Here is a 54,798-nt window from a genome sequence, read left to right on the forward strand (position 1 = left end):
GCCCGCAGCGGCGTGCCCGGGGGCTGCCCCACCTCGTTGCGGCCCCCTTCCGCCAGTCGCCGGGCGGCCTCCTCCTCGGTGAGGCCGTCCGGGCGCGCGGCGGGAGGGGCGGGCGGGTCCTGCATGGTCTGCTCCGGTTCGTCACGGTGGATGCTCGGCGGCGCGTGCGGATCCCGCGCGGTCCGGCCCGGGTCAGCCGGCCCGGGTCAGCCGGTCCGGGTCAGCCGGTCCGGCCCGGATCAGTACAGCGAGGCGGGCCAGGTCAGCGTCACGGCCAGGACGACGCCCGCGTCCAGCGCGATGCCCAGCAGCAGCCACGGGTTGAACCAGAGCACCTTCAGCACCAGACCGCCGGCCGCGGCCACCACGGCCGCCGGGGCCCACCAGCCGGTGTCGGCCAGCAGGGCCACGCCCGCGATGGCGTACAGCAGGGCCGTGACCGCGGCCAGGGCGGTCGCCGCGGCCCTGGAGGTCTCCTCGGTCACATGGGCCGCGGCCAGCGCCCAGGAGTGGCCGGGGGCGAAGGGGGGCGGGTTGTCCGGGTCCGGCGGCGTCACCCAGACCCTGAAGTGCACCAGGGCGTGCGCGAGGAGGAGGATCACCGCCAGCGCCCTGATCACGGCGCGGGCTCCGGTTCCCGGCCGCCCTGGTCCAGCCGGAAGGGCGGGTAGGCGTCCGTCATCAGCGCCGCGTAGACCGTCACCCGCAGCACCCAGCGGTTGAGTCCGACCAGCAGGTCGAACAGGCCCCGGGGATAGGTGTCGGTGAAGGCCTTGGCGATGATCGCGAAGAACGCCAGGACCATGATGAGTCCCGCGGACCAGAACCCCTGCTCCTCCATGCCGCCGCTGCCTCCGCCGGCGAGGAAGGCGACCACGATGTAGTGCGGGATCGCCAGCAGCCACCACTTCACCAGCACCAGGCCGCGCGAGAGCCGCCCGGGACGGTCGATCTCCAGCCGCGCCGGGTAGTCCGGCTCCGGGCCCAGGCTGAAGGGCGGGTAGCGGTCGGTGGCGAACGCGCCGGTGGAGTAGAAGGCCACCCGCCAGCTCCAGCGCAGCACGCCGGTGTTGAAGTCGAACAGCGGCCTGGGGTAGCGGGCGGTGAACAGGATCGCGAAGAACGCGATCACGGTCACCACGAAGAACGCGATCCACAGGAAGAACAGCACGACGAAGTGCGGGATCAGCAGGATCCACTTCACCAGCCACAGCCACCTCGACAGCGGTCGGTCCAGCTCCGCCTCCACCGTCACGGGCCGGCGGGCCCCGGTTGCCGCCATGGAGAACACGGTGATCAGCTCCTTCGTTCTCTGGTTCCGCGGGCGCTCAGGGCCGGCCGGGGGCCGGGTGCAGGGAGCGGGCGACGGTGTCGGCGAAGGCGTCGACCGCCTCCCAGTCGCGGTAGTCGCCGTAGCGCAGGCCCATCGCCCGGAAGATCGCGCGTCCGGGGCCGGGCAGGTGCTCCGGTGCGACGACCCCGGAGAACATGGCGTGCTCGCGGGGTGAGAGGTCGGCCAGGACCTCCTCGGTCACCTTCGGCTCCTCCTTGGCGGCCATGGGCTTCCACGGGCCGCGCAGGGCCGCGGGCATGCCGACGCTGAAGATCCACACCGGCCGGCCGGCCAGCAGCTCCCGGTGAGTGTGGACGAATCCGGTGGCCTCCGGCAGCCAGGCCATTCCGTGGACGGCGCTGCCCAGCACATAGGCGTCGTAGCCGCCCGCGTCGCCGACCGCGTCCAGGGAAGCGGTCTCGGCCCCGACGCCCCGCTCGGCCAGCCGGGCGGCGATGCGCTCGGCGATCTCGCGGGTGGAGCCGTGGGCGCTGGCGTATCCCACCAGTACGGTCATGTCGTCTCCTCCTCATCGCGGTCCCCGCCGCGCTCCCCGCCGAGCGGGACCGGCACGACCATCACCGGGCAGCGGGCGTGGTGGAGCAGGGAGTGCGCCACCGGGCCCAGCCGCATCGCCAGCCGCCCGCGCCGCCGGTGGACGGCGACCACCACCACGTCCGCCGCCTCGCTGGCCTCGACCAGCGCGGGGGCGGCACCGCCGTTGACGGTCCTGACCTCCGCCCGCACCCGCGGGTGGCGGCCTCGGAACGGATCCAGCACCCCTTCGGCCGCGGCCGTCTCGGCGCGCGCGACCCGGGCGATGTCCTCGCGCCGCGGGCTGGTGGGCACCAGCGGCTCCCCGGGCGGGGCGAGGTGCCGGTAGACCCAGGCGTGCAGCGCCACCAGACGCGCCTGCCGGGCGGCGGCCTCGCGGAAGGCCAGATCGACCGCGTCGGCGTCGGCCTCGCCCTCCACGCCCAGCAGCACGGTGTCGTGGGGGACGCGGTTGTGCTCCGGCGACAGATCGCCGCGCACCACCAGCAGCGGCCCGGCGGTGTGCGCGGCGACCCGCAGGCCCACCGACCCCAGCAGCAGGCCGGTGAAGCCGCCCAACCCGCGGGAGCCGACCACGGTGAGCGCGGCCCGGTGGCTCAGGCGCACCAGGGCGCCCGGGGCGTCCTCGTCCACGGCCGAGGCCACCACCTCCAGCCCCGGGACCAGGCGCCGGGCGTGCCCGGCGGCCGACTCCGCCAGCGCCTGTGCGTCCTCGCGGGAGGGGGTGTGCGCCGCGGGCTCCGCCCCGGTCTGCGGGAGCGCGGCCCAGGGGCGGCCGTGCACGACCTGAAGCGGCACCCCGCGGCGGTGCGCCTCGGCCGCCGCCTGCTCCAGCGCCAGCTCGGCGTGCCGGGAGCCGTCCACCCCGACGGCCACATGGCCCCGGGGTCCGGCTGCGTTGGCGTCCATGGTCGCTCCTCCCGTTCCGCCGCACAGCGCGGGCGTTTCGCCCGCTTCCTTCAAGCCTTACCGGAAAAGTCCTTTTCCGCCTGGGGTCGGCCGCCCTTCCGGTGGGCCGTTCGGTCCCGGGCGCCGGGCCCCGCACGGGCCCGCCCCCGCCCGGCACCCGTGCGGGCACCGGGCGGGGGCGGGCTCAGGTCACGCGGTCGACGACCGGGCCCGGCCGGGGGCCAGGGCCGCTCGGGCCGCCTCCAGACGGGCGACCGGCACCCGGAAGGGGGAGCAGGAGACGTAGTCCAGCCCCGCCTGGTGGAAGAAGTGCACGGAGTCGGGATCGCCGCCGTGCTCGCCGCACACCCCCACCTTCAGACCCGGCCGGGCGGCCCGGCCCTCCTCCACCGCGATCCGCACCAGCCGGCCCACCCCCTGCCGGTCGAGCGTCTCGAACGGCGAGTCCCGCAGGATGCCCCGCTCCAGGTAGGCGGAGAAGAACGACGCCTCCACGTCGTCGCGCGACAGCCCCCAGGTGGTCTGGGTCAGGTCGTTGGTGCCCAGGGAGAAGAAGTCGGCCTCGGCCGCGATCCGGTCCGCGGTCAGCGCCGCCCTGGGCAGCTCGATCATCGTGCCGACCGGGCAGGCGACCTCCACCCCCGTCTCCCGGGAGACCTCGGCCAGTACGGCGTCCACCTCCTCGCGCACCAGCCGCAGCTCGTCGGAGGTGTCCACCAGCGGCACCATGATCTCCGCCCGCGGGTCGCCGCCCTCGCGCAGCCGCCGCGCCACGGCCTCGCCCACCGCCCGCACCTGCAGGGCGATCAGCCCCGGCACCACCAGGCCCAGCCGCACCCCGCGCAGCCCCAGCATCGGGTTGTGCTCGTGCATGCGCTCCACCGCGCTCAGCAGCCGCACGTCGTGCGGGTCGGGCTCGCCCCCGGCCGCCTCGGCCGACGCCACCCGCACCGCCAGCTCTGTGTGGTCGGGCAGGAACTCGTGCAGCGGCGGATCCAGCAGGCGGATGGTGACCGGCAGGCCGTCCATCGCCTCCAGCATGGCGGTGAAGTCCTCGCGCTGCGGCGGCAGCAGCGCCGCCAGCGCCTTCTCGCGCCCGGCGTCGTCCTCGGCCAGGATCATCGCCTCCACCAGCCTGCGCCGCTCGCCCAGGAACATGTGCTCGGTGCGGCACAGGCCGATGCCCCGCGCGCCGAAGCGGCGGGCGCGGGCGGCGTCCTCGGGCGTGTCGGCGTTGGCCCGCACGCCCAGACGGCGCGTGGCGTCGGCGTGCTCCATCAGCCGGGCCACCGAGTCGACCACGCCCGGCAGCCGCTCCCCCGTCTCGAAGTGCCGCATCACCGGGGAGCCCACCAGGGGCAACTCGCCCAGGTAGACGGCGCCGGCCGACCCGTCCACGGAGACCGTCTCGCCCTCGGCGACCACCGTGCCGTCCACGGTGAAGCGGCGCGCGGCGGCGTCGATCTCGACGGCCTCCGCACCGCACACGCACACCCGGCCCATGCCCCGGGCCACCACGGCCGCATGGCTGGTCTTGCCGCCCCGGCTGGTCAGGACCGCCTGGGCGGCCACCATCCCCGGCAGGTCGTCGGGCGTGGTCTCGCCTCGCACCAGCACCACCTTCTCCCCGGCCGCCGCCCGGCGGGCGGCCTCGGCCGAGTCGAAGACCACCGAACCGAAGGCCGCGCCGGGGGACGCCGGCACCCCGCGGGCCAGCGGCTCGCCGGCCCCGGCGGTGTCGAAACTCGGGAACATCAGCCGGGCGAGCTGCTCACCGCTCACCCGGTCCAGGGCCTCGTCCCAGCCGATCGTCCCCTCGTCCGCGAGCTGGGCGGCGATACGGAAGGCGGCCTCGGCGGTGCGCTTGCCCACCCGGGTCTGCAGCATCCACAGCCTGCCGCGCTCGATGGTGAACTCGATGTCGCACAGGTCCCGGTAGTGCCGCTCCAGCCTCTCCATGTACTCGCACAGCTGCGCGTAGCACTCGGGGTGCAGACGTTCCAGCTCGGCCAGCGGCACGGTGTTGCGCGCCCCGGAGACCACGTCCTCGCCCTGGGCGTCGGCCAGGTAGTCGCCGTAGATCCCCTGCAGCCCGGTGGCCGGGTCGCGGGTGAAGGCCACACCGGTGCCCGAGTCCGGTCCGGCGTTGCCGAAGACCATCGTCTGGACGTTGACGGCCGTACCCAGGTCCTCGGGGATGTGCTCGCGGCGGCGGTAGACGCGGGCGCGCTCGGTGTTCCACGAGGAGAACACCGCGCGCACCGAGCGCCGCAGCTGCTCGGCCGGGTCCTGCGGGAACTCCTCGCCCGTCCGCTCGCGCACGATGCGGCGGAAGTCCTCCACCAGCAGCCGCCGCTGCCCCGGGTCGGGCCGGCGGGCGAGCGCCTCGGCGAACAGGGCCCCGTCGATCCCCATCACCGTGGCGCCGAACATCTGGATCAGCCGCCGGTAGGAGTCCCAGGCGAAGTCCTCGTGCCCGGAGGTGCGGGCCAGCCCGTGCACGGAGGCGTCGTTCAGCCCGATGTCGAGGATCGTCTCCATCATCCCCGGCATGGAGTAGCGCGCGCCGGAGCGCACCGACAGCAGCAGCGGGTCGTCCGGGTCGCCCAGCCTCCGCCCGGCGGCCCGCTCCAGCGCCGCCAGGTGCCCGGCCACCTCCTCCGCCAGTCCCTCGGGCTCGGCGCCGGTGGCCAGATAGGCCCGGCACGCCTCGGTGGTGACGGTGAAGCCGGGCGGCACGGGCAGGCCGATACGGGTCATCTCGGCGAGATTGGCGCCCTTGCCCCCGAGCAGGCCGGCCTGCTCCCGGCCCCCCTCGGTGAAGTCCTGGACGTAGCGGACCATCTGTGGTGCCTCCTCAGCGGCTCGGCGCCCGCGCGGGCCTGGGCCCGGCGGCGGAGCACCTCGGCGGATGGGGTCGCGGACCCGGTGCGGGAGCCTGCCGCGGGGGCCGGCCCGCCGCACCGGGTCCGGCTCAGTCGTGCGGTACGACGGCCACCGGCGCCGGCGAGTGGTGCATCAGGGCGTGGGTGACCGGTCCGGTGTGGAAGCCCAGCCGGGCGCGGCGGTTGCGGCGCCCCACCACCAGCAGGGAGGCGTTCTCGGCGGCCTCCAGCAGATGGTGGGCGGCCCTGCCGACCACGGCCTGCGGCCGCACCTCCACCTCCGGGTGCCTCTCCCGCCAGGGGGCCAGCACCCGGGTCAGGGCGTCGGACTTCTCCTCGGCCAGATCGTCGATCAGATGGGGGTTCACGGCCACCGGGTTGATGCCGTACACCGGCGGCGGGTCCCAGCCGTGGACGACCGTCAGCGGCACCCCGCGCCGGGCGGCGGCGTCGAAGGCGAACTCCAGCAGTTCCTCGCGCGGCCTGGTCAGGTCCAGTCCCACCACCACGTCACCGGTGTCCTGCTCGGCGGTCCCGGCCCGCACCAGCACCACCGGGCACGCCACGTGCGCCACGGTGGACAACGCCACCGAGCCCACCAGGAAGCCCGTCAGCGTCCCCCGGCCCCGCGAGCCCAGGACCAGCAGCTCCGCCTCGCCCACCGAGTCCCTGATCACCTCGGCCGGGCGGCCGGCCAGCCGCTCCACGGCGACCTCCAGCGGGGGGTGCTTGCGGGCCAGGTCGGCGGCCGTCTCGTCCGGCAGCGCCTCCCACCGCTCCCGCGCCTCCGGGTCCATCCCGGACAGCACCTTCGGGTGGGAGTCGTTCTCCTTCACATGTACGAGCCGCAGCGGCAGCGTGCGGCGCAGCGCCTCGCGGGCCGCCCACTCGGCGGCGGCCAGGCTCTCACGCGAGCCGTCCAGGCCCACGGTGACGGTGCGGGTCATGGTGTGTACCTCCAAGCCTTTCCTGCGGAGCGGCCGTCCGCTCCACCTCCAGGCTGCGGCCGGGTACCCGCCACCGCGAGGGGACACAGGTCCCGACGGGTGGGACCGACCGGCCTGCCGGGCCGCTCCCAGGGCCGGCAGGGGTCCTGCCCGGGCCGTTCGGCCCTGCGCCGGGCCCCTGCCGGCCCTGGGAGCGGCCCGGCTCCCGCAGCACCCTGGAAACCGAGGCAGAAGGAGAGGGGACCGGCCATGACGGGCACCACCGGCACCACCGGAACAGCGGACACCACGGGCGCCGCACACCCCGTACGGCCGGCCCACGCGCTGCTGGCCGACGGCCGGACCGTGGAGATCCGCCCCGCCCGCCCCGAGGACCGCACCGGCGTCGAGGGGCTGTACGAGCGGATGTCGCCCGAGAACCTGCGCCTGCGGTTCTTCGGCTCCGGCAGCGAGCTGGGCCGGCAGGCCGCCCGCCGCGTCTGCGGACCGCCCCGCCCCGGCAGCCTGGCCCTGCTGGCCCTCCACGAGGGGCGTCCCGTGGGAATCGCCGAGTACGAGGGCGAGGAGGACGGGAACGGGAGCGGGAACGGCGACGGGGGCGGGGGCGCGGGCCGCACCGCGGAGGTCGCGCTGGCGGTCACCGACGAGTTCCACCACCGCGGCGTGGGCACCCTGCTGCTCGAACACCTCGTCCACGCCGCCCGCGCCGCCGGCGTCACCGCCTTCACCGCCGGAGCCCTGGCCGACAACCACGCGATGCAGAAGGTCTTCGCCGACCTCGGACTGCGCACCACCCGCCGCTACGACTCCGGCGAGGTGCGCTGGGCCATCCGGCTGGACCCCGACGAGCACTACCTGACCGCCGTCGACGAGCGCGCCCGCACCGCCGACGCCGCCAGCCTCCGCCCGCTGCTGCGCCCCCGCTCCCTCGTCGTGGTCGGCGCCGGCGGACCGGAGGGCACGGCGGGCCGCGCCGTCCTGCGCAACCTGCGCCGCGCCGGCTTCACCGGGCGCCTGCTGGCCGTCGCCCCCGGCGCACGATCCGTCGAGGGCGTCCCCGCCCACCCGTCGGTGACCGCCCTCCCCAAGGCGCCCGAGCTGGCCGTCCTGGCCCTTCCCGCCCACGAGGTGCCCGAGACCGCCGAGCAGTGCGGCAAGACGGGGGTGCGCGCCCTGGCCGTCCTCGGCCCCCGCCTCGACGCCGGGCAGGGCGCCGCCCTGCTGGCCGCCTGCCGCCGCCACGGCATGCGCCTGCTGGGCCCCCACTCGCTGGGCGCCGCCAACACCGAGGACGACATCCGCCTGGCGGCCGTCCTCACCGCCGCGCTCCCCGCGGCCGGCGCCGGCCGCGCCGGAGTGGCCGTGCAGTCCGGCGGGGTCGGCGCCGCCCTGCTGGGCGGGCTGGCCCGCCTGGGCATCGGCGTCTCCACCTTCGCCGCCCTGGGCGACAAGTACGACGTCAGCGGCAACGACATGCTCCGGTGGTGGGAGGGCGACGGCCGCACCGACCTGGCCCTGCTCCACCTGGAATCCTTCGGCAACCCGCGTGCCTTCTCCCGCGTCGCCCGCCGTGTCGCCCGCCGCATGCCCGTGCTCACCGTCGACGCCGGACGCTCCGAGGCCGGCCGCCGCGCCGCCGCGGCCCACACCGCCGCCGCGTCCGCCCCCGCCATGACACGGCGCGCCCTGTTCACCCAGGCCGGGGTGATCGCCACCCGCGGCATCGGCGAACTCCTGGACACCGCGGCCCTGCTCCACTCCCAGCCCCTGCCCACCGGCACCCGCGTCGCCGTGGTCTCCAACGCCACGGGCGCCGGGGTCCTGGCCGCCGACGCCTGCGCCGAGGCCGGACTGACCCTGCCCCGGCTGCCCGACTCCCTCACCGCCGAACTGCTCGGCACCCCGCCCGACGACGCCGTCGCCTCCCCCGGCAACCCCGTCGACACCGGCACCGCCGGCGGGCCGGGGCCGGCCGAGTGCGCGGGACGGCTGGCCGGGTACGGGGGCGTGGACGCGGTTCTGGCCGTCCTGGTGCCCACCTCTCCGGCCGACGGCAGCGGGGAGGACAGCGAGGCGGCGGTCCGCGAACTGCTGCGCACCGCCGCCGCCCACCCCTGCCGCACCGTCGTCGCCGTCCTGCCCGGCCAGGCCGAACGCGTCCGCCTGCTCCGCTCGGGCGACGGCACCGCCCTCCCGGCGTACGCCGAACCCCAGGACGCCGCCCGCGCCCTGGCCCACGCCGCCGAACGGGCCCACTGGCTGGGCCGCCCGCCCGGCGCGGTGCCCGAACTGAGCGGCGTGGACACCGAGGCCGCCCGCGCCCTGGTCGGCGCCTTCCTCGCCGACCACCCCGGCGGCGGCCTGCTCGGCCCCCGCGACCGCGCCCGCCTGCTGGACCACTACGGCATCCCCCGCCTTCCCCAGGCCTGGGCCGGGGACGAGGACGCCGCCGCCCGTGCCGCCGACCGCCTGGCCGCGCAGGGCGGGGGGCGCGTCGCCCTCAAGGCCCACTGGCCCGGCCTGCGGGACAGGAGCGAGGAGGACGCGACCGCCCTCGACCTCCAGGGCGAGGACCGCGTGCGGGCCGCCTGGCGGGAGCTTTCCGTCCGTCTGGACGGCGCCATGACCGGCGCACTCGTCCAGCCCATGGCACGGCGCGGCACCGAGCTGGTCGCCGGCGTCGTCCAGGACGAGGTCTTCGGCCCCCTGGTCCTCTTCGGCCCGGGCGGCACCGCCGCCGAACTCCTGGCCGATCACGCCGCACGCCTCGCCCCGCTCACCGACCGGGACGTCCACGACCTGATCACCGCACCCCGCTGCGCCCCCCTGCTGCTCGGGCGCCGCGGTGCGCCGGTGGACCTGGAGGCGCTGGAGCAGATCCTGCTGCGCCTGTCGCGGATGGCCTGCGACCTGCCCGAACTCGCCGAGGCCCACCTCGGCCCGGTCATCGCCCGCCCGGACGGCGCCACCGCCGTCGACACCCACGTGCGCCTGCTGCCCAGGCGCGCCCACGACCCACACCTGCGCCGGCTGCGCTGACAGGCCGCCGGGAAGAGAACACGGAGGACGCCATGAAGCACAAAGTGGTCGGCGCCGTCATGACGATCGACGTCGTCAAGGCCCACCCGACGACACCCTTCAAGCAGATCGCCCATCTGCTCGCACGGCACGGCATCAGCGGCCTGCCCGTCGTGGACGGTGACGACAAGGTCCTCGGCGTCGTCTCCGAGACCGACCTCCTGGCCCACCAGGCGCGCCAGGGCTCGGACGGCACCCCGCCCAGGGGACGCACCGGCCGCCGCAGGGCCGCCGGACGACCGCTGACCGCCGGCGAGCTGATGACCGCGCCCGCCGTCACCGTCCACGCCCTGGACTCCGTGGCACGCGCGGCCCGCACCATGGTCGCGCACGGCGTCCAGCGGCTGCCGGTCCTGGACGAGGAGGAGCGGCTGGTCGGCATCGTCACCCGCCGCGACCTGCTGGGCGTCTTCCTCCGCCCGGACGCCGACATCCGCGCCCAGGTCGTCGACGAGGTCCTGATCCGGTCCCTGTGGCTGTCCCCGGACACCGTCTCCGTCTCCGTCGCCGAGGGCGTGGTCACCCTCACCGGGCAGGTCGAGCGGCGCAGCGAGATCCCCGTGGCGACCGCCCTCATCCGCCGCCTGGACGGCGTGGTCGACGTCGTCAGCCGCCTGACCTACCGCCTGGACGACTCACGGCTGCGTCCCGAGGAACCCGCACTGCACGGCCTCGCCGACCGGTGGCTGCGCAACCACTGACGCGACCACTGACGCAACCGCCGGCGCGCAACCGGCACGAAGCCGGCCCTCCCGGGCACCCGGAAGGGCCGGCAACGCACAGGAAGGCGATCACGATGACACCACCGCACGTACTCGTCGCCTACGGCTCGAAGAACGGCTCCACCGCGCAGATCGCCCAGTGGATCGGCCAGGACCTGCGGGAAAGCGGCCTGACCGCCGACGTCCTGCCCGCCGCCGAGGCCGCGGCCCTCGGCGACCTCGACGCCTACGACGCCGTCCTGCTGGGCTCCGGTCTGTACGCGGGCCGCTGGGTCGGGGAGGCCGCCCGCTTCGCCCGGCGCAGGCGCCACGCGCTGGCGCGGCTGCCGGTGTGGCTGTTCAGCAGCGGCCCGCTGGACGCCTCCGCCGAGGAGCGCGACATCCCGCCCGCCCCCGGCGCCGCGCGTGTGGCCGCCCTGATCGACGCGCGCGGCCACACCACCTTCGGCGGCCGGCTGGGTGAGGACGCACGCGGTTTCATCGCCCGGCAGATCGTCAAGCAGGGCAAGGGCGGCGACTTCCGCGACCGCGAGCACATCCGCCGGTGGGCGCGCTCGGTCGCCGCCGAGCTCACAGAGGCGGCCCGGAACACCTGAGCGCCCGAAGCCGCCGTGTCCTGTGCCGCCTCCCGGGCGGGAGGCGGCACAGGACACGGCGAAGGCCCGGCCTCCGGGCGGAACCCGGAAGCCGGACCGGGGCACCGGGCCGGAAGGCACCCGGCCGAAGACCGCGGCCCGGCCGGGCCGCTCCCCTCCTCGCCCCCGGCTCCTCAGCCGATCCCGATGTCCACCCGCGGCGGCTGCCGCAGCGAGTTGTGCACCGTGCAGTGGTCCACCACCGCCGCCAGGGCCCGGGTGCGCGTCTCCCCGATGTCCTGCGGCAGCACCACGCGCAGCCGCACCTCCCCCACCCGCGCCGGCCGGCCGGCGGCCATCTCGTACTCCGTCTCCACCCGCAGCCCCTCGCGCGGCAGCCCGTGCCTCGCCAGATAGCGGCCCGCGTAGAAGCCCACGCACGACGCCAGCGAGGCGACGAACAGGTCCACGGGTGTGGGCCCCAGCCCCTCGCCGCCGGCCTCCGGCGGCTGGTCCACGGTGAACTCGTGACCGCGCACCGAAACCCGGTAGGCATCGCCCCCCGACAGGGCCACCGCCACCTTCTCCATGACGCACCTCCTTGACATCGCCTCCAGTCAACCGCCCTGCCGCACCGCCGCGGCAGGGGCCGACCGGACGCGCCGTGGGGCCGTACGGCCCCGCTCTCCGGGCCACCCGGCCGCCTGGACCGGTCGGCGGCACGGAACGGGACCAACGGCACTGCCCCGGCACACGGCCGCCGGGGCAGCCTGGTGGCGGCCGGAACGGGAGGAGAACACCATGCCACCCACCACACTCGACGCGGTCGTCCTGGAGAACCTCGTCTCCGCCGCCGTGGCAGCACCGTCGATCCACAACACCCAGCCCTGGCGCTACCGCCTGGACCCCGCCACCTCCACCCTGGAGGTACGCGCCGCAGCGGGGCGGGGACTGCGCCACACCGACCCCGTCGGGCGGGCCCTGCACATCTCCGTCGGCGCCGCCCTGTTCAACCTCCGCGTGGCGGTGGCCCACACCGGCTGGGAACCGTCCGTACGCCTGCTGCCCCGCCCCGGCGAACCGGACCTGCTGGCCTCCGTGCGCCCGGTGAGGACCGACGCCCCCGACCCGCGTCACCGCCCCGACCTGTACGCCGCCCTGTGGCGCCGGCACAGCAGCCGCTTCCCCTTCTCCCCGCACCGCCCGCCCGAGGAGCTCCTGCGCGAGCTGGCCGACGCCGCCCGCGCCGAGGGCGCCTCGCTGTGGTTCCCCGGCGCCCGGGACACCACCCGGATGATGCGTCTGACCGCCGCGGCCGAACGCCGCAACACCGAGACCGACGAACGCCGCGCCGAGAACCGCTCCTGGATGCGCGAGGGCGCCCATGACGGGCTCCCCGGCGCCGCCCTGGGCGCCCGCGACGCCACCGGGCGCCTGCCGCTGCGCGACTTCTCCGGTGTCGGGGCGGCCGGCGCCCTCACGGCCCGGTTCGAGACCGGGCCCACCATCGCCGTCCTGGCCACGGCCCGCGACCGGCGCGCGGACTGGCTCCGCGCCGGGCAGGCCCTGGAACACGTCCTGCTGGTCGCCACCGCCCACTCGGTGCGGACCTCACTGCTGCACCAGGCCCTCGAGTGGCCGGACCTCAGGGTGTCCCTGCAGCGCGTCACCTCCGGCCCGCGGTACGTCCAGATACTCGTCCGCCTCGGCTACGGCCCCGAGGGACCGGCCACGCCGCGCCGGCCGGTGCGGGAGGTGCTGGAGAGGGGGGCCTGACCACGCCGTCCCGTGCTCCCGGTCCCGGCTCCTCGGGCCCCGGCTCCTCAGGCCCCGTCCAGCGGCACCCGCCACACCAGGCGGGAGCCGCCGGACGGCGGTCTCTCCACCAGCAGCTCGCCGCCGAGCTTCCCGGCCCGCTCCGCCAGGTTCACCAGCCCGCTGCGGCGGCCGCCCTCCGGGATGCCCACCCCGTCGTCGGCCACCGTGGCGGTCAGCGAGCCGCCCGCCACCACCAGCGAGACCTCCGCCACCGCGGCCCGCGCGTGCCGCGCCACGTTCGACAGCGCCTCGGCCAGCACCGCCACCACATGGTCGGCCACGGCCGGCGGCACATCGGTGTCCACCAGCCCCTCCATGCGCAGGGCCGGGGTGAAGCCCAGGTTCCCCACGGCCTCCTCCACCAGCCGGGCCACCCGCACCCGCAGCCCCTGCTGCCCGGACCGGCCCTCCCCGTGACTGCGCAGACCGAAGATCGTCGATCTGATGATCTTGATGGTCTCGTCCAGGTCGTCCACGGCCCGCAGCAGCCGCTCGCTCGCCTCCTGGTGCTGGACGAAGCGCACCGTGCTCTGCAGCGTCATGCCCGTGGCGAACAGCCGCTGGATGGCCAGGTCGTGCAGATCGCGGGCGATGCGGTCGCGGTCCTCCAGCAGGGCCACCTGCTCGGCCGCGCGGCGCCGCTCCGCCAGCTCCATGGCCACCGCGGCCTGTCCGGAGAAGGAGGCCAGCGGCGCCGTCTCCGTCTCCGTGAACGGCGCACGCCTCTCCCTGCGCGCCAGCAGCAGCACACCGCGCACCCCGTCGCCGGCGCCCATCGGCACCGCCACCGTCGGGCCCATGCCCTTCCAGCGTTCCGTACCGGCCGAGATACGGGGGTCGTTCGCGATGTCGACACTGGTGATCGCCTCGCCTGCGGCCAGCGCCGCCCCCACGAACGATCCCTCCGCCGGCAGCACCAGTCCGCGGAACTCCTCGCCGCTCCTCCCCTCGGCCAGCACCACCTGGAGGTTGCCGGTGTCCTCCAGGGGCAGGGCCAGTACGCCCAGGTCCGCGGCGAGGATGTGGCGCGCGTGGTCGACGACCAGCGCCAGCACCTCCTGCTCGTCCGCCCCGGACAGCAGTCCGGCGGTGATCTCGGCGTTGGCCTCCATCCAGCGTTCGCGGTTGCGGGCCTGCTCGTAGAGGCGGGCGTTCTCGATGGCCACGCCCGCCGCCACGGCGAGGGTGGACAGCACCGCCTCGTCCTCGGCGTCGAACTCCGCCCCGCCCCGCTTCTCGGTCAGGTAGAGGTTGCCGAAGACCTCCTCGCGCACCCGGATCGGCACGCCCAGGAAGGAGTGCATCGGCGGGTGGTTGGCCGGGAAGCCCGATGAGTTGCGGTGCTCGGCCAGCTCCGGGATGCGCAGCGGCTCCGGGTGGCGGATCAGCTCTCCCAGCAGCCCGTGGCCCGACGGCAGCGGGCCGATGGCCCCGACCGTCTCCGCGTCGATGCCCACCGGGATGAACTGGGACAGCCTGCCGTCCTCACCGATGACGCCGAGGGCGCCGTACTCGGCGTCGACCAGCAGCACCGCCGCCTCCACGATCCGCTGGAGTGCGTGGGACAGCTCCAGCTCCTGCCCCACCGACATCACGGCCTCGAGCAGGCTGTGCACCCGGTCCCGGGTGCCGCGCACCGCGTCGACGCGAGCCTGCAGCTCGTCCAGCAACTCGTCCAACTGCAGCCGAGGCAGACGCCCTGCGTCCTTCTCGCTCCCCATGCCCACCGGTCCTTCCGTCAGGCCTCAGAGCCTTTACCCAAAGGTATCGGTTCACCCGGGCGGACCGCTGCCCCGCCCCAGGATGTCCGGTCCGGGCCGTTCTGCTCGACTTCCAACTTAGTCATACGAACTGCTTGGCACACTATTTGACCGGACGGGGATCCGGCGGCCTCTCCGCGCTCGGCTCATCGGGTGAACTGCGGCGTTCCGGGGGCAGGCGTCTCCGCCCGGCCGGGAAAGCCTCCACCTCGGACAGCCCGGCCCCGGGCCGGGTGCCCGCCGAACACCGAAAGCGCCCGAGGACACCCGAAGAGCACTGGAGAGATCCATGGACATGCCCGCTGTGACCGAATGCGCCGTGGAGCCCTGCGCGTACAACAGGGAGCACGCCTGCCACGCGCTCGCCATCACCGTCGGCGACCCCCAGCAGGCCCAATGCGACACGTTCTTCGCCGCCCCGCGCAAGGGCGGCAGCCCGGAGGCCGCCGCGCACGTCGGCGCCTGCAAGATGTCGGACTGCCGGCACAACACCGACTTCGAGTGCCAGGCGACCGGCATCTCGGTGGGCGCCCTGCACGGCACGGCCGACTGCCTGACCTACTCCCCGAACTGACCCGTCCCCGAGCCGGCCCCACCACTCCCCGCCCCGCCCGTCACCGGAAGGCCGCGCGGATCTCCTCCTCGGTGGCGGAGTGCGACACCAGGAGCAGCTCGTCGCCGGGCCTCAGCCGCATCTGCGGTGCGGGGACGGTGGGCCGGCCGTCGCGTACGACGGTGGCCACCACGGTGCCGGGCGGCAGGCCGACTTCCCCCAGCAGCCGGCCGACGGCGCGGGAGCGCGGCGTGATCGCGGTCTCGATGACGTCCACGCCCGCCCTGCTCAGCCGCAGCAGCGCCACCGTGTCGGCCGCCCCGGTGGCCTCCTCCACCAGGGAGATCAGCGGGGTGGTCGCGGGGATGGCGGCGTCGACGCCCCAGCGGCCGTCGAACAGCCAGGCGTTCTCCGTGTCGTTGACGCGGGCGACCACGCGCGGGACGGCGAACCGGCGTTTGGCCAGCAGGCCGATGACGAGGTTGTCCTCGTCCCGGTCCGTGGCGGCGATCAGGACGTCCGCGGTGAGCGCACCGGCACGCTCCAAGACGGCGGGTTCGCACGCCTCCCCCGCGACCACGCCGACGTCGGGCCGGCCGGCGAGCCCGGCGGCCCGTTCCTCGTCCCGGTCGACGAGGACGACCTCGTTGCGGGCGGCGGCCAGCGCCCGTGCGATCTGCTCGCCCAGGTGCCCGGCGCCCGCGATGAGGACCCTCATGTGCCCAGCTCCCTGTCCAGGAAGCCGCGCAGCCGGTCCAGAGAGGTGGCCGCGACGGCGAAGGAGACCAGATCGCCCGGTTCGGCGCGGGTGCCGTGGGCGGGGACGAGGGAGCGGCCGGCGCGGGTGACCTCCACGACGCGGATCTCGCCGTCGACGTCGAGGTCGGTCAGCCGCCTCCCGGTGAGGTGGCCCGGGAGCCGGGAGCGCACCAGCAGCGTCTCGCCGCCGCCGAAGGCGACCTCCGGGACGAGATGGCGGTGCAACAGCATCCGGTGGATGCGGTGCACCGTCCACTGGACGCCGGCGATGGTGGGGATGCCCAGCTCACGGCAGATGTCGGCCCGTCCGCCGTCATCGACACGGGCCAGGACGACGGGCACCCGGTAGGTGTCCCTGGCCGTCCGCGCGCTGACGATGTTGCTGTTGTCCTCGGAGGCCACGGCGACGAACGCGTCCGCGTGCTCGATGCCGGCGGCCTCCAGCGCGGCACGGGCGTACTCGCCGCCCTGCCGGAACCTCCCGGTGAAGCCGGCCGGCAGCCGGCCGCGCGCCCCGGCCGAGCGGTCGACGACGCGTACGTCGTGGCCTTCGGCGGCCAGCCGGACCGCGAGCGCGGAACCCACCCGCCCGCAGCCGGCGATCACCACCCTCATCGCGCGCCGCCCTCCCTCCGCGCCCCCCGGTGCGGCGGCTCCCCGCCCCGCGCGGGGCGCCGGCGCCGCAGCCACGCCTTGCGGGCCTCGTCGGCCAGCAGCGGCAGCACGCCCAGGCCCGTCAGGAGGGCCCAGTCGGCCAACTCCAGCGGCGCGGTGTTGAACAGGCCCCGCAGCAGGGGCACGTAGCTGATCGCCACCATGGCGGCGACCGCCAGGAGACCTGCCCCCAGCAGCCACGGGTTGGACGTCAGCACCGCCGGGCGCAGGGCGCTGCGCCGGTCGGTGCGCACCGACAGGGCGATGAAGAACTGGCTGAGCACGATGCCGGCGTGGACCATGGTGACCGCCTCCCGGTAGACGGGGGTGTCCTCGGTGAAGTCCGCGTAGGGGATGCCCGAGGAGCCCACCTGCCACAGGAACACCGCGCTCACACAGACCGTCTGGATGCCTCCGAGGAACAGCACGCGCCCCACCACGGCCGCGGAGAACAGCCGCTCGCGCCTGGGACGCGGCGGGCGGTCCATCACATCGGGCTCCGGCGGCTCGGCGCCCAGCGCGAGGGCGGGCATGACGTCGGTGCCCAGGTCGATCGCGAGTACCTGGACGGCACTGATGGGCACGAGCGGGAAACCGGCGGCGGTCGCCGCCAGGATGGGTCCGAGCTCGCCGATGTTGCTGCTGAAGACGTAGACGAGGAACCTGCGGATGTTCTGGTAGACGGAGCGGCCGAGCCCGACGGCGGCGGCGATGGAGGCGAAGGAGTCGTCCAGCAGCACCATCACTGCGGCCTCGCGGGCGACGTCGGTGCCGGAGGCGCCCATCGCCACACCGATGTCGGCGTGTTTGAGGGCGGGGGCGTCGTTGGCGCCGTCGCCGGTGACGGCGACGACCTCGCCGCGCCGCTGGAAGGCGGCCACGATGCGGGCCTTGTGTTCGGGGGCGACCCGGCACAGCAGCAGTTCGCGCCCCTGGGCGAGCAGGGCGTCCAGGTCCCGGTCGTCCATCGGCTCCAGACACGCGCCGGTCACCACCGCCGGTTCGGGGCCGCGCACGATGCCCACGCGGCGGGCGACGGCCTCGGCGGTCAGCGGGTGGTCGCCGGTGACCATCACGATGCGCACGCCCGCGCGGCGGCAGGCCTCGACCGCGTCGCTGACCTCCGGGCGCGGCGGGTCGAGCATGCCGGCCAGGCCCAGGAGCGTCAGGCCCGACTCGGTCTCCTCCCGTCCCGGGCGCGGCCCGTCCGGCAGCCGGCGGTGGGCCACACCCAGGACGCGCAGGCCCCGGGAGGCCATCTCGTCGTGCGCGGCGGTGACGGCGGCGCGCACCTTCGGTGTCAGCTCCCTGCGGTCGCCGCGCCAGTCGACGGCCTCGCAGCGGGCGAGCACCTCGTGCGGAGCGCCCTTGACGAAGGCGGTGTACGGCGGGCGGTCCGCGCCGCCGGAGGCACGGTGGACTGTGCTCATCAGCTTGCGGGCCGGGTCGAAGGGGTGCTCGGCGGCACGGGGGGCCGCGGCCTCCTCGGCGTCCGGGTCGATCCCGGCCTTGGCCGCGGCCACCAGCAGCGCCCCCTCGGTGGTGTCGCCCAGGACCCGCCACCCCTGGTGCTCCGCGGGCGGCAGGAGCCGGGCGTCGCAGCACATGGCCGCCGCGCGCAGCAGCGGGCGTACCGCCGCGGGGTCGTCCACCTCCCCGGCCGGTTCGTAGCCCACCCCCGAGACCGGGTGCGTCCTCCCGCCGGCCCACACCCGGGTGACGGTCATCTCCGCCCGGGTCAGGGTGCCGGTCTTGTCGGTGCAGATCACGGTGGTGGCACCCAGCGCCTCCACCGCCAGCGGCTTCTTGACCAGCGCGTGCCGCCGGGCCATGCGCCGCACCCCGATCGCCAGGGACACCGACAGGGTGGCGGGCAGCCCCTCGGGGACGAGGGCGACCATCACGCCCAGCGCGAAGACGAAGCCGGCCACCGGGTCCTGGCCGGCGGGCAGGCGTACGGCGAACAGCGCCGCGCCGACGGCCAGCGCCGTACCCGCCACCCGGCGTGCCATGGAGGCGACCTGGCGCTGCAGCGGCGTCCGCTGCCGGGGCGCCGCGGACGCCAGCCGGAAGATCCGTCCGAACTCCGTGGCCGAGCCGGTGGCGCACACCACGGCCTTGGCCGTGCCGGTGACGACGTCGGTGCCCATGAAGACGCGGTTGCGGGCCTCCAGGGGCGGTCCGGGCGCCACGGCGTCGGCGGTGCGGCGCACGGGTGCGCTCTCCCCGGTCAGGGGCGCGTTGTCGACCGATACCTCGTGGGCCTCCACCAGGCGGCAGTCGGCCGGTACCGCGTCCCCGGCCTCCAGCACCACCACGTCACCGGGCACCAGTTCGTCCGCGGGGACCTCTCGCCGCTCGCCGCCGCGCAGCACCCGGCTGGTGTGCGGCACCATCGCCCGGAGCGTCTCGGCGGTGCGCTCGGCGGAGTACTCCTGGGCGAAGCCGATGGCCGCGTTGAGCACGACCACGCAGAGGATGGCGACGGCCAGTTGCAGGGTGCCCTCCCGCGGCGGGTCCCGGAGGGCGTGGGCCAGGAAGGTGACCGCCGACGCGACGACCAGGACGACCGCGAACAAGTCGGTGAACTGGGCGGTCAGCAACCGCCAGGAGCCGCGGCGGGCGGCGCGCGGCAGCCGGTTGGGCCCGTACCTCTCGCGCCGTGCGGCGGCCTCGGCCTCGGTCAGGCCGCGCGGGGAGGTGCCCAGCGCGACGTGGACCTGCGCGGCCGGCATCGTCTGCGCCGCGCTCCCGGCCGGGAGCGGGGCGTCCCCCAGGGGCTCGGTCCCGATGCTCATCGGGGCGCGCCGCCGCCGTCCGCGCCGCCCGCACCGGGCCGGATCTCGGGGAGGGCGGTGCTCATGGTCCTCAGTGTGGGCGCGGCCCGCAGGCGCCGCAATCGGAGACCCCGCAGGGTTGCGCCCACTGGTTGCGGGTACCGCGTCGCGGGGTACCCGGCCCTGCGTCCGGGGCGCGCGGAGGCCGGAGCAGAGGCCTCGAAGGGCGGGCTCCGGAGAGTCTCGGAGAGCGGTGACGGCCATGCACGCGGAACTGGGAGACGAGCTGATCATCGAGAGCCCGGCCACGGGCGTCGCCCGGCGGGACGGCGAGATCATCGGGCTGCACCACGACGACGGGACACCGCCGTACGACGTGCGCTGGTCGGACACCGGCCGGGTATCGCTGGTCTTCCCCGGGCCCGATGCCCACGTCCGTCATCTGCACCACCGCGAGGACCCGGGCACCGCCCCGGGCCCCGGCCCGGACACCACGGAGCCGCGCGGAGCCGGCGGATCCGGCCGGGGATGACCCGGCCGGATCCGGCCTTGGCGCGTCGTGCCGCGGCACGACGCGCTAAGGCTCGATGTCGAGCACCTCTCCCGGCGGGCGGCGCGGGGTGCCGGGCCCCGGCGGCCCGTATCCCAGCCGCAGCACCATCTGCACCTGGCCCCGGCCCGACACCGGATCGCGCAGCGGCCAGCGCAGGTCGGACCACTCCACGGGCTGGGTGGCCGGCGAGCCGACCAGGCCCTCTCCGGTCGCCAGCAGCAGGACGCGCTCCATGGCCTGCCCCGCCCTCAGCCAGTCCGCGGGGCGGTCCTTCACCGTGCTGAGCAGGGCGATCTGCGGTTGCCGCTCGAAGGTCTCCGAGCGGCGCCCGGCCACGTGCCCGGTGCCCGCGAAGTCCCGCACCGGGGCGCGCCCGTCGAACTTGCGCGGCCCGAAGGCGTACTCGGGGATCCCGTCGCCGGCCGTGCCCGCCCCGGCTACGGCGTCCGCCCCGGCGGTCGCGGCGGTTCCGGTGCGGGTCCAGTGCGCCAGGTCCTCCGCCTCGCCGCGGTCGGCGCGGTTGCGGGCCTCGGCCTCCTCCACCAGTTCCAGCACCCACCGCAGATGCCTCGGCCCGGGGAAGTCCAGCAGGGCGCCCTCCCTCAGTGCGGCGTCGGACAGTGCGGTGCGCAGCGCCTGGGGGATCTCCGCCCCGGTGAACGGCCGGCGGCTGGTGTGGCGGCGGTGTACGGCCGGGTGGAGCGCGCCGATCCCGTCCTCACCGTCCCCGCCACTCCCGCCGCCCTCGCCGTCCCCGGGACCGGCCGGCCGCACCACGGCGAGCAGGGCGGGATCGTCCGGGTCCGGCAGCAGCCGGGTCACCGGCCGCAGCCCCTCGTGGGCGAGCGCGACCCTCAGGTTGAACAGGGCGGCGCCGCAGCTGATGTGGAGGGCGCGCCCGTCGGGGTCGGCGTGCGGGAGCGCCCGGCCGAAGTCCGCGCGCATCTGGAAGGCGCCCTCGCTCCTCAGGTAGCGGAACCGCCACGGCTGGGTGTTGTGCATGGACGGGGCCGCGGCGGCGTCGCGGACCGCGGCCGTCACCCGTTCGTCGGACATCTCCCGTGTGCTCATCGGGCCTCCCCGGTCTGGCGGCCCGCCGGCTGCCGGTGTGGGCGGCTCCGAAGGACGCGCCCGCGGGCCGGGGGCGCGTCCGGGGCCGGGGCGCCGGGCCGGCCGGGGTCAGGGCCCGGGGTGCGCCACGCCCTCGATGTCGGTGCGCGCGACGCTCAGCAGCTTCTGCGCCAGGTCGTTCATCGCGCGTCCCGCCGCGAGTTCGTCGCCGATCTCGGGGACGTCCCTGTCGTGCGGGTTGCGCCGCGCGACGCCCTGCCCGCTGATCTCCGTGCCCCCGAGGTCCAGTACCGCGCGGGCCTTCGTCGTGCCCTCCTCCTCGAAGAGGTGGAGGCGGATCTTCCAGTCCTGTGTGTGAGCCATCGTCTGCTCCCTGGGGTGGTGCGGGGCCGATGGGTCCGGATGCGTTCGGCCCGGTCCGGATGTACGCGCCTGCCGCGGCCCTCCGCAGCCGTCCCGGCGCGGCCGTGTCTCCCGCGGTGCCCTCCGCCCGCCGGCCCGCCGGTTTCGGTGGCCGCCGCACCGGGCATCGCCGGCGCCTCCTCGGCGTGGATACGCCTGCGGCCTCCGCCTCCCACGGTAACCCCGGTGCCGTGAGGGTTCCATCGGACGGCGTACGGCCCGCGTCCCGCTCAGGGCGGGGCGGCGGGTTTCCGGAGCGGCCTTCCCGGTACTCCCACCGTGCGGGGGCCGCGGCCCGCGCGGCCCCCGCACGACCTCAGCACGCTCGACGGCAGCCAAGGAGCCACAGGATGCCCACACCCCCGACCTCCGGTCCCGGTCCCGGCCCCCGCCCCGACGCCGGCCCCGGTACCGGGGCGGGAGCGGCACACCCCCCGCGCGCGGAGCTCGGCGAGACCCACACCGCGGTGCTGTTCTTCCTCGCGGACCGCGTCTACAAGCTCAAGAAGCCGGTCGGCCTGGGGTTCGTGGACTTCACCACCCTCGCCGCCCGGCGGCGGGGCTGCGAGCGGGAGATCGAGCTCAACCGCCGTTTCGCACCCGACGTCTACCTGGGGCTCGCGGAGGTCCACTGCCCTTTCGACTCCCCTTCCGGGCGGGAGGGGGACGGCGGGCCCGAGCCGGTCGTGGTGATGCGCCGTATGCCGGCCGGGCGCCGGCTGTCCGCCCTGGTGCGCCGGGGCGAGGACGTACAAGAGCCGCTGCGGGCCGTGGCGCGGCTGCTGGCGGCGCGGCACGCGGACTCCCCGCGCGGGCCGGAGGTGGTGCGCGAGGGCACCCGGGACGCGCTCGCCGGGCGCTGGGAGGCGAACTTCACCGAGGTCCGCGCCATGGAGGGCTCGGTCGGGCTGCCCGAAGGGGTGTCAGAGGCCGAGCGGCTGGTGCGCCGCTACCTCGGCGGCCGCGAGGTGCTGTTCGAGACGCGCATCCGCCGCAACCGGGTCGTGGACGGGCACGGCGATCTGCGGGCCGAGGACATCTTCTGCCTCGACGACGGCCCGCGCGTCCTGGACTGTCTGGAGTTCGACGACCGGCTGCGCTACGTCGACGGCCTGGACGACGCGGCGTTCCTCGCGATGGACCTGGAGCGTCTGGGCGCACCGGACGCGGCGGCGTTCTTCCTGGCCCGCTACAGCGAGTACTCCGCGGACCCCGCGCCGCCCTCCCTGTGGCACCACTACGTCGCCTACCGCGCCTTCGTCCGTGCCAAGGTCTCCCTCATCCAGGCCGTCCAGGGCGCGCCGGGGGCGCAGGAGGAGGCACGGGGGCTGGTGACGACGGCCCTGCTCCACCTGCGCGCCTCCGCCGTACGCCTGATCCTGGTCGGCGGGCTGCCGGGCCGCGGCAAGTCCACGCTCTCGGGGGCGCTGGCGGACCGGATGGGCGTCACGCTGCTCAGCAGCGACCGCGTCCGCAAGGAGCTGGCGGGCATCCCGGCCGAGCAGCCGGCGCCCGCTCCCTACGGCGAGGGCCTGTACACGCCCGAGCGGACGCGCGCCACCTACTCCGCCCTCCTGGACCGCGCGGACGCCCTGCTGTCCTCGGGCGAGTCGGTGGTGCTGGACGCGAGCTGGACGGACCCGGAGCAGCGGGAGGCGGCCCGGCGGACCGCCGGGCGCGCCGGCGCGGAACTGGTCGCCCTGAACTGCCGGACGCCGGGTGATGTGGCCGACTCCCGGCTGGCCGGACGCGCGCCGGGGGTCTCCGACGCCGGGGCGGAGGTGGCCGCCGCCATGGCGCGGCGGGAGGCGCCGTGGCCGGACGCCGTCACCGTGGACACCTCCGGCCCGCTCCGGGCGGCGGCCGACCAGGCGCTGGCGGCGGTGTACCCGTACGGTGCCGGGCCCGCCCCGGCCTTCCGCCGCCCCTACATGGAGCCGGGCTGACGGGCTGACGGGCTTCCGGTCGGAAGGGGCCGGGCCGGGTGGAGGTGCGCCGGGCCGCGCACGGAAGGAGACTGCGGACATGACCGGACAGATGACCGTCCCCGGAGCGCTCACCACGGACCTGTACGAGGTGAGCATGGCCCTGGCCTACCTGCGCGAGGACATGACCGGCGAGGCCGTCTTCAGTCTGTTCGTGCGGAAGCTGCCGCCGCACCGCGGCTTCCTGGTGGCGGCGGGGCTGGAGTCGGCACTGTCGTACCTGGAGGGACTGCGGGTCGGCGCGAGCGAGGCCGCCGCCTTCGCCGAGGCGCTGCACCGGCCGGTGGAGGACCTGGAGCCGATGCGGGGTCTGGAGTTCACCGGCGAGGTGCGGGCGGTGCCCGAGGGCCGGATCGTGCTGGCGGGCGAGCCGCTGCTGGAGGTGACCGCCCCGCTGCCGCAGGCGCAGCTGGTGGAGACCTGTCTGCTCAACCAGCTCAGCCACCAGACCACCATCGCCTCGAAGGCGGCGCGCTGCGTCCTGGCCGCCGGCGGCCGCCCGGTGGTGGACTTCTCGCTGCGCCGCACCCACGGGGTCGAGGCGGGCCTGCGCATGGCCCGGCTCGGCGCCCTGGTGGGTTTCGCCGGCACCAGTGACGTGGCCGCGTCCGCCGCCTACGGCATTCCGGCGGTGGGCACCATGGCGCACTCCTTCGTGGAGGCGTACGAGGACGAGGAGGCGGCCTTCCGCGCCTTCGCCCGGGTCCATCCGGGCCCGGTGACCTTCCTGGTGGACACCTACGACACCGAGGAGGGCGTGCGGACGGCGGCGCGGGTGCTGCGCGACCTGGAGTACGGGCCCGGCTGCGCCGTCCGGCTGGACAGCGGCGATCTGGGCGAACTGGCCGTGCGCGCGCGGCGGATCCTGGACGCGGCCGGGCTGGAGGAGGTGCGGATCACCGCCAGCGGCGGCCTGGACGAGTACGGCGTCGACCGCCTGGTGCGCTCGGGCGCCCCGATCGACGTCTACGCCGTGGGCACCCGCGTCGGGGTCTCGGCCGACGCCCCCTATCTGGACTCCGCCTACAAGCTGGTGTCCTACGACGGGCGGCCGGTGATGAAGCTGTCGGCGGCCAAGGTGACCGCTCCGGGGGCCAAGCAGGTCTTCCGCGGCCCGGGTTTCGCCGATGTCGTCGCCCTGCGGGAGGAGGAGCCGCCGCCCGGTGCCGAGCCGCTGCTGGAGACGGTGATGACCGGCGGCCGGCGCGTCGCCGCCCCCGCGACCCTGGCGGTCGCCCGCGAGCGCTTCGAGGCCGATCTGGCACGGCTGCCCGACGAGGCGCGGCGTGTGGTGGATCCGGTGCCGCCGCGTCCCGTCGCCTCCGAGGCCCTGTCGCGCCTGACCGCCGAGGTGCGCTCCCGTATCGAGGAGCGGGTGTTCGGCGGCCGTACGGCGGCAGGCTGAACCGCGCAGGCCGCGCGGCGCGGCGCCGTACGGCCCGCGCGCGACGGGCCCCGGGCGGTGGCCTGGTCGCCGCCCGGGGCCCTTGGGAGGGGGAGCCGCCGCTCCCCCGGTCAGTCGGTCAGTCGGTCACGGTGATCTGCGAGGCGGGGTCGGTCGCGTCGGTGATGTCGTAGGTGGCGTTGAAGACGGAGCTGCTCGCGCTGGTCGGGCAGCCGAACCCGCCGACGACGTCGACGGGCACGGAGACGTTGGTGAAGGTGAGCTTGGAGGGCGCCCCGTTGGTCCAGGTGCCCGGGATCGAGGCGCCGGCGTCGGGCGCGGCGGTCACGGTGCAGTTGGCCAGGCCGCTGGTCTGGACGACCAGTCCGCCGCTGGGCATGGACAGGGTCGCGGTGGACGGCGCCCCGTGCTGGACGGAGACGCCCCAGGAGCCGCTGGTGGTGACGGTGGCCCAGACGCCCGGCATGCTGGTGCGGCAGGAGCTGTAGGTGGGCGCGGTGAGCGGGCCTCCGACCGGGCCGGCGGCGTTGTGGTTGTCCGGAGCGGCGGGGACGCGGTTGGCGTCGCCGGTTCCCGTGGGGGCGGAGCTGGAGACCGTGCAGGTCACCGTCACGACGCCGGCCTTGAAGGTGGCGCTGCCGTTGAGGTCGGCGGCGAAGTAGTGCCCGGCGGGGGTGACGGTCGTGGAGCCCGCGACGGCGGCCGGCTCGGCCGCGGCGGTGCCGCCCCCGGCCAGGGTCAGAGCGGCCGCGGCGGCCAGACCGGCGCCGATGGACAGGGGGGTGCGGGAACGTAATGCGCTGAGGGTCACGCTTCCTCCTCGACTAAGGGGGGGTTGGGGTGGGGGGATTGCGGCGCGGGCGCCGCCCTCGGCTGCCAGCCGAAGACGAGCCCGCCGCCGATGAGTCCGGCGACCGTCCCGATCAGGAAGCCGCCGAGATTGGACAGGACCAGCGCGGCCGCGGCGATCATGGCCGTGAGGATGCCGGTGAGGGTGCGGTAGTGCGGCGTGAACCAGGCCGACAGGCCCAGCACGATCAGTACGGCGCCCAGGAGGACGGACATGGCGCCCGCGACTCCCTGGTGCAGCATGACCTTCATCGGGGCCAGGGGGATGACCGCGATCTCCACGCCGGCGGCGACGGTGACCAGCCCGCCCCAGAAGGGCCGGCCACGGCGCCAGCGCCGCCACCTCAGAAGCATTCGCGCTTGCCCTTGGTGATCTTCATGCTGAGGTCGGCGAGCTTGAACGTGCCCGCGTTGGTCGCCCAGGCGGTCTGCTCCAGATCGCTGATCCTTATGGTGTCGGCCTGCTGGGAGAAGGCGTCCTGCATGCCCTGCCCGCCTTCGGGGCCCTTGTCCAGCGTGGAGGCGTCGCGGCCGATCTCGATGTTCTCGAACGAGGCGTCACCGGAGAGCTGGGTGGCGTCCACGAACAGGTCGGTGGCCTCCACCGGCTTGTCGCCGGTCCCGGCGGACAGCTTGAGCGAGATGTCGCCGAGCATGGGCAGGGTGGTGACGACGGACTGGCACAGGCTCTCCATCTCCGCCTTCTTGATGCCGGTCACCGCGACGGGCAGCAGCTGGTCGCGGGCGTTGACGTCCACGCTGCCGTACTGCACGAAGCCCTCGCCGGTGAGCCGGTCCGCGGACACCTTGAACTGCTGGCCGGACACGGCGAACGACGCGGCGAGGGCTCCCTCGGCCAGCGCGACGGCCAGTACGCCGGTGACGGCGAAGCCGGGCACGCACACGGCGGCGAACCTGCGCCATCTGACGCGGCCGTCCACCGGTCTCTCCTGCTCGTCCTTCATGAAACACCCTTCCGGCGGAGCCCGCGAACATCTCGCGGACGTGCCTGTGGCATACGGATTGCGAGGTTCTGTGCTGGTGCTTGCTGGTGCGGTGCTGGTGCTTGCTGTGCAAGGCGGGTGGACGCGGCCCGGTGACGGGCCGGCACCCGCGGTGGCGCGGCTCCACCCCGCGCCCGGCCGGGGCACACGGGGGCTCCTCCGGTATTAGTGAGCATGTCAATACCGGCGAGTAGGTTGACTGTATGTACGCCACTGGTCACTGGCAAGGTTCCGCACAGCCCCTTTTCGGCCATTCGGCGGCCGTTCGGCGGCCCTCCGCCGGTTCTCCGTGAATCCGTGAAAGGGCCGGCCCCGGAACCCCTGAAGGGTTCCGGGGCCGGCCCGGGGTACGTCGTGCGGCGCTCGGGGACGCCTCGGCCTCAGCGGCCGCCGCGGCGGCTCCGGCTCGTCGTCGTCCTGCGGTATCCGAACGGGCCGGGAAGGTTCATCGACCTGGTGCGCCGTCCCCCGGACCCGAACGTGTACCTGGGGCCCTTCCCCTTGCCCAGGCTGAGCGACCAGGAACGGCGGTTGCGGTTCAGTCGCACTCCGGGCAGGATCCGGATGCTCTTGCGGAACGTGACGGCCATACGGTCCTCCTCGGCTCGGCTGTCTGCGGCGTACCCGGCGGCGAACCGCCCCGCCGGGTACGGATGTTGCCCGTATGCCCGACTTAGGCTCCGCCGAACTCAACCGCCTCCGTCCTCCCCGCCGCTCTCCCCCTCCCCCGGCGGGGCGGCGCGGCGGGCCGCCTCCGCCAGGGCCTGCTCCCTGCTCATCCCGACGAGCACTGCGGCCGGGACCGCCGCCGCGGCGCAGCCGCCGTCGTGGTCGTACGCCAAGTCGTCCCAGAAGTCCCGCCTGCGCAGGGACCACACGCGCGGACGCACCGTCAGCGGACGCCCGCGCAGCAGCAGCGGCCCCCCGCACACACAGCAGTGCGTCACCTCCGGCTCCCACGGGCCGCCGACGGCGCGCACGACGGACTCAGACATCACGCCCCTCCCTCCTGCCCTCTCCCCGGCCTGTCTCTCTCCGCCCGTCATCTCCCCCGCCGGCCCGGGCGGCGCGCAGCAGCGCCCTGCGCGTCCACCACTCCCGCAGCGTCCATTCCAGCTCCGCCAGGGCGCCGGCCGCCAGCACGGCGCTCGCCGCCCAGCGGCACGCCGCGTGCCAGAACGAGGCGCCCTCGGGGGCCGCGAGGGCCAGCGCCCCGCCCGCGCCCAGCAGGGCGATCCCCAGGTTGTAGGTCAGGGCCGCGCGGCGGCTCAGCCGCAGCCACTCCCCGAAGTGGCGGCGCTGCTCGCGGCGCAACAGCTCGGCGGAGGGCCTGAGGGAGTCCGGCGGGTGCCAGGACTCCACGTCCGCAGGGGAGTAGAGGTGACGGCGGGAGTGGAAGCCGTACTGCACGCTGCCGACGAGCGCGGCGAAGGCGAGGGTGAGCAGCAGCATCGCCGGCCCGGGCCAGCGGAACTTCTCCGCGTCCGCGCCCAGTACGCCGACGGTGGCGATGCAGGCGCCGGCCAGCAGCGGAGCGGCGACGAAGTGGGCCGCCTCGGAGGCGCCGGCCTGTCCCAGCGGCACCGGTCTGCCCCAACTCCCCTGTCCCTCGGCCATGTTCGCCCCCGCTTCTCCCCCGCGCCGTTCCCGCACCAGTGTCCCGGTCGAGGGCACGACGGGTAAAGCGCCCTCCGGCCCGGCGGCCGCCCTCTCCTGCCGGCGCGCTACCGGGGTGTGGTGATCAGCAGCGAGTTGGACACGACGGGGACGGGCGAGGGCAGGTCCACATAGGCGGTCTCGGGATCCCTGCCCGCCTTCACCTCGCGGTAGGTGGCGTCGTCCATCAGGACGGCGATCAGGGATCGCTCGGACCCAGGCGCGGTGGTGCTGAGATCCGCGTCGTAGGTGTACCGTCCCGGCCCCTGCCGCCCCAGCTCGTACCTCAGGGTGTAGTGGACGCGCGGCCGGCCCGGATCACCGGTCTCCTTGCGCACCACCCACGACAGGCGGTCCCCCGGACCGACCTCGCACCTCACCGTGGCCACCGCGTGCGCCCCGGAACGGGTCGGTTCCCCCTTGAGCTCGATCAGCACCTGCCGGTCGTCCGACGCCTCGCAGCGGGGCGCGGACCCCGGCCGGCCGGAGACCTCGGCCGGAGGCGGGCGGATGCCGTCCGCCGACGACGGGGCAGAACCGTTCTCCTCGGAGCCGAACAAGTCGTAGATCCCCTGCCAGAGCCCCAAGGTCTGGCCCACAAGCGCCACAACGGCCATGCCCATCATGCAGAAACCGATGATCCTCCTGCCCAACGGCCCGACGGTGGCGTTCTGCCCGCCGTCGAGGGCGGATTCGGGTGTCTCCTGCGAGCCGGCCGCCTCGTCATCACGCATACCGGCGTTATCCCCTCCGGACACACCGGTCAGCCACAACCGACAGGGGGACGCACGGAGCCCGGGGTCCTGGTCAAGGCGATCCGCCGGGGGCAGCTACGATCCCGCTCCATGCAGAACGAGGAGCGGGAGGCGGCCCCGGTATCGGCCGACATCGAGCTGACCTATCTGCCGACGCGGGCCGACATGGCCGAGGCCCTGCGCGCACGGTCCGGCTCCTCCGCGCACTGGTGGCGTCTTCCACTGATCGCCGGGCTGATCACGGCGGCCGTCCTTGTGGCCCTCCTGACGCTCTCGGCACCCAAGGGGGTGACCGTGCTGGTGGCCGTAGCCTTGTGCCCGATTCTGGGGAGTCTCGTGGGCGGGTGGGTGAACCAGCTGCACCGGGTGCGGCAAATGACCGGGTATGCGCGTTCCCAGGGCGAGTACACCATGCGGGCGGACGACACCGGCGTACACGCCGCCACGGCACTCGTGGAGACCACGATCCCGTGGGCGTCGTTCCGCCACTACATCGAGACGGCGAACCTCTTCATACTGGTCATCGACGACACGGTGGGCGGAATGGCCCTGCTGCCGAAGCGCGGACTGCGCGACGGGGCGGGCCCCGACGGGATACGGGCGGTCGTGGCGCGGCACCTCGAACCGCTTCCGTCCAGCGTCTGACCGGGCAGCGAAACGGCCAGTCAGGGCCGCCGGCCTGAACCGACGACCCCACGCCGGCGGCCCGTGGCCGAACGCCCCGACGGTCACGATCAGGGTGGCCATGACCGGTGATCGTAGAGGGGTCGGCATGCCTGTGCCCCGTACTTCCAAGGGAGTCGGGAGCACAGGGCACAGGCGCGATGTGAACGTCAGACGTGCGAGCGGGACGCCAGGCCGAGGAAGGACGTCCAGGCGTCCGGGCCGACCTCCAGACCGGGCCGGGCGGTGTCCTTGGAGTCCCGTACGCGGACGCTCTCGGGACGGGCGGCGACCTCGACACACTGGCCGCCCTCACCGCTGCTGTAACTGCTCTTGAACCAAGCCGGTTCCGCCGTGCTCGGCTTCGACTCCCGATTCCTCATGTCTCTCCCAGCAACCTCTCGACGAAGGCCATGGACTCACTCGGAGTAAGCGCCTGAGCACGGATGATCCCATACTGCACTTCGAGTTCACGGACAGACTTCCGCTCCGTGTAGAGGGTGCCGCTTTTCTGCACCTCGGCGTAGGCGATACGTCGTCCCTCGCTGGTCTCGATCAGGGTGAACGGTCCGGCGAGGCCGACATGCTCCTCACAGTCCGTCGGCATCACCTGTACGACCACGTCACGCCTCCGCCCGACCTGGAGGATTCGCTCCAACTGGCCTCTCATGACACGGCGACCACCGATGGGCCGTCGTAGCACCGCCTCTTCGATGACGTAACTCATCAACGGCGTGGACCCCCTGGTGAAGATCTCCTGCCGGGCCATACGGGCCGCCAGGCGCCGCTCGACCGTCTCCTCGTCCAGCGCGGGCTGGTGCATCTCGAAGACACATCGCGCATAGTCCTCCGTCTGCAACAGGCCGTTGACCACGTGCGTGTCGTAGAAGTGCAGCTCGACGGCTTCCCGCTCCAGCGTCGCCGCCCCCTGGAAGAACAGCGGATAGCGGGCCTTGCGGATCTCCTCCTTCATCTCCTTGAGGACTTCGCTCGCGTCCAGCATCTCGTCGGCCTTGTCGATGAAGTGGTCCGACGGGATGCGCCGTCCCTGTTCGATCGAGGCGATCGTCGCGGGCGAGTAGCCCGTCACCAGGCCGAGTTGCTCACGGTTCATGCCCAGGCGCATCCGGAACCGCTTCACCTGGCGGCCGAACACGTACAGCACCCCCGTGCCGCGTTCGAACTCGAGCTGTGTGTCGTCGTCAGTGCCGACTTCGGTCATGCCGTCCCCTTCCGTCACCGGGCGCAACGCGGCTCCGCCGCGTCACGACACGGCGCGGATCGCGTACAACGGCCACCGGAACGCGTACAACCGGCTCGTGCGGCCCGTGTCCCTCGTGGCCGCCCGGGGCAACTGCCCGGCCGCGCGCGGGCGTCCTCGGGGCATGACGTCTTCGAGGTCCGGCCCGTCCCCGGCGCTGGTCTTCTGGCCGCACTGCGGCCGGGGAGCCGACTCCGCCGCACCGGCCGGCTGCCCCGGCATCCTCCTGCCCGGGCACAGCACATGCCTGGCGCACCTGGACGATGCCGACCGCACCGCCCACCTGGCCGCTCTGTCGCCCGGCGACGACATCGACCTCCGCGGCACGTCCTTCACCCAGGACCTGCTGAACGAGCTGTTACGCGCGCTCACCGACCCCGCCACCGACCGGCCCCGCCTCGGCGCCCTCCTGCTCGAAGGGGCGTACTTCGACGGCGGCCTCCGGTTCGACGGCGCGGACCTCGGCGGCGACCTGCGGCTGGAAGGTGCGCGCGTCGACGGCGACGTCTCCATCGGCGGAGTGAGCGTCGGTGGCGAGATCTCGTTCCACGAGGCGCGGATCGACGGCGACGTGCTGCTCGGCGGGACGGAGACCGAGGGCGACCTCTCGTTCCAGCAGGCACGGATCGGCGGCCACAGCCTGCTCACCAAAGTGCGAACCGGCGGCGACCTGCTGTTCGTCCGGACGGAGATCGGCGGCTACGTCATGGTCGGCGAGACCGCGGCGGACGGGGGCGCGCAGTTCTACGACGCCAGGATCGGCGGACCCGTCCAGTTCCTGCACACACGGATCGGCGGCTCCGCCGGGTTCGCCTGGGCGCGGGTCGACGGACACCTCTCGTTCCACGACGCACAGGTCGGCGGGCGCGCGTGGTTCACCGGGACGGTGATCGGCGGCGACGCCCGGTTCGCGGGGATGGCCTTCGAGCGCACCACCAAACTGGGGCCGCTGGTGTGCGCGGGAACGCTGGATCTGTCGGAGGCGGTGTTCGGAACCGCCGTGACCGTCGAGGCGGCGGCGAAGGCCGTACGGTGCAGGCGGACGCGGTGGACCTCCACCGCCGCGCTGCGGCTGCGGTACGCCGAGGTGGACCTGAGCGACGCGGTGCTGGAGTACCCGGTCGGCGTCGCCGCCCACGCCCGGCCCTTCGCCGCACACCGTTCGAAGGTTCCCGAGCCCGGCCTGACCGATCCCCGGGTACGCGTCGTGTCGCTGCGGGGCGTGGACGCGGCGCATCTGATGCTCACCGGCACCGACCTCACCGACTGCCTCTTCGCCGGGACCGTCCACCTCGACCAGCTGCGGCTGGAGGGGCACTGCCGCATGGCGGCGGCCCCCGCCGGGCTGCGCCGGCGCGGGCTGCTGCCGGTGCGCTGGACACCGCGCCGCACCCTGGCCGAGGAGCACCACTGGCGTGCCGCGCACGGCGGGCACGGAAGCGGCTGGACGCCCGCGCCGCGCGGGGAGGAGGCGCTGGAGCCGGCCGTACTGGCGCCGGTGTACCGCCAGTTGCGCAAGGCGCTGGAGGAGGGCAAGGACGAGCCCGGAGCGGCCGACTTCTACTACGGCGAGATGGAGATGCGCCGCCACGACCCCGGCACCCCGGGGGCCGAGCGCGCCCTGCTCGCCGCGTACTGGGCGGTGTCCGGGTACGGGCTGCGCGCGGCCCGCGCGCTGGGCTGGCTGGGAGCGGCGATGCTGGCCACCGTCGTGCTGCTGATGGGCTTCGGGATCCCCGAGGACTCCCCGAAGCAGGAGGCGGCCGGCACCGTGCCGCCCGGCGGCGGCACGGTCACCCTCACCATCGACAAGGCGGACCCGCGAAACCCCACCGGGGACAGGTTCACCGGCGAGCGTTTCGAGAAGGCGCTGAACGTCACGCTCGACTCGGCGGTGTTCCGCTCCTCCGGGCAGGACCTGACCACGACGGGCACCTACACCGAGATGGCCTCCCGCCTCGTCGAGCCCGTCCTGCTGGGCCTGGCGGTCCTGGCCGTCCGCAACCGCGTCAAACGCTGACCCGGAAGGCATGTCTGCGGCTCATGACGTCAGCCGGAGACGGAACTGTACGCGGTGATCGGGTGTGATCACCGCGGTGGCGAGACGACCGCCCGGGCCCGCCCGGAGCAGACCGCCACGGACCGGACCCGGTCGACGTCGTTCCCGTATCCGAGCCCAGGACGGCGGCGAAGGACCGTGTGCACCTCGACCTGCTGCCGTACCCCGGTGACGACAAGGAGGCGGAGGTGGCCCGGCTGCGGGCCCCGGTCGCCACCGACCTCAACCTCGGCCGGGGCGATGTGCCGTGGAGAGCCCTGACCGACCCGGAGGGCAACGAGTTCTGCCTGCTCAAGGCCCGCCTCGGCCCGCTCCGACGTTCTCCGGTCGGCGGCGGCGCCGGACCGCGAGCCGGCCGCCGACGCGGGTCAGAGGCGGTTCCAGGCCTCGACGAGCTGTTCCCGGGTGTGCCGGCCGGGCAGGCCGGTCATGACCCATGCGAGCGCCTCGTAGAGGACGAGGGTGCCGTCGGCCGGGGCCTCGCTCTTCGCCAGGGTCTTCTGCAGCCGGTACAGGTGTGTGAAGGCCTGTTTCGTGTCACGGCGCAGCAGCAGCGTCCTGATCTGTCCGGCCGCCTTCACCGCGGCGGCGTCGGCCTCGCCCTCCGGAACCCGGTCCGGCTCGGCGAGTGCGGCGTGTGCCGCCAGGAAACGCTCGGCGGTCTCCACCTGCTGGGGTTTGACGGGGAGGGAGTCCTGGGCGGCGGCGGCCGTCAGCAGGGTGAGTTCGAGGACGTCCTCGGGCAGGTCCTCGTACTTACCGGTGACGGAGCCGACGAGCGTGATGTCGGGGGCGCGCTCGGGTACGGGCCCCAGGTCCGGTTCGGCGAGCAGCAACCGCAGCGCGAGCAGATCGGACTCGATGGCCGAGGACGGTGCCACGACGCTGAGTTCGCCCCGGCGCGCCGCCGGGTCCAGGGCGGCGAGAAGCGCGGTGCCGCTCACCGGGACGGGGCCGCCGGCGGGCGCGGCCGTACGGCGTTCCCGGTCCCAGTGGATCTTGTCCGGGCCGTTGGCCGTGAGGGCCGCCACGACGAAGGATCCCGTCCCGAAGTCCGTGTACTCGCAGGCCAGGCCGCGGCCGGCGAGGATGCGGAAGTACTCGGTCTGCGCCGCGGTGAAGTCGAGCCCGTCGGTGGGTCCGGTGCGGACGGCCTGTCCGGTCTTCACCACCGGAGGCGTCAGCCACGTCTCCGGACTGCCGTCGTGACCGGCCGGTGCCAGTGCGAAGCGCACGGGGAGACCGATCTCCCGGCCGAAGGCCAGGTCCGCCGCGTCATGGCCCGGGTTGACCAGGACGGCGCCGGTGCCGAACTCCGGCTTGACCCAGTCGGCCGTCCAGACCGGCAGCAGGTCGCCGGTGAGCGGGTGGCGGCAGTACCGGCCGGTGAAGGCGGCGCCGCGCCCGGCGGGGAGCCCGGGGCTCAGCGGGTGGCCCGGGTGCACGGCGACGGCGCACGCGGCGGGGCTGGGGGACCAGTCGGTGGTGAAGACGCTGAGTGTGACGTCCGTCCGCTCCTCCTCCGGCGGGAATGTCAGCAGCACGCCCGGGGTGCGGCGGGTGGCCTTGCGCTGACGCGAGGCCACGGACTTCGGCCAGGCGCCGTCCTGCTCCGTTCCGACCCGCTCCCGCGCCGCGCGGGTGGGCACGTACCGGATCTCTCCTCCGGCCTGCGGCTCGTCCCCGCCCACCAGGACCGCCGCGGCGGCGAGCTCGGTGAGTGCGGCGGGCACGTCGGCGCTGCCGTCGATGGTGGTGGAGTCCCGGCCTTCGATGGCGGCGAGGCGGTGGACGAACCCGGCGTGACTGCGGCAGCGCAGGGACACCGGGTCCGCCTGGGGGTCCGTCAGGGGGGCCGTGAGGGGCAGTACGAAGTGGTTCACACGTCTCTCCAGTGCGACGTCGGGCATGAGGTCCCGCCCGGAGGCCGGGCGCGGCGGTCGGGTGGGCGGTCCCGGCCCTGCGCGGGCCGGCCGTGCCGCTCGGTTCGGGTGTCCGGGGACGCGGCCGGGCCGCTGGGTCGTTTCCGCGTGGGGCTCTCCGGCTACAGGGTGCGCACAAGACCCCCGTCGCAGCGCACCGCCGTACCGGTGACGTACGACGCCGGCGCGCCGCAGAGGAACGCGGCGACCGCGGCGAACTCCGAGGGCCGGCCGTACCGGCCGGCGGGGATCGCGGCGGCCGACTCGCGGGCCACCTCGGCGACGGTGCGGCCTGAGCGCTCGGCGTTCGCGGCGTCGACCGCGGTGGTGCGGTCGGTGCTGATACGGCCGGGCAGCAGGAGGTTGACTGTGACCCCCTCCGCGGCGACCTCGGCCGCCAGCGACTTGAGGTAGGCGGCCAGTGCGGCTCTGCCGAGGTTCGACAGTGCCAGGTTCGGCAGGGGCGCGACGATCCCGCTGGAGCCCACCGCCAGAATGCGGCCCCAGCCCCGTTCGCGCATCGCGGGCAGTGCCAGCGCGACCAGCTCGATGTGGCGGCGCACCGTCGCGTCGAGCGCGTCGTCGACGTCGTCGGCGCTGATGCCGGTCGCCGGAGCGGGTCTCGGGCCGGGCCCGTTGAGCACCAGTACGTCCGGTGGGCCGAACGCCGCCACCGTCGACTCGTACAGCTTCCGCGGGCCGTCCTCGGTGAGGAGATCCGCCTCCACGCCGACGGCGCTCGGTAACTCCCCGGCGATCTCCTTCGCCCGGTGTCCCCGCCGGCCGCAGACCACGGTGTCGGCTCCTTCCTCTGCCAGTTTCCGGGCGATGGCCTCGCCCAGGCCTCCCGTGGAGGAGCAGACGAGGGCCGTGCGGCCGGAAAGTCCGAGATCCATGGCGGTCTCCTGAAGGGCTGGTTCGTCGGGTCGTCCGGTTGGTGGGGGCTCGGGGCTGTCGGCGTGCAGGCCGCTCAGCGTCCTTGGGCGGGCACCGGCTCGGGGTCGGCGCGACGGCGTGGCGGCCTGGCTCCGAGGGTGGCGAAGAGCGCTCCGCCCAGCATGATCAGCGTGCCGACGAGCTGCAGGCCGGTGAACGACTCTCCGAGGAACACGGTCGAGAAGAACGCCCCGAAGACCGGAACGGTGAACATCATGATGGTCGCCGCGGACGGACTCACGCTGCGCAGTCCTCTGTAGTAGAACAGGTAGGCGATCGCGGTCGGCCCGACCGCGAGGAAGACCACGTTCGCCCACACCGGTCCCGGGACCGCCTGCCAGGAGACGTCTCCGGCCTCCGGCACGGCGAGCAGGACGAGTCCCAGGCCGCCGGCGCCGGTGCTCCAGGCGGTCGCCCGCAGCGGGTCCACTCCGGCCAGGAGCGACTTCGACAGGATGCTGTAGGCCGCCCAGCACGCGGCCCCCGCGACGAAGACGAGGTCGCCGGTCAGCCGGCTGGAACCGGTGGCGTCCCCGCCGATGCCGATGAAGAAGACCAGCGCGCCGGACGCGCCGACGGCCAGCCCCGTTATTCGCACCCAGGACGCCTTCTCCCGGCCCAGCAGGACCAGTGCGGCGGTGGTGAGGATCGGGCTCAGCACGGGCACGATGATGCTGCCGTCGAGCGAGGGGGCCAGGGACAGCCCCCAGAAGAAGAAGACGTTGTAGGCCAGGACGCCGAGCAGACCGGCCAGGCCCGCGCGCACGGCGGCGGCGCGTCCGATGGGCGCCGACCGGGTGCGCAGAAACGCGGCCAGCAGGATCAGCAGCAGGCCGCCGCCGCCGAACCGGAGGGCGGCCGCGACCTCGTGGGGCATCGCGCCGACCACCACCTTGGAGCTGGCGAAGGCGCTCCCGAACATGACCATGGTGACGAGGAGATTGAGGTACGGGGCGGCGCCGGGGCCCGCCGCGGCGGGCGGCTGGTCGGTTGTCATCTGCGTCGCCGCTCCCATCCCTCGTGCCGGCTGTCTTCCATGGCCCCGGACCTTACCGCCGCATGATCGGTCCGGCATCGTTTTCGGTCTGTTCACGCCAGGAGGCTCGGCCCCGTCCGGAACCGGCGGCCCCGGCAGCCGGACACGCCGCACGCCGGTACGGGCCGCATGCCCGGCGGGGGCGGCGGTCGGGTCCCTTTCGGGACAGGTCTCAGCGGCCGCCGACCCGGTCGAGGGTCTCCTCGCCCTCGGGGTCGCGCCGCACCCTGATGATCTTCTTGTGCGGGTCGCTGTCCATGACCAGGGGCAGGACTCCCGACTGCGTCCCACGCTCCGCGAACGGCGACCACAGCGGGCCGTCGTGGAGGGCCCGCAGGTCGGTCAGGCTCAGTCCGCTGACCCGTTCCAGGCGGGCGGCCAGCGCGGCGTTCTCCTCCTTGCCGGCCAGCAGCGCGCGTATCCGCTCCTCCTCCGGGAGGAGTTCGGCGTACTCGCAGGCGAGGTAGTGCCGCAGGTTCGCCGCGCCGCCCGCGAAGGGCGAGTGGACCATGCAGACCAGCTGTGCGGTGTCGACCCCGAACGCGTCCTCGCCGTACCGGGTCGCCGCCTCGCGCATCGCCTCGACACCGTCATCGGTGCGGTAGCGGTCCTCCATCTCGCGGACGAGGTGGTCGGGGAAGTGCTTCTTGCGCATCAGTTCGAGCGCGAAGTCCAGGTACTGGGCTATGCCCTCCCGGTAGGTGCGCCGGTAGACGTGCTCGGTCCGCAGGCCGCGGAGGTGGGCCATGAGGGCGGGGTTCGTGCAGTCGGATTCGGTGAAGTTGAAGGCGATCTCGTCGAAGACGAACCCGAGGAAGTCGGTCAGCAGCCTCCAGTGCGCGCCCGAGGCGTAGCTCGTGTAGTCGTAGACCGAGAAGAACCGCAGAGCGGTGGGGATGTCCGAGGTGACCCCCCGCTCCTTGACCCGTTCGGGGTTCTCGGTGCCGTGGATCTCCTGGAAGTAGGCCTGCGCGAGCCCGTCCAGGGTCTCCAGGGTGCCCTTGAAGCCTTTCCTGCCGTCGGCCGGCTTCAGGCCGGCACCCCGCGCCAGCCGCCGGATCCACAGCGCGTAGTCGCGCTGTTCCTGCGGGGAGTCGCCGGTGATGATGAGGTCCACGCCGTCACCGTGGCGGGCCGCGACACCGAAGGAGTCCGCCACGTTGAGGTTGCAGGCGTTGCAGAACGTGGCCCTGCCGTCGCCGTACGAGCGGTGCCCGGACATCAGCAGGTCGGTCCGGTTGAACGCGATCAGCCGGTGCGGCATGCCGCGGTCCCGTTCGAAGGGGACCACCCGGCCGCCCTCCACGAGCAGCAGCTCGACGTCCGGGTCGCCGTAGAGCCCCAGCGCCCGGTACGTGCGGTCGATGTTCAGCATCACCTGGTACGGCATGCCTCCGTGACGCATGGTCACCACACGCAGGTTGAAGGTCTCGCCGTGGCGCTCGGCGAGGGCCAGGTGGACAGCGCGCACGAACGCCACCGCGTAGGCGCTGTCCTTGCCGCCGCCGTACGCGACCATGACGGTGTTCTTCCGGATCTCGCCCGGTCTCGGCAGGGCGTCGTACAGCGTGGTGGCGCACTCCTCGACCGCCGGCACGTCCTGCTCCGGGAGCGCGCCCCTCAAGTTGTTCAGCACTGTCGTGCGCATCAACATCCCTCTCCGGCTGCGTGGTCCGGGTGAAGCAGCCAACATCAGTCATGAGCCCGGCCCGGTGCCCGGGTCCTCCCGGCGGTGGGCGGCCGGGGCCGTACGGCCCCGGCCGCACGCCCGTCGCCCCGCCCGCCGTCCCCGCCCTCCTGCGATCCGGCGGCGGGACGTCTTCCGGACACGGCGGGACGAATTCGACGAGTGCCGGACGTGAACAATTTCCAAAGCGTTTTCCGCGCGCGGTTCGCCTCGTATTCGAACGGACTTCACCTGCGCCCGGGAGCAAACTGCGAGAGGCCCGGGGTGCCCGGGCGGAAAGGTTCGCGAACCCCGGGAGCCGGCGTCCGCGAAAAGGCCGCCCGACGGTAGTCACTGGCGGATCCCGGATCATCTCAACAGCACCGGAAAGCGAATGTCAACGCCATGAACAGAAGCGCGCCAAACACTGGATGATCTCGGCTGAAAACTTTCGACCCCACCACCGTTGTCACCATTTTGGTGATGGCTCGCCCCTTTTACACCCCGCATGTGCCGACCGAATACTGAGACGGCACCTTTTGCGGACCGGCCACGCTCTCCTAACATCCGGACACGGCGGCGGCGACCGACGCCATCTGCCTCGACAGGCAATGTTCTTGAGCACACAGGGCCGATGCACGGCGGCCATAACCGGCTCGAGCGTCCGGGCCGGCCTTCGCCCGTATTGAAGCTCGAACCCCGCAAGGGGTGCGCTGAAGCTGTTCCTTTGACCGGCCGCGCATCAACGGTATTCGCGCTGCGCCGGCTCCCTGAGAATTCTGGCGCTGCCGGACGTTCAGTTTGCGCGGCCCATGACCGAGGTCCGTACCCAGACTGCCGAGTTTCGGAGGACAGACATGACTCCAGCACATGCCCCGCTGTTCCGGCTGGGACAGACGGAGATCCTTGACGCCACGCTGCGCGACGGCTCCTACGCGGTCGACTTCCAACTCGAGGAGAAGTTCGTCTCGGAGCTCCTCGGCCGGCTCGACGAGACGCCTGTCCGGAAGGTCGAGATCGGCCATGGACTGGGGTACGAGGCGGAGCGCTCCGGCACCAGGGCGTGCAGCATCGACCTCGAGCGCTGGTGCGAGCTCGCCCGGTCGGAACTGAGGCGGACAGCGTGGGGGATGTTCGCCCAGCCCGGCTTCAGCCGGCTGTCCACACTCTCCCGGCTCTGCGACGAGGGCATGTCCTTCGTCCGTATCGGTGTGGAGCCCGAACACGTCCAGGACCACCTCGACTACATCGAGCGCGCCACCGAGATCTGCGGCGAGGTCTACCTCAACCTGATGAAGACGAGCGGCACGCCCGCCGAGGAGCTGCCCGGCCTGCTCCGCGACGTGACGCCCGCCATCGCCGGCGTGTACGTCGTGGACTCGTACGGCTCCATGGTCCCCGGCGACATACGGCGCTATGTGACCGCGGTGAAGGGCTCGTTCCCGGTCGTCGGGTTCCACGGCCACGACAACCTGGGCATGGCCAACGCGAACAGCATCGCCGCCTTCGAGGCGGGGGCCACGATCGTCGACGGATGCCTGGACGGCATCGGCCGCGGCGCCGGGAACGCGCAGACCGAGTCACTCGCCGGAATCATCAGCATGCTCGGCGAGGACCGCTTCGACTACAAGGCGCTGGCGAAACTCGCGGACTTCTGCCGGACCACCCTGGACCCCCTCCCCGAGGACCGGAACATGCAGGTGCTCGGCGGAGTGATCGGCATGCACTCCGGGTTCTTCCCGCTCATCGAGCGGCTGTGCGACGAACTCACCGTCGACCCCGCCTCCCTGATGGAGACCGCGGTGGAGCTGGCCCCCCGGAGCGCCGGCAAGAGCGACATCCAGGCCGCCGCGCGGCGACTCGCCCCGCACGCCGCGGCGATCTGAGCGCACCCGACCGAAGCCGACGCGGCACACGCACACCCGACCGGAAGGAACGCAGTGAGGCTGGCACGCTTCAGCACGGAAAAAGGCCACCAGATCTTCGCAAGCCATCGCACCGGCTGGATCTCGCTGTCCGACATCAAGGGCTACGCGGCCCCGAGCCGCCTGGTCGACCTGCTCGACGCCTCCCGCAGGTCGGAGCTCGCCGGGCTGCTCGACTCCCTGACGGCCGAGCCGGCCGACATCCCCCTGGGGGAGGCCGCCACCGTCGTGGAGACCGGCGACATCTGGGGAGCCGGCCTCAACTACCGGGGCCACTCCAACGACCTGAACACCGACCAGCCCGCGTCCGGCCCGGGGTCGTACCTGCGGCCGGGCAACTGCCTGATCGACAACGGCGGGCCGATCGAGCTGCCGTCCCAGAGCAAGCGGGTGACGGCGGAGGCGGAGCTGGGACTGGTCATCGGCACCGAGTGCAAGAACGTACGGCGCGACGAGTGGCGCTCCGTCGTCGCCGGCTTCACGGCCGTGCTCGACATGACGGCGGAGGACGTGATCCGCGAGAACCCGCGCTACATCCCCTGGGCCAAGGGGTTCGACACGTTCTGCAGCGTGGGCCCGCAGCTGGTGACGGCCGACGAGATCGACGACACCGCCCTCCGTTCGCTGCGGGTCTCGACCGTGCGCAACGGCGAGGTCGTCGCCTCCGCTCCGGTATCCGACATGAAGTACGACATCGGTTACCTGGTCGAGTACTTCACCGCGGGCCGCACCTTCGCCCCCGGCACCGTCATCTGCACGGGAACTCCGGGAGCCGCGGTCATCAGCCCCGGCGACTCCATCACCTCGGTCGTCGAAGGCGTCGGCACCCTCGCCCACACCGTGAAGTGACAGGGCGGAACTCGTGCCGAGTCGCCCCAAGCGTGGAGGAGTGAAGAATTGACCGCACAGCAGCCATCAGTCGTGGACGAGATCGAGCGCCGCATCCGGGAGAACCCGGAACACGAGGCGCTCGAGACCGCGGACGGCGTGCTCGGCTACCGGGAGTTCGGTGAGCGCGTCGCCGACTTCGCCGGGCGGCTCGAGTCGGCCACGGCGCCCGGCGAGTTCGTCGGAATCGAGGCCGGCAGGACCTCGGGCTCGATCGTCGCCATGGTCGGCGCGCTGCGGGCCGGACGCCCCTTCGTGTTCATCGACCCGCGTGACAGCGATTCCTCGAACCTCACCAAGGTGTTGTCGCTCGGCGTCAACACGCTCGCCGCGAGCCCCTCCCCGTCGGCCGCCCCCGAACTCGTGCCGACACCGGCCCGGTGGCGCGGCGACGCCGCCGGACGGAGGCTTCCGGCCCCCGAGGGCCTCGGGCCGTACCGGGGCGACATCGGCTACGCGATCCACACCTCGGGATCGACCGGGGAGCCCAAGTGCGTCCTGGTGCGCGCCGAACCCCTGGCACGCATGGTCGGGGACCACGTGCGCGCCCTGGAACTGGACACCACCAGCCGCACCCTTCAGTTCGCCCGTCTGACCTTCGACGGATGCATCACCGAGATCCTCTGGACCCTGACCGCGGGAGCCTGCCTGGTGGTGCTCGGTGAGGAACGGCTCACCCCCGGGGCGGTGCTCCAGGCCACCCTGGAGAAGTTCCGCGTCACCCACCTGAAGACCACGCCGTTCGCGCTGACGGCGACGGAGCCGACGAACGCGATGAGCCTGGAGCACGTGATCAACGGCGGCGGGGCGTGCCGCCAGGCGGTGGTCCGCAAGTGGTCGTCGGCGGCGGCCTTCCACAACGCGTACGGGGCCACGGAGACCACGGTCTGCAACCTCCTCAGCGCACCCCTGGAGCCGGAGGACTGTGCCGAGGCGGTGCCGCTCGGCACGATCGTGGGCGACTGCTCCTACGACCTCCTGCCGCTGCCGGCGGCGGACGGGGACGAGCCGGCCGGTCCGGGCCGTACCCGTGGCGAACTCGTCATCACCGGGGAGAGCGTCGCGATCGGCTATCTGACCCCGCAGGGGCTGCGCCCCTTCCTCGACGGCAACGCCGACCGGGTCTACCGCACCGGCGACATCGTCGAACGCCGCGGCGACCAGCTGTTCTTCGTCGAACGGCTGGACCGGCAGCTGAAGGTGCGCGGCTACCGCCTCGACCCGGGGGAGGTCGAGAGCGCGGCCTGCCGGCTCGACGGCGTCCTGGAGGCGGTGGTGACCGCGGAGGCGCACGACGGCTCGGACGACTCCGCCGCCGACGCGCTGGTCTGCTACTACCAGGGCACGGTGACGCCGCGGGCGCTGCGCGCCCACCTGGAGACGGTCCTCGACTCCTACAAGGTCCCCTCGGTGATCCACCGGGTCGACACCCTGCCGTACACACGGAACGGCAAGGTCGACCGGGACGCGCTCAGAGCGGACCGGCGCTCCGCGCCGGACGCCGCCGGCGGCGGCGACACGCCGGAGGAGCAGGTTCTCGGCCTGGTGCGGCGCCTCACCGGCGTGCCCGACGTCGGTGTCGAGGACAACTTCTTCGACGTCGGGGGCGATTCGGCTTCCACGGTGGTCCTGGCGAACAAGCTGAAGGAACTCGGCTGGATGGACGCCGGGGTCCGGGACGTGCTCCGGGCCGAGAACCTGAAGGTCCTCATCGACCAGCTGCGCGACCGGGGCGTGTGATCACGATGTGTGGTGTGTGCGGTACCTTCTCACCCCACGGCGGGATCGATCGCGGTATCACCGCCGCCATGCACTCCCGGCTGCTGCACCGCGGGCCGGACGAGACCTACTCGCTCAACACCGGGACGATCGCCGCGAAGCTCGGCCGCCTCGGTTTCACCGGTCTGTCCGACGGCTGGCAGCCCGCGGAGGACCGCGGCGGCCGCTACGTCGCCATGACCAACGGGGAGGTGTTCAACTCCCGGGCGCTGCGCGACAGGGTGGGCGCCGACCGGGCGGGCAACGGCGTGGACGTCTCCGTCATACCGGAACTCGTCGCCCGGTACGGGATCGACGGGCTCCGCCTCGTGGACGGGCAGTTCGCCACCGTGATCCTCGACCGGGCCGAGAACGCGCTGTACCTGGCCAGGGACAGGTTCGGCATCTGCCCGATGTACTACACCACCGCGGGCGCCGGCGTTCACTTCAGCTCGGAGATCAAGCCCCTGGTGCGGTGCGTCGACCGGGCCTGGAAGGTGGACGTGGGCGCGGTCGACCAGTACTTCGCGACGGGCAACATCGTCGCGCCGCGGACGCTGGTGAAGGGCGTCAGCGCCGTGCCTCCGGGCTGCGCGGTCAGGTTCGACGCCGACGGCGTGACGACCTCGCGCTACTGGCGGTACGGGGAGTTCTCGCCGGCCGGGGATCCAGTGCCCGAGGAGGCGCTCCGCGAAGCGCTGAGGAGCTCGGTACGCGACCGTCTGCGCGCCGATGTGGAGATCGGTGCCTACCTGAGCGGAGGGTTCGACTCCACCGCGATCCTGATGGAGGCGGCCGACCTCACCGACGCGCCCGTCCGCACGTTCTCGGTGGTCTTCGACGACCCGGGGCTGGACGAGGGGCGCTTCCAGCGCGAAGTGGCCCGGGCGGCGGGGAGCAAGCACGAGCAGATCCTGTGCCGCAGGGCCGACATCGCCTCACGGTTCGAGGAGATGGTCAGGCACTGCTGCTACCCCCAGCGCGAGACCTACAACGTGGCCGCGATGATGCTGGCGGACGGGGTGCGCTCCGCCGGCGTCAAGGGAGTCGTGTCGGGCGAGGGCGCCGACGAGCTGTTCTTCGGCTACGACTCGTACGCCTTCGACAGCGCGGCCCGGTCACGTCGCAGCGCCCGCGCCGAGAACGAACACGCCTGGGGACGTGCGGACTTCAGCTGGGAGGTCGACTGGGCCAAGGTGGAACGGCGGCGGGAGAGGTTCCTCGCCCTCCCGGCCCGGGAGGCGCTCGAGGGCGACGAGTTCTGGCGGACCAGGCTCATCCCGTTCACCGAGGAGGAGGTGAGGTCGCTCACCCCGATGCAGCTGCGGTCCATCGCCGACGTCTACGTCCAGATGACCGGCCACCTGCTGGGCGACCACGGCGACTCGATGCTGATGGGCAGCTCCGTCGAGGGCCGTTATCCGTTCCTCGGCGAGCCGGTCGTCTCCCTCGCGCTCCAGGTCCCGGACAGTGCGAAGGTGGTCGACTTCGAGGGGAAGAAGTGCCTCAAGTCGGCCTATCGGGGCATCGTCCCCGGATCCGTGCTCTCCCGCGGAAAGCACGGATTCACCGCGTACGACCTGTGCTCGGCCGCGGACGACCGGACCTGGGACGACTGGCGCGGCCTCGTCGAGGCCAGTGGCCTGTTCGCTCCCGGCTGTCTTGAGCCGCCCGCCGGCCGGGGCGGCGCGGAGAAGTGGGACTTCCGCGTCAGCGCGATCAGCATCGCCATGGTCATGGACGAACTGGGGCTGGGGTTCTGAGCCCGGAAGCACAACGGCCCTGCGATCCGCCCGGCTCGCCGGACGGGAGGGAGGGATCGCGGGGCCGGTTCGGTGATCTCACGGGCCGCGCGTCCAGCACGTGGCGGGAAAGGGAGGAATCTGTGAGTCCAAGGGAGCCCGGAGTCTTCGTCTTTCCGGGCGCTGGATCATTCGGGGGCGAACTGCGCCCGCTGGTCGGTGAGCTGGCTCCGGGCGCCTGGGTCGTCCGCTACCCCGGCCGCTTCGGAAAGGACTTCGGCAGCACCGCCGGGTCGTTCGACGACACCGTGGAGGCGTGCGTCGGCCAGGTGCGCCGGCGGCCGAACCGCCCGGTCCTCGTCGGGCACAGCTTCGGCGCGTACGTCGCCTATGCCGCGGCGGCGCGACTGGAACAGCTCGGCACGCGGGTCTCCGCGCTGGCGGTCGCGGGCGCCACCGCACCGTCCCTGCTGACCGTCCCCGAGGCGGCCACCCGCAGCCGGACGGACGCCGAGACCTACCTGGAGAGCATCGACCCCGGACTGCTCTCGAAGCAGTCCGGCGAATGGCGGGACGTCGTCCTCGACACCCTCGCGCACGACCTCCGGCAGCTCGGCGAGTTCACCGCGTCAGAGTTCCCCGAGGTGCGCTGTCCGGTTTTCACCGCCTGCGGGACCGCCGATCCACTGGCGTCCGCGGACGGGATGGGCGGATGGGCCGCGGTCACCGCCGCCGGGTGCGCCCACCGGGACTTCCCCGGCGGTCACTCGGACCTGCTCCACTCGCCGGAGTTCGCCGTTTGGCTGCGCGAGGTGCGGGACCGGTGAGCGATGCCGCCTCTCCGGCCGCGCGCAGGAGGGTGGTCGTCGTGGGAGGCGGTGCCACAGCCGTGAGCGCGATGGCGCACCTGGTCCGCCTCTGCGGCGGTGTGGAGAGCGTGACCTTCGCCGCCCCGCTGCCGATCGGTCTGGGAACGGCCTTCGGCACGACCGACCCCGCCCTGCTGTGCAACACCTCGGTCGACGTCACCTCACTGATCGCGGAGGGCGAGTCGGACCTGCTCGCCTACCTCGCGGCGCGAGGACACCCCGTCCACCGCGACGACTTCGTCCCCCGCTGGCTCGTCGGCCAGTACTGCCGTGAGCGCTTCGGCCGGTACGTGGAGGACGCGCGGCGCGCCGGCGTACGGGTCACGCACTTCCGCGACCACGCCACCGCCGTCGAACGGGTCCGCGACGGGTACCGGGTCGCCCTGCGGTCCGGGGGCTTCATCACCGGTACGGACGTCCTGCTGTGCCACGGCGCCGACGTCCCGGTCCTGCCGGATGACATCCGGCCCTACGCGGGCCACCCACGCCTCATCGAGGCGGCCCACCCGGCGCACAGACTGCGGAAGCTGCCCCCTGAGGCACGCGTTCTGGTGGTCGGGACCAAGCTGTCCGCGATCGACGCGGCCCTGGTACTGGCCGGGGACGCCCGGCGCCGTGTCGTGCTGACCTCTCCCTCCGGAGAGCTGCCGGCCGTGCGCACCCGTCTTCGCCGTATGCCGTCCCCGGTGCTCGACCACGGCGTCTGGGCGGGCGTCGGCCCGGACGACGAGAACCTGGACCGCGCGCTGACCCGCCAGCTGCTGTCGGCGGCCCGCTCCGTGCGGCCGGGCGGTCCGGGCGGTCCGGTGGGCGTCCGCCGTTTCCCGGGCGACGCCGCCGAGACCCTCCGTGAGGAGACACGTCTCGCCGCCGCCGCGCACATCCCGTGGCAGGACGTCGTCGCCGAACTGATCGACGTGCTCAACGCGTACGCCTCCCGGTGGGACGCCGGATCCCGGAGCACCGTCCTGGAGCGGTACAGGGCGCTGATGTCCCGCTACATCTCCGCCATACCGCTCCGGAACGCCTCCCTCCTGCTCCGCCACCTTTCGGACGGCCGCCTGAGGGTCTCACCGCGGTACCCGCTGCGTGTCGAACCCCACGAGGCCGGCTGGACGGTGGAGTGGCCCGGCGGCAGCCGGGAGTCCTTCGACCATCTCGTCTGTGCCGCCGGCTACCGCCCGCCGCCGATGCGCCGTGCCCCGAACGGGCTGCGCATCGGCCACGGCTGCCGGGGGGCGGCGCCGGAGGTCCTCGAGGACCTCCGGGTGCGCTTCACACCCGAGGGCCCGGCCGAGCGCGTCTGGGCCCTCGGCGCCGGTGCCGGAAGCCGCTACCCGATCGTCAACTACCTGAGAGCCGCCGCCCAGCATGCGGCGGTCGTCGCCCGGCAGCTCTCCTCGGACAGCGGCGAGGGAGCCGAGCCGAGCGCGGAAAGGATCTCCCTGTGATCGCCCTCGTCAACCCCGTCTCCAGCGGGAGCGAACTCGCCGCCGCCTTCGCCGAGGAAGGCGCCGACTGCCTGCTCGTCCACACCCGGGACCAGGCGTCCGCCTTCCACCGCGCGACGGCGAACGGCCGCAGGTCACACCTGCACACGGAACTCGCCGGGACCGCCGAGTACCTGCGCTCGGCCGGAGTGCGCACCGTGATCGCGGCGAGCGAGTTCGGGGTGACGCTCGCCGACGAGCTCTCGGAACTGCTCGGCCTGCCGCACCACCGGCATGAGCTGCGGGCCGCGCGGCGCGACAAGTACCTGATGGCCCGGGCGCTGGCCGACGCGGGCCTGCCGCACGCCCGCACCGTGCTGCTGCGCACCGAGGCGGAGCTGCGGGACGCGCTCGACGGCTGGGACGCCTTCCCCCTCGTGATCAAGCCCCTCAACAGCGCGGGCAGCGACGGCTGCCACATCAGCGCCGACGCCGCGGAGGCCGTCGCCGCGTTCCGCCGGATCGCCGGCCGGCCCAACCTCACCGGGGAGGTCAACGACGCGGTGCTGCTGCAGGAGTTCCTCCAGGGCACCCAGTACATCGTGAACACGGTGAGCATGGAGGGGCGCCACCTGACCAGCGAGGTCTACGCGGAGCGCATCGACCGGTCGGAAGGCGCCCCGGTCCTGCGGCACATCATCTCGCGCCCCGTCCTGAACGACGCCGAGCGGGAACTCGTGGACTACGTGTCGCGCTGCCTGGACGCCCTGGGCATACGGGAGGGCGCGGCGCACACGGAGGTCATGCTCACCGGCCGGGGACCGCGGCTGGTGGAGGTCAACTCCCGGGTGATGGGCCCCTCCCTGGCCCCCGACCCCTACCACGCGGCCTTCGGCTACAGCCACCAGCACCTCGTCGTGGAGCGCTTCCTGCGCCCCCAGGAGTTCGCCCGGCGCTTCGAACTGCCCTACACCGCCGCCCGTACAGTCGCCAAGGTGTTCCTGCGTCCGCACCGCCCGGGGGTGCTGCTCGCGGTGGAAGGAGCGCGGGTCCTGCGCAGGCTGGCCGGCTTCCACAGCATCGACCGGCTCCCCGCCGTCGGCGAGCCGATCCACGACCGTCATCTCACCACCGGGCGGAGCGGCATCGCCTACCTCGTGCACGAGGACGAGGACCTGCTGCTCAGCTCACTCGGAGTGCTCCACGACCTGGAGGACACCGGCGGGTTCTACCGCCTGGCCGAAGCCGAACGGAACTGATGCCCGGTGCCCATCGCCCTCATCGCCCTCTCGGTGCTGTTGCAGGCCGGCACCGAGGGTTTTCTGTCGGGGCGGCTCGACGTGACGAGCAGTCTGCTGTTCTCCCTGCTCGCCTTCGTGTCGTCCGCGGCCGTCTTCCTCCTCATGTCCGTGCTGCGCGGGTGCCGTCGGCCGCCGGCACCGCGCCGGCCGGTGCGGCGGCTGCTGTGGCGGATGAACATCGCGAGCGCGGTGACGTTCCTGGGCTTCTACCTGTCCCTGGTATGGGTACCGGCCGCGCTGGCCGCCAGTCTCATGGCGGGCGTCGGGCCGCTCGCCGTCGCTCTGATCGACACAGTGCGCCGCACGGGCGCACCCGGGCGGGCGAGCTGGGCGAGGGGCGGGACGCTGCTGGCCGTCTCCCTCCTGGCGGCACTGGCGTGCGTGCCGCCGGGTGAGCTGTCGCGGACCGGCCCCACCACGGTCGGCGGCGGGGCGCTGGCCGTGGCCGCGGGGTTCGGCGCGGCGTATCTGGCCATGGTGTCGCGGAGTCTGGGCACGCTCGGGGTGGATCCGGTCCTGGTGATGGCCCACCGCTTCCATCTCACCTACGCGGTGGCCGCCCTCCTGCTGCTGTCGCGCGGCGGGCCGGGCGGCCAGGAGATGGCCTTCGGCGCCGCGGCGGTGGCGGGGCTGCTGGGTGTGGTCCTCCCGCTCTACCTGCTCCAGATCGGCATCCAGAGGTGTCCGCCGATGGTCACCATGGTGCTGCTCACCACGCTGCCCGGCCTGACGTACGTCGCGCAGGTCCTGTTCGGAGACACGTTCCGGCCGTTGAGCGCCGTGATGATCACAGCGATGATCGCGCTGGCGCTGCTGTTCGCCCGGATCGAGCAGCGCTCCCGCCCCGTCCTCCGGGCCGCCCCGGCCGGCGCGCCGAAGCCGGTGGCCGCTCCGCCCCGGCGCGCCGGCCGGGGGTGACCGCTCGGTCCGCGCCCGCGGAGCGCCGAAGCCGACGGCCACCGGGGCCGACGACCGGACGCCCCCTCGGGCGGACGGCACCGGCCGGGCCGCCGGGCCGGGGGTCCGCCACGGAATGATCCCGGACGCGGGCGGCTGCGGGAAAACCGTGTGACGCGTGGCGCCCGGCCATCGATACTCCGCGCGTGGCCACCCCGAACATATCGAACGCCTCGAACGCGGACAGGACCGGAACCCGTGCGTCTCCGCCGTCCGGCCGCCCCCCTCTGACCGCGTCGGCCGGTCGCGTCTTCGACGCGGTCCCGCCGACGGCGCTGGTACTGCTCGGCATCGTCAGCGTCCAGGTGGGCGCGGCGCTGGCCAAGAACCTGTTCAGCGCGGCGGGCAGTTTCGGGACGGTCGCGCTGCGGCTGTTCTTCGCGGCGGCGGTGCTGATGCTGCTGTGGCGGCCGTCGCCGCGCATGAACCGCCGCGCGTGGACGGTGGTGCTCGGCTACGGCGCGGTCCTGGGCCTGATGAACCTGTGCTTCTATCTGGCGCTGGACCGGATCCCGCTGGGGATCGCGGTGACCATCGAGTTCCTCGGGCCGCTGGGGGTGGCCCTGGCCGGGGCGAGGCGGTGGCTGGACGCGTTCTGGGCCGTGCTCGCGGGAGGCGGCGTGGTGCTGCTGATGGAGGGGCGCGGTGAACTCGACCTCGTCGGCTGCCTGTTCGCGCTGGCCGCGGGGGTGTGCTGGGGTCTGTACATCCTGCTCGGCGCGGCGTTGGGCCGCCACACCCCGGAAGGGAGCGGGCTGGCGCTGGGGATGGCCGTCGCGGCGCTGATGGCCGTGCCGCTCGGCGTGGCCGACAGCGGAACGGAGCTGCTCCAGCCGTGGGTCCTGGCCGCGGGGCTCGGGGTGGCGCTGCTGTCGTCGGTGATCCCGTACTCGCTGGACCTGGAGGCGCTGCGCAGGATGCCGCCGCGCGTGTTCGGCATCCTGATGAGCCTGGAGCCGGCGGTGGCGGCCCTCATCGGCCTGGTGGTGCTGCGGGAGTCGCTGTACTGGTCGCAGTGGGCCGCGGTGCTGTGCGTGGTGGTCGCGTCGGCCGGCGCCACCCGCGCCACCCGCGCCTCCCGCCCGGACTCCTGACCGCCGGGGGCAGGCCATCGGGGGCCGACCATCGGGGGCCGGCGGAAAGACGCCTCCCGGCGGCCCGCTGCGGGGTGCGGGCGGGTGCTGCGAGCACCATCTCCGTCCGCTCCTCGTGCGCGGTGGAGGACAGCAGGGAGGCGATCGCCGTCTTCGACACGGCCGGCGCGTTGTCGATGCGCGCCGGCTCACCGGCCAGAACCTGACGCGCGGCACCGGCGAGGGCGCGGTCGCTCAGCGCGACGTGCGCCAGCACCCGGTCGACCTGCGCACGGTCGGCGTCCGGCAGGGGACTGCCGTCGGTTACGGACTCGGCTGCCGCCGGCAGCTTCTCGTAGGCGGGAGCGAGGGTTGTGGTATCCACGTGAGACTCCGGGTGAGGGTGAGGACGGTCGGGAGGCCCGCGAGACCGGACGGCACCGGGGCCGCCGGCCCGGCGTCACCCGGTGGTGACGCGTGAGGCGGGAGCGGGGGAAGCGGGCGTCGTGGTGGGCCGCTTCCCCCGGCCGGGCAGGACGATCAGCGCGAACAGCCCGCCGACGATGGTGCCGACGGCCGCCGCGGCGAAGCCGACGCGCAGCCCGTCCGTGAAGACCGGGGCCACCGCGTCCATCACCGGGCCCTGCAGCCGGGCCGGCAGGTCGCCGATGGCGCCGAGGTCGCCACTGGAGAGGGCCTCGACGGCCCGGTCGCGCCGGGCGGCGGTCATGTCGACCGAGGAGAGCGCGCCGGGGACGGTGTCGCCCAGGTGCTGGACCAGCAGGGTGCCGGTCAGGGCGACGCCGAAGACGCTCCCGACCTGACGGAAGGTGTTGGAGACCCCGGAGGCCGTACCGGCCTGTTCGGGACGGACGGAGGAGAGCAGGGCGACCGTGGCCGGGGCCCCCACCAGGGAGACGCCCGCCCCGAGCAGTGCCATGGCCCACCAGTAGCTGTCGTAGCCACCGCCCGGCTCCAGCCGGGAGAACTGGAACAGGCCGACCGCGCTGGCCGCCGATCCGATCAGAATGGGGATCTTGGGGCCGTACCTGGCGGCGAGGACGCTCGCGACGTAGGAGAAGAGCATGATCGCCAGGTTCAGGGCCAGGAACCGGACACCGGTCTCGATGGTGGACAGTCCGTTGATCTGCTGGAGGTAGAAGGTGAGCAGGAAGATGCTTCCGTAGAGTCCGAACAGACCGAGGAAGTTCACCGCTCCCGCGACCACCAGCACCGGGCTCCGGAACAGGCCCATGGGCAGCATCGGGTCGTCCTGGCGCAGTTCCCACAGGACTAAGGCGGTCAGGGCGACGGCGGCCGCGGCGAAGGAGCCGAGGATGACGGGGGCGCCCCAGCCCTCGGCGCTGGCCTCGATCAGGCCGTAGACCAGGCCTGCCATCGCGGCGATGAACAGGAGCTGGCCGACGACGTCGGCGCGGCGCCCGACCGGCGACCTGCTCTCGGGCAGCATGCGGACCAGCGCGGCGAGCGCGACCAGGCCGACCGGCACGTTGACCCAGAAGATCGACTGCCAGCCGAGGGAGTCCACCAGCAGACCGCCGAGGACGGGGCCCGCGGCCAGGGCCAGTCCGCCGACACCGGCCCAGACGCCGATGGCACGGGCCCGAGCGGCGGGCTCGGGGTAGGCGCCGGAGATGAGGGCCAGGGAGACCGGGATCATGATCGATCCGGCGGCGCCCTGCAGGACTCGGGCGACCAGCAGGAACTCGTAGCTCGACGCGGCGGCGCACAGCACGGACGCGGCGAGGAAGCCGACGAGGCCGCCGAGGAAGATGCGCTTGCGCCCCAGGATGTCGCCCAGCGTGCCGGCGGTGAGCAGCAGGCACGCCACCGCCAGGGCGTAGGCGTCGATGACCCACTGGAGCTGGGTGATGTCGGTCGACAGATCGCGCTGTACGGCGGGAAGCGCGACGTTCACGATCGTGGAGTCGAGATAGACCATGAAGATGCCGACGCAGATGAAGGTCAGCAGAGGGCCTTTGCCGCGGGTTGCGGCCGGGGGGTGGCTTGTCATGTCGTCCTCGCGTTCGCGCGGAAGCGGAAGCTGGAAGCCCTGGCCAGGGAGGCGCGAGGAGCCGGGGAGGCGCCCCTCGCGACGCGACGACCGTAATTGACTGACCGCCGGTCAGTCAATCGACCGCCGGTCGGTCATGTAGGGTGGAGGGGTGACCGACAGGAGGTGTGCGCGATGACCCGGCCGACGGTCCGAAAGAGGCGCAAGAGGGTCGTCAAGAGCCCCGAGGAGCGCAGAGCGGACATCCTGCGCGCCAGCCGTGAGGTGTTCGAGACGATCGGCTTCGCCGACGCCAAGATCGTGGACATCGCCGAGGCCGCCGACATCGGCAAAGGCACCTTCTACGCGTACTTCGAAACCAAGGACCACGCTCTCGGCGCCCTGTGGGAGGAGTACGTCGACGCTTTCGTCGCCACCACCGAGGAGATCCTCGCCAGGGGAGAGGCGTGGTGGCCGACGATCGACGAGCTGCTGATCACCCTGATCGAGCACGCCGTGGACAACGCCGGACTGCACCGCATCGTCTACGGATCGGCGAACGCCAAGGCGCTGGAGCTGTGCAAGGAGTCCAACGCCCGGGTGGTGGACCTCATGTGCGACTTCGTCAGCCGGGGAGCCACCGCGGGCGCGTTCCGGTGCCACAACCCCGACTGGGCCTTCCGCATGGTCTACCACGCGGCCGACGGCCTGCTGGACGACCTCATCGCCCGCCGGACTCCCATCGACACCGCGGAAGTCACCCGCAGCGTGCTCGAACTCGCCCACCGGACGCTCGGTGATCACGACCTGAAGGAGAAAGCCGGCGACCGATGAGTCTCCGGCACACAGGCCTGAGGGGCCAGGGTCTTTGAGAAGTGCCGAGGTGGGCGGTTCGCCTGCTGAGCTCCGGATGTGGCGGCTTGTCGACTTCTGCCAGCGGTGACCCTGGACACAGAACAGGCATGGACGCTGGTGATCATGTGGGTGTCGAGTCCGTATGAGCACCGAGCGAGTCCATGCCTGCGCACCCATCTTCCCGCATGCCGTCATGCCTTCGGCAACTGGGGGACACCCCCGACCCGATCCCGCTGCAGACAGTCGCTGACCTGCGGGGTTTTCTGGCCACGGTGCCCGACCCGCGGGCCCGTCGCGGCATCCGCTCCCCCTGGACGGCCCTTCTCACCGCCGCGGCTGCCGCCGTTCTGGCCGGTGCCGCCTCCATCACGGCGATCGGCGAGTGGATCGCCGACGCCCCCCCAGCACGTCCTGGCCCTGCTCGGATCCCGCCCCGACCCTCCCCCAGCCTCCGGCCGGGAGGTACCCCCACCGGACTGATCCGCCCGCCCCATGCCACCACCGTCCGCCTCGTCCTCGCCGCTGCGGACGGCGACGCCCTCGACCGCGCCATTGGCGACTTCCTCCGGGCACGCAAGGCCCCGAACTCGAAACGGAAGGTCATCGCCGTCGATGGCAAGACCCTCCGCGGTTCCCGCACCACCCGCCGGACGGCCACCGCACTGATCGCCGCGATGACCCACAGCGGCGAGGTCCTTGCGCAACGACAGATCGACGGCAGGAGCAACGAGATCCCGGCCTTCGCCCCGCTCCTGGACGGCGTCGACCTGACCGACGCCGTCATCACGGCGGACGCCTTGCACACCCAGCACGACCACGCCGCCTACCTGCACGAACGAGGAGCGCACTACCTGGCCGTCGTGAAGCGGAACCACCCCGGACTGCATGAGCGCCTCCGCCGCCTGCCCTGGCGCGACATCCGCCTCGACCACGTCGAGCGCACCCGGGCCCGTCACCGCGACGAGATCCGACGCCTGAAGACCGCCGCCTTCGCTCACCTCGACCACCCGCACGCCCGCCAAGCCCTCCAGGTCGTGCGCTGGAGACGCGATCTTGGCACGGGAAAGCTGACGATCGAGCGGATCTACCTGGTCACCAGCCTGCCGCCCGGTGCGGCCGGCGGCCACGAGCCCGCAGCCTGGATCCGCGGCCACTGGCGCATTGAGAACCAGCTGCACCACGTCCGCGACCGCACCTTCCACGAGGACGCCCCGCACATCCGCACCCGGCACCTGCCCCGCATCATGGCCGGCCTGGGGGCACCTCCCGGCCGAAGGCTGGGGGAGCAACCTCGCCATCGGCGTCCACCGCCAGGACGGTCACACCAACATCGCAGCCGCCCTCCGCCGTACCGCCCGCGACCACCTGCGGCCCCTCACCGCCCTCGGACTGGCATGACGAACCCGGACACAAGATCACTTCTCAAAGCCCCTGGGGT

Annotated in this window: 48 protein-coding genes and 2 pseudogenes (1 of these 50 running past the window's edge); 22 read left to right on the top strand and 28 right to left on the bottom strand. The window is 73.6% G+C overall.

Annotated features, from left to right (window positions below; translation table 11 throughout):
- From CUT83_RS23605 to CUT83_RS23635, 7 genes are all read right to left on the bottom strand, one after another.
- A protein-coding gene (locus tag CUT83_RS23605; RefSeq protein ID WP_101257850.1) for a cation-translocating P-type ATPase crosses the window boundary here: on the bottom strand, nucleotides 1-125 show its 5' portion. The gene continues 2,626 nt to the left of window position 1, outside the view; only the first 125 of its 2,751 coding nucleotides appear in the window; the start codon lies at nucleotides 123-125; its stop codon lies off the left edge, out of view.
- Nucleotides 126-239: 114 nt separating this feature from the next.
- A complete protein-coding gene (locus tag CUT83_RS23610) occupies nucleotides 240-620 on the bottom strand; it encodes a hypothetical protein (protein WP_101257851.1) in 381 nt (126 codons plus the stop codon).
- Nucleotides 617-1,282: a DUF4389 domain-containing protein gene (locus tag CUT83_RS23615; protein WP_101257894.1), complete on the bottom strand. Its 666-nt coding sequence runs from the start codon at nucleotides 1,280-1,282 to the stop codon at nucleotides 617-619. The genes CUT83_RS23610 and CUT83_RS23615 overlap by 4 nt, the downstream gene beginning before the upstream one ends.
- A 46-nt stretch (nucleotides 1,283-1,328) precedes the next feature.
- The gene (locus tag CUT83_RS23620) at nucleotides 1,329-1,850 is read right to left on the bottom strand and encodes a flavodoxin domain-containing protein (RefSeq protein ID WP_101257852.1); all 522 of its coding nucleotides are present in this window, start codon (nucleotides 1,848-1,850) and stop codon (nucleotides 1,329-1,331) included.
- Entirely contained in the window at nucleotides 1,847-2,797 is a 951-nt protein-coding gene (locus CUT83_RS23625) for a universal stress protein (RefSeq protein ID WP_240957722.1), read from the bottom strand. The genes CUT83_RS23620 and CUT83_RS23625 overlap by 4 nt, the downstream gene beginning before the upstream one ends.
- A 189-nt stretch (nucleotides 2,798-2,986) precedes the next feature.
- A complete protein-coding gene (ppdK, locus tag CUT83_RS23630; RefSeq protein ID WP_101257853.1) occupies nucleotides 2,987-5,641 on the bottom strand; it encodes a pyruvate, phosphate dikinase in 2,655 nt (884 codons plus the stop codon).
- Nucleotides 5,642-5,771: 130 nt separating this feature from the next.
- Nucleotides 5,772-6,629 carry a universal stress protein gene (locus CUT83_RS23635; RefSeq protein WP_101257854.1) on the bottom strand — a complete coding sequence of 286 codons (858 nt, stop codon included), beginning with the start codon at nucleotides 6,627-6,629 and terminating at the stop codon, nucleotides 5,772-5,774.
- A 249-nt stretch (nucleotides 6,630-6,878) separates the two neighbouring features.
- Between CUT83_RS23635 and CUT83_RS23640 the strand changes: the two genes are divergently transcribed.
- The 3 genes from CUT83_RS23640 (at nucleotide 6,879) to CUT83_RS23650 (ending at nucleotide 11,025) form a co-directional block, all read left to right on the top strand.
- A complete protein-coding gene (locus CUT83_RS23640; protein ID WP_101257855.1) occupies nucleotides 6,879-9,668 on the top strand; it encodes a bifunctional acetate--CoA ligase family protein/GNAT family N-acetyltransferase in 2,790 nt (929 codons plus the stop codon).
- 32 nt (nucleotides 9,669-9,700) lie between these two features.
- Nucleotides 9,701-10,408: a CBS domain-containing protein gene (locus CUT83_RS23645; RefSeq protein WP_101257856.1), complete on the top strand. Its 708-nt coding sequence runs from the start codon at nucleotides 9,701-9,703 to the stop codon at nucleotides 10,406-10,408.
- Nucleotides 10,409-10,503: 95 nt separating this feature from the next.
- Nucleotides 10,504-11,025: a flavodoxin domain-containing protein gene (locus CUT83_RS23650; protein WP_101257857.1), complete on the top strand. Its 522-nt coding sequence runs from the start codon at nucleotides 10,504-10,506 to the stop codon at nucleotides 11,023-11,025.
- Nucleotides 11,026-11,198: 173 nt separating this feature from the next.
- On the opposite strand, the gene CUT83_RS23655 is transcribed toward CUT83_RS23650, so the two are convergent.
- Nucleotides 11,199-11,594, bottom strand: a complete 396-nt coding sequence (locus CUT83_RS23655) for an OsmC family protein (protein WP_101257858.1) — start codon at nucleotides 11,592-11,594, stop codon at nucleotides 11,199-11,201.
- Between the two features lie 211 nt (nucleotides 11,595-11,805).
- Between CUT83_RS23655 and CUT83_RS23660 the strand changes: the two genes are divergently transcribed.
- On the top strand, nucleotides 11,806-12,780 hold the full coding sequence (locus CUT83_RS23660) for an Acg family FMN-binding oxidoreductase (protein WP_101257859.1): 975 nt from the start codon (nucleotides 11,806-11,808) through the stop codon (nucleotides 12,778-12,780).
- Nucleotides 12,781-12,827: 47 nt separating this feature from the next.
- On the opposite strand, the gene CUT83_RS23665 is transcribed toward CUT83_RS23660, so the two are convergent.
- On the bottom strand, nucleotides 12,828-14,543 hold the full coding sequence (locus tag CUT83_RS23665; protein ID WP_158239049.1) for a GAF domain-containing sensor histidine kinase: 1,716 nt from the start codon (nucleotides 14,541-14,543) through the stop codon (nucleotides 12,828-12,830).
- A 328-nt stretch (nucleotides 14,544-14,871) separates the two neighbouring features.
- On the opposite strand from CUT83_RS23665, the gene CUT83_RS23670 reads away from it, so the two are divergent.
- The gene (locus tag CUT83_RS23670; protein WP_101257860.1) at nucleotides 14,872-15,156 is read left to right on the top strand and encodes a DUF1540 domain-containing protein; all 285 of its coding nucleotides are present in this window, start codon (nucleotides 14,872-14,874) and stop codon (nucleotides 15,154-15,156) included.
- A gap of 40 nt (nucleotides 15,157-15,196) precedes the next feature.
- On the opposite strand, the gene CUT83_RS23675 is transcribed toward CUT83_RS23670, so the two are convergent.
- Genes CUT83_RS23675 through CUT83_RS23685 form a run of 3 tightly spaced genes read right to left on the bottom strand, consistent with a single transcriptional unit; the run spans nucleotide 15,197 to nucleotide 19,346 of the window.
- On the bottom strand, nucleotides 15,197-15,853 hold the full coding sequence (locus tag CUT83_RS23675; RefSeq protein WP_101257861.1) for a potassium channel family protein: 657 nt from the start codon (nucleotides 15,851-15,853) through the stop codon (nucleotides 15,197-15,199).
- Nucleotides 15,850-16,509 carry a potassium channel family protein gene (locus CUT83_RS23680; protein WP_101257898.1) on the bottom strand — a complete coding sequence of 220 codons (660 nt, stop codon included), beginning with the start codon at nucleotides 16,507-16,509 and terminating at the stop codon, nucleotides 15,850-15,852. Before CUT83_RS23680 ends, CUT83_RS23675 begins: the two co-directional genes overlap by 4 nt.
- The gene (locus tag CUT83_RS23685) at nucleotides 16,506-19,346 is read right to left on the bottom strand and encodes a cation-translocating P-type ATPase (protein ID WP_240957720.1); all 2,841 of its coding nucleotides are present in this window, start codon (nucleotides 19,344-19,346) and stop codon (nucleotides 16,506-16,508) included. Before CUT83_RS23685 ends, CUT83_RS23680 begins: the two co-directional genes overlap by 4 nt.
- A gap of 241 nt (nucleotides 19,347-19,587) precedes the next feature.
- Between CUT83_RS23685 and CUT83_RS23690 the strand changes: the two are divergent.
- Nucleotides 19,588-19,848: pseudogene (locus CUT83_RS23690) on the top strand (DUF1918 domain-containing protein); the annotation flags it as partial.
- 54 nt (nucleotides 19,849-19,902) lie between these two features.
- Here CUT83_RS23690 and CUT83_RS23695 read toward each other — a convergent pair.
- Together CUT83_RS23695 and CUT83_RS23700 are read right to left on the bottom strand one after the other, a co-directional pair.
- Nucleotides 19,903-20,949: an Acg family FMN-binding oxidoreductase gene (locus CUT83_RS23695; protein WP_101257863.1), complete on the bottom strand. Its 1,047-nt coding sequence runs from the start codon at nucleotides 20,947-20,949 to the stop codon at nucleotides 19,903-19,905.
- 108 nt (nucleotides 20,950-21,057) lie between these two features.
- On the bottom strand, nucleotides 21,058-21,312 hold the full coding sequence (locus tag CUT83_RS23700) for a DUF1876 domain-containing protein (protein WP_101257864.1): 255 nt from the start codon (nucleotides 21,310-21,312) through the stop codon (nucleotides 21,058-21,060).
- Between the two features lie 389 nt (nucleotides 21,313-21,701).
- Here CUT83_RS23700 and CUT83_RS23705 point away from each other — a divergent pair, with 389 nt between their 5' ends.
- Nucleotides 21,702-23,297: a bifunctional aminoglycoside phosphotransferase/ATP-binding protein gene (locus CUT83_RS23705; protein ID WP_101257865.1), complete on the top strand. Its 1,596-nt coding sequence runs from the start codon at nucleotides 21,702-21,704 to the stop codon at nucleotides 23,295-23,297.
- A gap of 79 nt (nucleotides 23,298-23,376) precedes the next feature.
- Nucleotides 23,377-24,741, top strand: a complete 1,365-nt coding sequence (locus CUT83_RS23710) for a nicotinate phosphoribosyltransferase (protein ID WP_240957717.1) — start codon at nucleotides 23,377-23,379, stop codon at nucleotides 24,739-24,741.
- Nucleotides 24,742-24,859: 118 nt separating this feature from the next.
- Here the strand turns inward: CUT83_RS23710 and CUT83_RS23715 are convergent, their stop codons facing one another.
- The 7 genes from CUT83_RS23715 to CUT83_RS23745 all read right to left on the bottom strand — a co-directional run bounded on the left by CUT83_RS23715 (nucleotide 24,860) and on the right by CUT83_RS23745 (nucleotide 28,984).
- A complete protein-coding gene (locus CUT83_RS23715; protein ID WP_173915141.1) occupies nucleotides 24,860-25,552 on the bottom strand; it encodes a hypothetical protein in 693 nt (230 codons plus the stop codon).
- Nucleotides 25,549-25,944 (bottom strand): DUF6114 domain-containing protein, encoded by a 396-nt coding sequence (locus tag CUT83_RS23720; RefSeq protein WP_101257866.1) that lies wholly within the window; start codon nucleotides 25,942-25,944, stop codon nucleotides 25,549-25,551. The genes CUT83_RS23715 and CUT83_RS23720 overlap by 4 nt, the downstream gene beginning before the upstream one ends.
- Nucleotides 25,935-26,555, bottom strand: coding sequence for a DUF6230 family protein (locus CUT83_RS23725; protein WP_101257867.1), 621 nt, complete (start codon nucleotides 26,553-26,555; stop codon nucleotides 25,935-25,937). Before CUT83_RS23725 ends, CUT83_RS23720 begins: the two co-directional genes overlap by 10 nt.
- Before the next feature lie 419 nt (nucleotides 26,556-26,974).
- On the bottom strand, nucleotides 26,975-27,184 hold the full coding sequence (locus CUT83_RS23730) for a DUF4236 domain-containing protein (RefSeq protein ID WP_101257868.1): 210 nt from the start codon (nucleotides 27,182-27,184) through the stop codon (nucleotides 26,975-26,977).
- Between the two features lie 99 nt (nucleotides 27,185-27,283).
- Nucleotides 27,284-27,589: a hypothetical protein gene (locus CUT83_RS23735; RefSeq protein ID WP_143688613.1), complete on the bottom strand. Its 306-nt coding sequence runs from the start codon at nucleotides 27,587-27,589 to the stop codon at nucleotides 27,284-27,286.
- Nucleotides 27,582-28,211 carry a hypothetical protein gene (locus tag CUT83_RS23740; RefSeq protein WP_143688614.1) on the bottom strand — a complete coding sequence of 210 codons (630 nt, stop codon included), beginning with the start codon at nucleotides 28,209-28,211 and terminating at the stop codon, nucleotides 27,582-27,584. The genes CUT83_RS23735 and CUT83_RS23740 overlap by 8 nt, the downstream gene beginning before the upstream one ends.
- Before the next feature lie 107 nt (nucleotides 28,212-28,318).
- Nucleotides 28,319-28,984: a hypothetical protein gene (locus CUT83_RS23745; protein WP_101257871.1), complete on the bottom strand. Its 666-nt coding sequence runs from the start codon at nucleotides 28,982-28,984 to the stop codon at nucleotides 28,319-28,321.
- Nucleotides 28,985-29,095: 111 nt separating this feature from the next.
- Here CUT83_RS23745 and CUT83_RS23750 point away from each other — a divergent pair, with 111 nt between their 5' ends.
- Nucleotides 29,096-29,650: a YcxB family protein gene (locus CUT83_RS23750; protein WP_101257872.1), complete on the top strand. Its 555-nt coding sequence runs from the start codon at nucleotides 29,096-29,098 to the stop codon at nucleotides 29,648-29,650.
- 188 nt (nucleotides 29,651-29,838) lie between these two features.
- On the opposite strand, the gene CUT83_RS23755 is transcribed toward CUT83_RS23750, so the two are convergent.
- Together CUT83_RS23755 and CUT83_RS23760 are read right to left on the bottom strand one after the other, a co-directional pair.
- Nucleotides 29,839-30,051 (bottom strand): DUF397 domain-containing protein, encoded by a 213-nt coding sequence (locus CUT83_RS23755; protein ID WP_101257873.1) that lies wholly within the window; start codon nucleotides 30,049-30,051, stop codon nucleotides 29,839-29,841.
- A complete protein-coding gene (locus CUT83_RS23760) occupies nucleotides 30,048-30,890 on the bottom strand; it encodes a helix-turn-helix domain-containing protein (RefSeq protein ID WP_101257874.1) in 843 nt (280 codons plus the stop codon). The genes CUT83_RS23755 and CUT83_RS23760 overlap by 4 nt, the downstream gene beginning before the upstream one ends.
- Before the next feature lie 163 nt (nucleotides 30,891-31,053).
- On the opposite strand from CUT83_RS23760, the gene CUT83_RS23765 reads away from it, so the two are divergent.
- Both CUT83_RS23765 and CUT83_RS23770 read left to right on the top strand, forming a co-directional pair.
- Nucleotides 31,054-32,949, top strand: coding sequence for a pentapeptide repeat-containing protein (locus CUT83_RS23765; protein ID WP_240957716.1), 1,896 nt, complete (start codon nucleotides 31,054-31,056; stop codon nucleotides 32,947-32,949).
- A gap of 116 nt (nucleotides 32,950-33,065) precedes the next feature.
- Nucleotides 33,066-33,281, top strand: a pseudogene (locus CUT83_RS23770) (VOC family protein); the annotation flags it as partial.
- 75 nt (nucleotides 33,282-33,356) lie between these two features.
- Here the strand turns inward: CUT83_RS23770 and CUT83_RS23775 are convergent.
- From CUT83_RS23775 to CUT83_RS23790, 4 genes are all read right to left on the bottom strand, one after another.
- On the bottom strand, nucleotides 33,357-34,871 hold the full coding sequence (locus CUT83_RS23775) for a class I tRNA ligase family protein (protein WP_158239050.1): 1,515 nt from the start codon (nucleotides 34,869-34,871) through the stop codon (nucleotides 33,357-33,359).
- Between the two features lie 161 nt (nucleotides 34,872-35,032).
- A complete protein-coding gene (locus tag CUT83_RS23780; protein ID WP_101257876.1) occupies nucleotides 35,033-35,806 on the bottom strand; it encodes an SDR family oxidoreductase in 774 nt (257 codons plus the stop codon).
- 74 nt (nucleotides 35,807-35,880) lie between these two features.
- Nucleotides 35,881-36,843 carry a DMT family transporter gene (locus CUT83_RS23785; protein WP_101257902.1) on the bottom strand — a complete coding sequence of 321 codons (963 nt, stop codon included), beginning with the start codon at nucleotides 36,841-36,843 and terminating at the stop codon, nucleotides 35,881-35,883.
- A gap of 211 nt (nucleotides 36,844-37,054) precedes the next feature.
- Nucleotides 37,055-38,530: a hypothetical protein gene (locus tag CUT83_RS23790; protein ID WP_101257877.1), complete on the bottom strand. Its 1,476-nt coding sequence runs from the start codon at nucleotides 38,528-38,530 to the stop codon at nucleotides 37,055-37,057.
- Between the two features lie 875 nt (nucleotides 38,531-39,405).
- Here CUT83_RS23790 and CUT83_RS23795 point away from each other — a divergent pair.
- The 9 genes from CUT83_RS23795 (at nucleotide 39,406) to CUT83_RS23835 (ending at nucleotide 50,512) form a co-directional block, all read left to right on the top strand.
- Nucleotides 39,406-40,434, top strand: coding sequence for a hydroxymethylglutaryl-CoA lyase-like TIM-barrel protein (locus CUT83_RS23795; RefSeq protein WP_101257878.1), 1,029 nt, complete (start codon nucleotides 39,406-39,408; stop codon nucleotides 40,432-40,434).
- Nucleotides 40,435-40,488: 54 nt separating this feature from the next.
- Nucleotides 40,489-41,322 carry a fumarylacetoacetate hydrolase family protein gene (locus CUT83_RS23800; protein WP_101257879.1) on the top strand — a complete coding sequence of 278 codons (834 nt, stop codon included), beginning with the start codon at nucleotides 40,489-40,491 and terminating at the stop codon, nucleotides 41,320-41,322.
- Between the two features lie 48 nt (nucleotides 41,323-41,370).
- The gene (locus tag CUT83_RS23805; protein WP_101257880.1) at nucleotides 41,371-43,101 is read left to right on the top strand and encodes a non-ribosomal peptide synthetase; all 1,731 of its coding nucleotides are present in this window, start codon (nucleotides 41,371-41,373) and stop codon (nucleotides 43,099-43,101) included.
- A gap of 5 nt (nucleotides 43,102-43,106) precedes the next feature.
- Complete coding sequence (gene asnB / locus CUT83_RS23810) at nucleotides 43,107-44,882, top strand: asparagine synthase (glutamine-hydrolyzing) (protein ID WP_101257903.1); 1,776 nt, start codon at nucleotides 43,107-43,109, stop codon at nucleotides 44,880-44,882.
- 122 nt (nucleotides 44,883-45,004) lie between these two features.
- The gene (locus tag CUT83_RS23815) at nucleotides 45,005-45,688 is read left to right on the top strand and encodes a thioesterase II family protein (protein ID WP_158239051.1); all 684 of its coding nucleotides are present in this window, start codon (nucleotides 45,005-45,007) and stop codon (nucleotides 45,686-45,688) included.
- Nucleotides 45,685-47,181, top strand: coding sequence for an FAD/NAD(P)-binding protein (locus CUT83_RS23820; protein WP_158239052.1), 1,497 nt, complete (start codon nucleotides 45,685-45,687; stop codon nucleotides 47,179-47,181). The genes CUT83_RS23815 and CUT83_RS23820 overlap by 4 nt, the downstream gene beginning before the upstream one ends.
- Nucleotides 47,178-48,419 carry an ATP-grasp domain-containing protein gene (locus tag CUT83_RS23825; RefSeq protein ID WP_101257883.1) on the top strand — a complete coding sequence of 414 codons (1,242 nt, stop codon included), beginning with the start codon at nucleotides 47,178-47,180 and terminating at the stop codon, nucleotides 48,417-48,419. The genes CUT83_RS23820 and CUT83_RS23825 overlap by 4 nt, the downstream gene beginning before the upstream one ends.
- Nucleotides 48,420-48,425: 6 nt before the next feature.
- On the top strand, nucleotides 48,426-49,379 hold the full coding sequence (locus CUT83_RS23830) for a hypothetical protein (protein ID WP_101257884.1): 954 nt from the start codon (nucleotides 48,426-48,428) through the stop codon (nucleotides 49,377-49,379).
- Between the two features lie 185 nt (nucleotides 49,380-49,564).
- A complete protein-coding gene (locus CUT83_RS23835) occupies nucleotides 49,565-50,512 on the top strand; it encodes an EamA family transporter (RefSeq protein ID WP_240957715.1) in 948 nt (315 codons plus the stop codon).
- A gap of 439 nt (nucleotides 50,513-50,951) precedes the next feature.
- Here the strand turns inward: CUT83_RS23835 and CUT83_RS23840 are convergent, their stop codons facing one another.
- A complete protein-coding gene (locus CUT83_RS23840) occupies nucleotides 50,952-52,526 on the bottom strand; it encodes a DHA2 family efflux MFS transporter permease subunit (protein ID WP_101257885.1) in 1,575 nt (524 codons plus the stop codon).
- Between the two features lie 174 nt (nucleotides 52,527-52,700).
- On the opposite strand from CUT83_RS23840, the gene CUT83_RS23845 reads away from it, so the two are divergent.
- Together CUT83_RS23845 and CUT83_RS23850 are read left to right on the top strand one after the other, a co-directional pair.
- Nucleotides 52,701-53,339 carry a TetR/AcrR family transcriptional regulator gene (locus tag CUT83_RS23845; protein ID WP_101257886.1) on the top strand — a complete coding sequence of 213 codons (639 nt, stop codon included), beginning with the start codon at nucleotides 52,701-52,703 and terminating at the stop codon, nucleotides 53,337-53,339.
- Nucleotides 53,340-53,545: 206 nt separating this feature from the next.
- Nucleotides 53,546-54,798: ISAs1 family transposase (locus CUT83_RS23850; RefSeq protein WP_241524760.1), on the top strand; the 1,253-nt coding region annotated here is incomplete at its 3' end.

Source organism: Streptomyces barkulensis (assembly GCF_002843305.1).
Classification (GTDB): Bacteria; Actinomycetota; Actinomycetes; order Streptomycetales; family Streptomycetaceae; genus Streptomyces; species Streptomyces barkulensis.

Bases quoted from the DNA above. Each gene is read 5' to 3' on its own strand.
- CUT83_RS23615 (WP_101257894.1), bottom strand. From the start codon at position 1,282: ATGGCGGCAACCGGGGCCCGCCGGCCCGTGACGGTGGAGGCGGAGCTG.
- CUT83_RS23620 (WP_101257852.1), bottom strand. From the start codon at position 1,850: ATGACCGTACTGGTGGGATACGCCAGCGCCCACGGCTCCACCCGCGAG.
- CUT83_RS23625 (WP_240957722.1), bottom strand. From the start codon at position 2,797: ATGGACGCCAACGCAGCCGGACCCCGGGGCCATGTGGCCGTCGGGGTG.
- ppdK (WP_101257853.1), bottom strand. From the start codon at position 5,641: ATGGTCCGCTACGTCCAGGACTTCACCGAGGGGGGCCGGGAGCAGGCC.
- CUT83_RS23635 (WP_101257854.1), bottom strand. From the start codon at position 6,629: ATGACCCGCACCGTCACCGTGGGCCTGGACGGCTCGCGTGAGAGCCTG.
- CUT83_RS23640 (WP_101257855.1), top strand. From the start codon at position 6,879: ATGACGGGCACCACCGGCACCACCGGAACAGCGGACACCACGGGCGCC.
- CUT83_RS23645 (WP_101257856.1), top strand. From the start codon at position 9,701: ATGAAGCACAAAGTGGTCGGCGCCGTCATGACGATCGACGTCGTCAAG.
- CUT83_RS23650 (WP_101257857.1), top strand. From the start codon at position 10,504: ATGACACCACCGCACGTACTCGTCGCCTACGGCTCGAAGAACGGCTCC.
- CUT83_RS23655 (WP_101257858.1), bottom strand. From the start codon at position 11,594: ATGGAGAAGGTGGCGGTGGCCCTGTCGGGGGGCGATGCCTACCGGGTT.
- CUT83_RS23660 (WP_101257859.1), top strand. From the start codon at position 11,806: ATGCCACCCACCACACTCGACGCGGTCGTCCTGGAGAACCTCGTCTCC.
- CUT83_RS23665 (WP_158239049.1), bottom strand. From the start codon at position 14,543: ATGGGGAGCGAGAAGGACGCAGGGCGTCTGCCTCGGCTGCAGTTGGAC.
- CUT83_RS23670 (WP_101257860.1), top strand. From the start codon at position 14,872: ATGGACATGCCCGCTGTGACCGAATGCGCCGTGGAGCCCTGCGCGTAC.
- CUT83_RS23675 (WP_101257861.1), bottom strand. From the start codon at position 15,853: ATGAGGGTCCTCATCGCGGGCGCCGGGCACCTGGGCGAGCAGATCGCA.
- CUT83_RS23680 (WP_101257898.1), bottom strand. From the start codon at position 16,509: ATGAGGGTGGTGATCGCCGGCTGCGGGCGGGTGGGTTCCGCGCTCGCG.
- CUT83_RS23685 (WP_240957720.1), bottom strand. From the start codon at position 19,346: ATGAGCATCGGGACCGAGCCCCTGGGGGACGCCCCGCTCCCGGCCGGG.
- CUT83_RS23695 (WP_101257863.1), bottom strand. From the start codon at position 20,949: ATGAGCACACGGGAGATGTCCGACGAACGGGTGACGGCCGCGGTCCGC.
- CUT83_RS23700 (WP_101257864.1), bottom strand. From the start codon at position 21,312: ATGGCTCACACACAGGACTGGAAGATCCGCCTCCACCTCTTCGAGGAG.
- CUT83_RS23705 (WP_101257865.1), top strand. From the start codon at position 21,702: ATGCCCACACCCCCGACCTCCGGTCCCGGTCCCGGCCCCCGCCCCGAC.
- CUT83_RS23710 (WP_240957717.1), top strand. From the start codon at position 23,377: ATGACCGGACAGATGACCGTCCCCGGAGCGCTCACCACGGACCTGTAC.
- CUT83_RS23720 (WP_101257866.1), bottom strand. From the start codon at position 25,944: ATGCTTCTGAGGTGGCGGCGCTGGCGCCGTGGCCGGCCCTTCTGGGGC.
- CUT83_RS23725 (WP_101257867.1), bottom strand. From the start codon at position 26,555: ATGAAGGACGAGCAGGAGAGACCGGTGGACGGCCGCGTCAGATGGCGC.
- CUT83_RS23730 (WP_101257868.1), bottom strand. From the start codon at position 27,184: ATGGCCGTCACGTTCCGCAAGAGCATCCGGATCCTGCCCGGAGTGCGA.
- CUT83_RS23735 (WP_143688613.1), bottom strand. From the start codon at position 27,589: ATGTCTGAGTCCGTCGTGCGCGCCGTCGGCGGCCCGTGGGAGCCGGAG.
- CUT83_RS23740 (WP_143688614.1), bottom strand. From the start codon at position 28,211: ATGGCCGAGGGACAGGGGAGTTGGGGCAGACCGGTGCCGCTGGGACAG.
- CUT83_RS23745 (WP_101257871.1), bottom strand. From the start codon at position 28,984: ATGCGTGATGACGAGGCGGCCGGCTCGCAGGAGACACCCGAATCCGCC.
- CUT83_RS23750 (WP_101257872.1), top strand. From the start codon at position 29,096: ATGCAGAACGAGGAGCGGGAGGCGGCCCCGGTATCGGCCGACATCGAG.
- CUT83_RS23755 (WP_101257873.1), bottom strand. From the start codon at position 30,051: ATGAGGAATCGGGAGTCGAAGCCGAGCACGGCGGAACCGGCTTGGTTC.
- CUT83_RS23760 (WP_101257874.1), bottom strand. From the start codon at position 30,890: ATGACCGAAGTCGGCACTGACGACGACACACAGCTCGAGTTCGAACGC.
- CUT83_RS23765 (WP_240957716.1), top strand. From the start codon at position 31,054: ATGACGTCTTCGAGGTCCGGCCCGTCCCCGGCGCTGGTCTTCTGGCCG.
- CUT83_RS23780 (WP_101257876.1), bottom strand. From the start codon at position 35,806: ATGGATCTCGGACTTTCCGGCCGCACGGCCCTCGTCTGCTCCTCCACG.
- CUT83_RS23785 (WP_101257902.1), bottom strand. From the start codon at position 36,843: ATGACAACCGACCAGCCGCCCGCCGCGGCGGGCCCCGGCGCCGCCCCG.
- CUT83_RS23790 (WP_101257877.1), bottom strand. From the start codon at position 38,530: ATGCGCACGACAGTGCTGAACAACTTGAGGGGCGCGCTCCCGGAGCAG.
- CUT83_RS23795 (WP_101257878.1), top strand. From the start codon at position 39,406: ATGACTCCAGCACATGCCCCGCTGTTCCGGCTGGGACAGACGGAGATC.
- asnB (WP_101257903.1), top strand. From the start codon at position 43,107: ATGTGTGGTGTGTGCGGTACCTTCTCACCCCACGGCGGGATCGATCGC.
- CUT83_RS23840 (WP_101257885.1), bottom strand. From the start codon at position 52,526: ATGACAAGCCACCCCCCGGCCGCAACCCGCGGCAAAGGCCCTCTGCTG.
- CUT83_RS23845 (WP_101257886.1), top strand. From the start codon at position 52,701: ATGACCCGGCCGACGGTCCGAAAGAGGCGCAAGAGGGTCGTCAAGAGC.